General features: G+C 49.4%; 54 protein-coding genes and 16 pseudogenes (1 of these 70 running past the window's edge). 55 read left to right on the forward strand and 15 right to left on the reverse strand.

What is annotated here, in order from left to right:
- Positions 1-4 precede the first annotated feature (4 nt).
- From JCM17471_RS00005 to JCM17471_RS14645, 4 genes are all read right to left on the reverse strand, one after another.
- Positions 5-370 carry a DUF6176 family protein gene (locus tag JCM17471_RS00005; protein WP_054776383.1) on the reverse strand — a complete coding sequence of 122 codons (366 nt, stop codon included), beginning with the start codon at positions 368-370 and terminating at the stop codon, positions 5-7.
- Positions 371-372: 2 nt separating this feature from the next.
- A complete protein-coding gene (locus JCM17471_RS00010; protein ID WP_054776384.1) occupies positions 373-1,017 on the reverse strand; it encodes a carbonic anhydrase family protein in 645 nt (214 codons plus the stop codon).
- Between the two features lie 69 nt (positions 1,018-1,086).
- Positions 1,087-1,455, reverse strand: a complete 369-nt coding sequence (locus JCM17471_RS14640; protein WP_225354031.1) for an ion channel — start codon at positions 1,453-1,455, stop codon at positions 1,087-1,089.
- Entirely contained in the window at positions 1,452-1,844 is a 393-nt protein-coding gene (locus JCM17471_RS14645) for an ion transporter (RefSeq protein ID WP_225354032.1), read from the reverse strand. Before JCM17471_RS14645 ends, JCM17471_RS14640 begins: the two co-directional genes overlap by 4 nt.
- Positions 1,845-1,994: 150 nt before the next feature.
- On the opposite strand from JCM17471_RS14645, the gene JCM17471_RS00020 reads away from it, so the two are divergent.
- The 3 genes from JCM17471_RS00020 to JCM17471_RS00025 are packed head-to-tail and all read left to right on the forward strand — an operon-like array spanning position 1,995 to position 2,919.
- Positions 1,995-2,390, forward strand: a complete 396-nt coding sequence (locus JCM17471_RS00020) for a hypothetical protein (protein ID WP_054776385.1) — start codon at positions 1,995-1,997, stop codon at positions 2,388-2,390.
- Positions 2,380-2,538: a hypothetical protein gene (locus JCM17471_RS13690; protein WP_156321519.1), complete on the forward strand. Its 159-nt coding sequence runs from the start codon at positions 2,380-2,382 to the stop codon at positions 2,536-2,538. The genes JCM17471_RS00020 and JCM17471_RS13690 overlap by 11 nt, the downstream gene beginning before the upstream one ends.
- Positions 2,539-2,598: 60 nt before the next feature.
- Entirely contained in the window at positions 2,599-2,919 is a 321-nt protein-coding gene (locus tag JCM17471_RS00025) for a heavy metal-binding domain-containing protein (protein ID WP_054776557.1), read from the forward strand.
- A 199-nt stretch (positions 2,920-3,118) separates the two neighbouring features.
- On the opposite strand, the gene JCM17471_RS00030 is transcribed toward JCM17471_RS00025, so the two are convergent.
- A complete protein-coding gene (locus JCM17471_RS00030; RefSeq protein ID WP_054776386.1) occupies positions 3,119-3,349 on the reverse strand; it encodes a hypothetical protein in 231 nt (76 codons plus the stop codon).
- Positions 3,350-3,440: 91 nt separating this feature from the next.
- On the opposite strand from JCM17471_RS00030, the gene JCM17471_RS00035 reads away from it, so the two are divergent.
- From JCM17471_RS00035 to JCM17471_RS15640, 9 genes and pseudogenes are all read left to right on the forward strand, one after another.
- Positions 3,441-4,046 (forward strand): DNA-3-methyladenine glycosylase, encoded by a 606-nt coding sequence (locus JCM17471_RS00035; RefSeq protein ID WP_054776387.1) that lies wholly within the window; start codon positions 3,441-3,443, stop codon positions 4,044-4,046.
- The gene (locus JCM17471_RS00040) at positions 4,043-4,540 is read left to right on the forward strand and encodes a DUF3013 family protein (RefSeq protein WP_054776388.1); all 498 of its coding nucleotides are present in this window, start codon (positions 4,043-4,045) and stop codon (positions 4,538-4,540) included. Before JCM17471_RS00035 ends, JCM17471_RS00040 begins: the two co-directional genes overlap by 4 nt.
- Positions 4,541-4,551: 11 nt before the next feature.
- A complete protein-coding gene (gene prmA / locus JCM17471_RS00045; protein ID WP_054776389.1) occupies positions 4,552-5,502 on the forward strand; it encodes a 50S ribosomal protein L11 methyltransferase in 951 nt (316 codons plus the stop codon).
- Positions 5,499-6,238, forward strand: a pseudogene (locus JCM17471_RS00050) (RsmE family RNA methyltransferase). The gene prmA and the pseudogene JCM17471_RS00050 overlap by 4 nt, the downstream one beginning before the upstream one ends.
- The gene (locus tag JCM17471_RS00055; RefSeq protein WP_054776390.1) at positions 6,231-6,512 is read left to right on the forward strand and encodes a hypothetical protein; all 282 of its coding nucleotides are present in this window, start codon (positions 6,231-6,233) and stop codon (positions 6,510-6,512) included. The pseudogene JCM17471_RS00050 and the gene JCM17471_RS00055 overlap by 8 nt, the downstream one beginning before the upstream one ends.
- Before the next feature lie 133 nt (positions 6,513-6,645).
- Positions 6,646-8,871, forward strand: coding sequence for a RelA/SpoT family protein (locus tag JCM17471_RS00060; protein ID WP_054776391.1), 2,226 nt, complete (start codon positions 6,646-6,648; stop codon positions 8,869-8,871).
- Between the two features lie 127 nt (positions 8,872-8,998).
- Positions 8,999-9,448, forward strand: coding sequence for a D-aminoacyl-tRNA deacylase (gene dtd, locus JCM17471_RS00065; protein ID WP_054776392.1), 450 nt, complete (start codon positions 8,999-9,001; stop codon positions 9,446-9,448).
- A gap of 2 nt (positions 9,449-9,450) precedes the next feature.
- Positions 9,451-9,759 (forward strand): HAD family hydrolase, encoded by a 309-nt coding sequence (locus tag JCM17471_RS15635; RefSeq protein WP_156321520.1) that lies wholly within the window; start codon positions 9,451-9,453, stop codon positions 9,757-9,759.
- Complete coding sequence (locus tag JCM17471_RS15640; protein WP_263849364.1) at positions 9,759-10,004, forward strand: HAD hydrolase-like protein; 246 nt, start codon at positions 9,759-9,761, stop codon at positions 10,002-10,004. The genes JCM17471_RS15635 and JCM17471_RS15640 overlap by 1 nt, the downstream gene beginning before the upstream one ends.
- A 207-nt stretch (positions 10,005-10,211) precedes the next feature.
- Here the strand turns inward: JCM17471_RS15640 and JCM17471_RS00075 are convergent, their stop codons facing one another.
- Positions 10,212-11,546: an N-acetylmuramoyl-L-alanine amidase family protein gene (locus JCM17471_RS00075; RefSeq protein ID WP_054776393.1), complete on the reverse strand. Its 1,335-nt coding sequence runs from the start codon at positions 11,544-11,546 to the stop codon at positions 10,212-10,214.
- 361 nt (positions 11,547-11,907) lie between these two features.
- On the opposite strand from JCM17471_RS00075, the gene hisS reads away from it, so the two are divergent.
- The 6 genes and pseudogenes from hisS (at position 11,908) to JCM17471_RS00105 (ending at position 17,988) form a co-directional block, all read left to right on the forward strand.
- The gene (gene hisS / locus JCM17471_RS00080; RefSeq protein ID WP_054776394.1) at positions 11,908-13,191 is read left to right on the forward strand and encodes a histidine--tRNA ligase; all 1,284 of its coding nucleotides are present in this window, start codon (positions 11,908-11,910) and stop codon (positions 13,189-13,191) included.
- 1 nt (position 13,192) lies between these two features.
- Positions 13,193-14,961: pseudogene (gene aspS, locus JCM17471_RS00085) on the forward strand (aspartate--tRNA ligase).
- A 59-nt stretch (positions 14,962-15,020) separates the two neighbouring features.
- Positions 15,021-15,449: a peptide-methionine (R)-S-oxide reductase MsrB gene (gene msrB, locus JCM17471_RS00090; protein WP_054776395.1), complete on the forward strand. Its 429-nt coding sequence runs from the start codon at positions 15,021-15,023 to the stop codon at positions 15,447-15,449.
- 22 nt (positions 15,450-15,471) lie between these two features.
- Positions 15,472-15,993 (forward strand): peptide-methionine (S)-S-oxide reductase MsrA, encoded by a 522-nt coding sequence (gene msrA, locus JCM17471_RS00095; RefSeq protein ID WP_054776396.1) that lies wholly within the window; start codon positions 15,472-15,474, stop codon positions 15,991-15,993.
- A 180-nt stretch (positions 15,994-16,173) separates the two neighbouring features.
- A pseudogene (locus tag JCM17471_RS00100) lies at positions 16,174-17,092 on the forward strand (YitT family protein).
- A gap of 12 nt (positions 17,093-17,104) precedes the next feature.
- Positions 17,105-17,988 (forward strand): annotated as a pseudogene (locus JCM17471_RS00105) (deoxyribonuclease IV).
- 101 nt (positions 17,989-18,089) lie between these two features.
- Here JCM17471_RS00105 and JCM17471_RS00110 read toward each other — a convergent pair.
- Complete coding sequence (locus JCM17471_RS00110) at positions 18,090-18,923, reverse strand: pyruvate, water dikinase regulatory protein (protein ID WP_054776397.1); 834 nt, start codon at positions 18,921-18,923, stop codon at positions 18,090-18,092.
- A 193-nt stretch (positions 18,924-19,116) separates the two neighbouring features.
- On the opposite strand from JCM17471_RS00110, the gene rpsU reads away from it, so the two are divergent.
- From rpsU to JCM17471_RS00185, 15 genes and pseudogenes are all read left to right on the forward strand, one after another.
- Positions 19,117-19,293 carry a 30S ribosomal protein S21 gene (rpsU, locus tag JCM17471_RS00115; RefSeq protein ID WP_054776398.1) on the forward strand — a complete coding sequence of 59 codons (177 nt, stop codon included), beginning with the start codon at positions 19,117-19,119 and terminating at the stop codon, positions 19,291-19,293.
- Between the two features lie 19 nt (positions 19,294-19,312).
- Positions 19,313-19,756 carry a GatB/YqeY domain-containing protein gene (locus tag JCM17471_RS00120; RefSeq protein WP_054776399.1) on the forward strand — a complete coding sequence of 148 codons (444 nt, stop codon included), beginning with the start codon at positions 19,313-19,315 and terminating at the stop codon, positions 19,754-19,756.
- A 118-nt stretch (positions 19,757-19,874) separates the two neighbouring features.
- Positions 19,875-20,713, forward strand: a pseudogene (gene msrA, locus JCM17471_RS00125) (peptide-methionine (S)-S-oxide reductase MsrA).
- 168 nt (positions 20,714-20,881) lie between these two features.
- On the forward strand, positions 20,882-21,847 hold the full coding sequence (locus JCM17471_RS00130; RefSeq protein WP_054776400.1) for a PhoH family protein: 966 nt from the start codon (positions 20,882-20,884) through the stop codon (positions 21,845-21,847).
- Between the two features lie 11 nt (positions 21,848-21,858).
- Positions 21,859-22,317, forward strand: a complete 459-nt coding sequence (gene ybeY, locus JCM17471_RS00135) for an rRNA maturation RNase YbeY (RefSeq protein ID WP_054776401.1) — start codon at positions 21,859-21,861, stop codon at positions 22,315-22,317.
- A pseudogene (locus tag JCM17471_RS16275) lies at positions 22,301-22,702 on the forward strand (diacylglycerol kinase). Before ybeY ends, JCM17471_RS16275 begins: the two are co-directional and overlap by 17 nt.
- Complete coding sequence (locus JCM17471_RS00145; RefSeq protein ID WP_054776402.1) at positions 22,699-23,094, forward strand: cytidine deaminase; 396 nt, start codon at positions 22,699-22,701, stop codon at positions 23,092-23,094. The pseudogene JCM17471_RS16275 and the gene JCM17471_RS00145 overlap by 4 nt, the downstream one beginning before the upstream one ends.
- A complete protein-coding gene (gene era / locus JCM17471_RS00150; RefSeq protein WP_054776403.1) occupies positions 23,087-23,989 on the forward strand; it encodes a GTPase Era in 903 nt (300 codons plus the stop codon). Before JCM17471_RS00145 ends, era begins: the two co-directional genes overlap by 8 nt.
- On the forward strand, positions 23,990-24,769 hold the full coding sequence (recO, locus tag JCM17471_RS00155) for a DNA repair protein RecO (RefSeq protein WP_054776404.1): 780 nt from the start codon (positions 23,990-23,992) through the stop codon (positions 24,767-24,769).
- 261 nt (positions 24,770-25,030) lie between these two features.
- Positions 25,031-25,933 carry a glycine--tRNA ligase subunit alpha gene (gene glyQ, locus JCM17471_RS00160; protein WP_054776405.1) on the forward strand — a complete coding sequence of 301 codons (903 nt, stop codon included), beginning with the start codon at positions 25,031-25,033 and terminating at the stop codon, positions 25,931-25,933.
- Positions 25,933-27,998 (forward strand): annotated as a pseudogene (gene glyS / locus JCM17471_RS00165) (glycine--tRNA ligase subunit beta). Before glyQ ends, glyS begins: the two are co-directional and overlap by 1 nt.
- A gap of 153 nt (positions 27,999-28,151) precedes the next feature.
- Positions 28,152-29,907: pseudogene (dnaG, locus tag JCM17471_RS16280) on the forward strand (DNA primase).
- A gap of 13 nt (positions 29,908-29,920) precedes the next feature.
- Positions 29,921-31,030 (forward strand): RNA polymerase sigma factor RpoD, encoded by a 1,110-nt coding sequence (gene rpoD, locus JCM17471_RS00175; protein ID WP_054776406.1) that lies wholly within the window; start codon positions 29,921-29,923, stop codon positions 31,028-31,030.
- A gap of 155 nt (positions 31,031-31,185) precedes the next feature.
- A complete protein-coding gene (locus tag JCM17471_RS00180; protein WP_404820121.1) occupies positions 31,186-31,878 on the forward strand; it encodes a tRNA (adenine(22)-N(1))-methyltransferase in 693 nt (230 codons plus the stop codon).
- Positions 31,875-32,666: pseudogene (locus JCM17471_RS00185) on the forward strand (Nif3-like dinuclear metal center hexameric protein). The gene JCM17471_RS00180 and the pseudogene JCM17471_RS00185 overlap by 4 nt, the downstream one beginning before the upstream one ends.
- 60 nt (positions 32,667-32,726) lie before the next feature.
- On the opposite strand, the pseudogene JCM17471_RS00190 reads toward JCM17471_RS00185, so the two are convergent.
- A pseudogene (locus JCM17471_RS00190) lies at positions 32,727-34,141 on the reverse strand (C69 family dipeptidase).
- A gap of 119 nt (positions 34,142-34,260) precedes the next feature.
- Positions 34,261-34,509 carry a DsrE family protein gene (locus tag JCM17471_RS00195; RefSeq protein ID WP_054776408.1) on the reverse strand — a complete coding sequence of 83 codons (249 nt, stop codon included), beginning with the start codon at positions 34,507-34,509 and terminating at the stop codon, positions 34,261-34,263.
- Between the two features lie 271 nt (positions 34,510-34,780).
- On the opposite strand from JCM17471_RS00195, the gene JCM17471_RS13705 reads away from it, so the two are divergent.
- The 3 genes and pseudogenes from JCM17471_RS13705 to JCM17471_RS16290 all read left to right on the forward strand — a co-directional run bounded on the left by JCM17471_RS13705 (position 34,781) and on the right by JCM17471_RS16290 (position 36,013).
- Entirely contained in the window at positions 34,781-34,948 is a 168-nt protein-coding gene (locus JCM17471_RS13705; protein WP_156321522.1) for a hypothetical protein, read from the forward strand.
- Positions 34,949-35,154: 206 nt separating this feature from the next.
- A pseudogene (locus JCM17471_RS16285) lies at positions 35,155-35,723 on the forward strand (YitT family protein).
- Between the two features lie 5 nt (positions 35,724-35,728).
- The gene (locus JCM17471_RS16290; RefSeq protein WP_369395755.1) at positions 35,729-36,013 is read left to right on the forward strand and encodes a DUF2179 domain-containing protein; all 285 of its coding nucleotides are present in this window, start codon (positions 35,729-35,731) and stop codon (positions 36,011-36,013) included.
- A 50-nt stretch (positions 36,014-36,063) separates the two neighbouring features.
- On the opposite strand, the gene JCM17471_RS00205 is transcribed toward JCM17471_RS16290, so the two are convergent.
- From JCM17471_RS00205 to JCM17471_RS15655, 3 genes are all read right to left on the reverse strand, one after another.
- Positions 36,064-37,272, reverse strand: a complete 1,209-nt coding sequence (locus JCM17471_RS00205; RefSeq protein WP_225354034.1) for a C40 family peptidase — start codon at positions 37,270-37,272, stop codon at positions 36,064-36,066.
- A 72-nt stretch (positions 37,273-37,344) separates the two neighbouring features.
- Positions 37,345-37,602 carry a C39 family peptidase gene (locus tag JCM17471_RS15650; RefSeq protein WP_263849367.1) on the reverse strand — a complete coding sequence of 86 codons (258 nt, stop codon included), beginning with the start codon at positions 37,600-37,602 and terminating at the stop codon, positions 37,345-37,347.
- Between the two features lie 8 nt (positions 37,603-37,610).
- Positions 37,611-38,417, reverse strand: a complete 807-nt coding sequence (locus JCM17471_RS15655; protein WP_054776411.1) for a C39 family peptidase — start codon at positions 38,415-38,417, stop codon at positions 37,611-37,613.
- 300 nt (positions 38,418-38,717) lie between these two features.
- Between JCM17471_RS15655 and thmT the strand changes: the two genes are divergently transcribed.
- From thmT to JCM17471_RS00240, 5 genes and pseudogenes are all read left to right on the forward strand, one after another.
- Complete coding sequence (thmT, locus tag JCM17471_RS00220; protein WP_263849334.1) at positions 38,718-38,936, forward strand: 2-hydroxymuconate tautomerase; 219 nt, start codon at positions 38,718-38,720, stop codon at positions 38,934-38,936.
- A 16-nt stretch (positions 38,937-38,952) separates the two neighbouring features.
- On the forward strand, positions 38,953-39,279 hold the full coding sequence (locus tag JCM17471_RS00225) for a metal-sulfur cluster assembly factor (protein ID WP_054776413.1): 327 nt from the start codon (positions 38,953-38,955) through the stop codon (positions 39,277-39,279).
- Positions 39,280-39,333: 54 nt separating this feature from the next.
- Positions 39,334-40,061, forward strand: a pseudogene (locus tag JCM17471_RS00230) (SAM-dependent methyltransferase).
- A 10-nt stretch (positions 40,062-40,071) separates the two neighbouring features.
- Positions 40,072-40,983 (forward strand): ABC transporter permease, encoded by a 912-nt coding sequence (locus JCM17471_RS00235; protein ID WP_054776414.1) that lies wholly within the window; start codon positions 40,072-40,074, stop codon positions 40,981-40,983.
- Between the two features lie 42 nt (positions 40,984-41,025).
- Positions 41,026-42,361, forward strand: a pseudogene (locus JCM17471_RS00240) (RsmF rRNA methyltransferase first C-terminal domain-containing protein).
- 312 nt (positions 42,362-42,673) lie between these two features.
- Here the strand turns inward: JCM17471_RS00240 and fni are convergent.
- The 3 pseudogenes from fni to mvk form a co-directional block, all read right to left on the reverse strand.
- Positions 42,674-43,701, reverse strand: a pseudogene (fni, locus tag JCM17471_RS00245) (type 2 isopentenyl-diphosphate Delta-isomerase).
- Between the two features lie 2 nt (positions 43,702-43,703).
- Positions 43,704-44,665: pseudogene (gene mvaD / locus JCM17471_RS00250) on the reverse strand (diphosphomevalonate decarboxylase).
- A pseudogene (gene mvk, locus JCM17471_RS16295) lies at positions 44,665-45,598 on the reverse strand (mevalonate kinase). Before mvk ends, mvaD begins: the two co-directional pseudogenes overlap by 1 nt.
- A gap of 228 nt (positions 45,599-45,826) precedes the next feature.
- Here mvk and JCM17471_RS00260 point away from each other — a divergent pair.
- The 14 genes from JCM17471_RS00260 to asnS form a co-directional block, all read left to right on the forward strand.
- Positions 45,827-46,360: a helicase-exonuclease subunit AddB family protein gene (locus tag JCM17471_RS00260; protein WP_054776415.1), complete on the forward strand. Its 534-nt coding sequence runs from the start codon at positions 45,827-45,829 to the stop codon at positions 46,358-46,360.
- Positions 46,361-46,365: 5 nt separating this feature from the next.
- Entirely contained in the window at positions 46,366-46,734 is a 369-nt protein-coding gene (locus tag JCM17471_RS00265) for a hypothetical protein (protein WP_162208318.1), read from the forward strand.
- Positions 46,668-49,190, forward strand: a complete 2,523-nt coding sequence (locus tag JCM17471_RS00270) for a PD-(D/E)XK nuclease family protein (protein ID WP_156321523.1) — start codon at positions 46,668-46,670, stop codon at positions 49,188-49,190. Before JCM17471_RS00265 ends, JCM17471_RS00270 begins: the two co-directional genes overlap by 67 nt.
- Before the next feature lie 2 nt (positions 49,191-49,192).
- Positions 49,193-49,435 carry a UvrD-helicase domain-containing protein gene (locus tag JCM17471_RS15660; RefSeq protein ID WP_263849335.1) on the forward strand — a complete coding sequence of 81 codons (243 nt, stop codon included), beginning with the start codon at positions 49,193-49,195 and terminating at the stop codon, positions 49,433-49,435.
- Positions 49,436-49,476: 41 nt separating this feature from the next.
- Complete coding sequence (locus tag JCM17471_RS14680) at positions 49,477-50,799, forward strand: UvrD-helicase domain-containing protein (RefSeq protein WP_369395757.1); 1,323 nt, start codon at positions 49,477-49,479, stop codon at positions 50,797-50,799.
- 29 nt (positions 50,800-50,828) lie between these two features.
- Positions 50,829-52,796 carry a 3'-5' exonuclease gene (locus JCM17471_RS14685; protein WP_225354038.1) on the forward strand — a complete coding sequence of 656 codons (1,968 nt, stop codon included), beginning with the start codon at positions 50,829-50,831 and terminating at the stop codon, positions 52,794-52,796.
- A 103-nt stretch (positions 52,797-52,899) separates the two neighbouring features.
- On the forward strand, positions 52,900-53,940 hold the full coding sequence (locus JCM17471_RS14690; RefSeq protein WP_225354039.1) for an exonuclease domain-containing protein: 1,041 nt from the start codon (positions 52,900-52,902) through the stop codon (positions 53,938-53,940).
- A gap of 1 nt (position 53,941) precedes the next feature.
- Positions 53,942-54,340: a hypothetical protein gene (locus JCM17471_RS14695; RefSeq protein ID WP_225354040.1), complete on the forward strand. Its 399-nt coding sequence runs from the start codon at positions 53,942-53,944 to the stop codon at positions 54,338-54,340.
- Positions 54,337-55,146, forward strand: a complete 810-nt coding sequence (locus JCM17471_RS14700) for an ATP-dependent DNA helicase (protein ID WP_225354041.1) — start codon at positions 54,337-54,339, stop codon at positions 55,144-55,146. The genes JCM17471_RS14695 and JCM17471_RS14700 overlap by 4 nt, the downstream gene beginning before the upstream one ends.
- Positions 55,032-55,586, forward strand: a complete 555-nt coding sequence (locus tag JCM17471_RS14705; RefSeq protein WP_225354042.1) for a helicase C-terminal domain-containing protein — start codon at positions 55,032-55,034, stop codon at positions 55,584-55,586. The genes JCM17471_RS14700 and JCM17471_RS14705 overlap by 115 nt, the downstream gene beginning before the upstream one ends.
- 89 nt (positions 55,587-55,675) lie before the next feature.
- Positions 55,676-55,927 carry a cell wall elongation regulator TseB-like domain-containing protein gene (locus JCM17471_RS00285; RefSeq protein ID WP_054776418.1) on the forward strand — a complete coding sequence of 84 codons (252 nt, stop codon included), beginning with the start codon at positions 55,676-55,678 and terminating at the stop codon, positions 55,925-55,927.
- Positions 55,924-56,163 carry a hypothetical protein gene (locus tag JCM17471_RS00290; protein WP_054776419.1) on the forward strand — a complete coding sequence of 80 codons (240 nt, stop codon included), beginning with the start codon at positions 55,924-55,926 and terminating at the stop codon, positions 56,161-56,163. Before JCM17471_RS00285 ends, JCM17471_RS00290 begins: the two co-directional genes overlap by 4 nt.
- Before the next feature lie 13 nt (positions 56,164-56,176).
- On the forward strand, positions 56,177-57,361 hold the full coding sequence (locus JCM17471_RS00295; protein ID WP_054776420.1) for a pyridoxal phosphate-dependent aminotransferase: 1,185 nt from the start codon (positions 56,177-56,179) through the stop codon (positions 57,359-57,361).
- Between the two features lie 11 nt (positions 57,362-57,372).
- A protein-coding gene (gene asnS, locus JCM17471_RS00300) for an asparagine--tRNA ligase (protein ID WP_054776421.1) crosses the window boundary here: on the forward strand, positions 57,373-57,671 show its 5' end (the start). It continues 1,000 nt past the right edge of the window; only the first 299 of its 1,299 coding nucleotides appear in the window; its start codon is at positions 57,373-57,375; its stop codon lies off the right edge, out of view.

Below are 57,671 nucleotides of genomic sequence, written 5' to 3' on the forward strand. Positions count from 1 at the left end.
CAATTCAAGTATTTAAAAAAACGATAACGTTGTCACTATTAAGCGTTTCAGGTGGCTGAAAAGTATTCTCGAGGTTGGATTTCAGTGAGGGCACATGCTCATCGATACATTCCTGCCAAAATTTGACATGCTGGATATCAACCGGATTGGAACTTGTTGTGACATCGGGCGCCATGGCGGTTTGATTTGAATACCAACATAGGTAGAAGCGACCGGCGAAATTGATGGAGAAGATATGTTCCAGTTGCATGTGCTCTGGAATCAGAGTCGCATCAACTTCAGCTTGGTGTGACCGCAGATACTGCATCCACTCTTTGGCGCGATCTATTTTGTCTGGGTAGACCGCAAACCCTTCAAGATCGATCAACATGGCTATCTTCTTTCTTTGATTTGAAAAGCTTGATACAGCAAGCGGCGATGGTTTCGCACTTGAATCTCGCGATTATTGGGCACAAAACTCGCCTGATAAGCTGCCAGCTGTTGTGGGCTCACAGTGAGTTTTTTATCATCAATCAAATACCATTGAACGCCTTCGGTCAGTGGTGGGGTGGTCAACGAACCGATGTAGTGATACAGGTAGCCGTGACTGGGTAATAAAGTCGTCAGTTCGAGTTCAATGGCCGTCGTGTGCCGCCGTTCAAAATGATTGAGAACTGACTGGAATGTCGCATTCGCCTTGCCCAAATAAATGGGCAAACCAATCACAGCGAGACCACCGACAGCTGATTGATGAACCAGATGCAGTTCAGCGACTACATCACTATTCACAAAGTGTTCTGCTGGGGCGTGAAAATGGGCTTGCTGAAACTGAAATGGTTGCGCATCAATTATGGTTTGACCGATGCCGTTCAGGCGGATGCAGGTCGCATCGTCAATTTCTTGATTAATGCGCCAGGGCTGCGTGATGGCCAGTTCGATGGCGTCAGCAGGAATGGCATCCGTGAGTGCAATCGGTGATTGTTGCTGACCGAAGTCATTAGGCCAGATGTTTTGGTGTTGATAGTCGAGTTCAGGCATCGCTAATCCCTCCAATGTGTCAATTGTTTTCATTATTCACACACGTGGCGGCTGGTGCAAGATTTATGATTAGTGGTGCAGCAACCTTTGTTTCTGCTGGATGAACTCATCATGTGACAGTATGTGATCATTTTCCAACTGTTTCAGTTTGCGTAATTCATCCGCTATCCCAATTGGTGAGGTTGTAGTGGTATCATCAGCGAGGTAGGTCGTAATGGCACTGGTTAAGGCACTGATGATGCCAATGCCATTGACCATTAAGACAACGGCGGCGATGCGGCCCAACACCGTGTGCGGGGAGATGTCGCCATAGCCCACAGTCGTTGCGGTAACGACAGCCCACCACAGCGCATCGGCGTATCCCACATTCTCGGTCAATGAATACACGGCAGCTGAAACCAGGATTAAAACAGCCGATAACCACAGGTAGTAGATCAATCCTCCCTTGTGGAGAATCTTGTCCGCTTTTTCTGGAAAATACTGATGATACCCACGAGATGGGTTAAGCGCAGTAATTTGGTTAACCGGACCAAGCGAAAGGCTCGCCCAAAACGGAAGAAAGCGAACATGGCGCTGAACGGAATGATGGCCAGTAAATCTAGCAAGTTGTGGGTGAAGAAGGTCCACTTATTGCTTGCCCGAAAGAATCGCGTGAAATAATCGACGGCAAAAATAATCAGGATGCCGAAGTCAATTTCAGCATATGGGGCTTTGGCCAAACTAATTTTGTTCAGATAATCGAGAATAACAAGTGCAATCGAGATGATAGCAAGCAAAGCAAAGACGACATTATAGTAGCGGGTGAGTTTTGGCAGGTGACGTTTCATGGCAGTTCGCATCCTCGGTTCGGCATTAGTTGGATGGCGATCGTTAAAATTTCTCTGATTTTTGTTCGATATTTCGCCTAGGCACCGACAATGTGGTATCTTGAGTATCAAGCAAAACAATTATCGTTGAATATTAAAGGAGTCGCCATCTTGAAATTATCATTAATCAAATTACCCGCCTTGTACAGTATCTTTTTCATTTTTTATCGCGCATTGGAATTAATTGGGGCGCTGGTCATGAACCTCAAAGCGTTCAGTTTACCAGCGGTTGGTGCGACTTTGATGCAGTGGGAGAGTTACTTGTGGTACATTGCCGCATTCGGGATTATCTTGCATTTGATTTCAGTTGCCCGCAGCCTCAATGACAATAATCGCATTGCTTACGGGAATACATTGGGTATTTGTGCTTTTATTGCCGACATTCTGATTCCAAACTACAGCATCTTCGCCCTGATTGGGCATGTCTTTGCGACACGTTTGATTTTGACAGGGGCCAATAATACGATTGAACCTGTCTCAGAGGGGAGCGGCCGCCATGCACTTTAAACGCAACAAAGAACCAGAAGCACCACGGAGCAAAGACTATGATTTTGCGGAAATGGTCAAGGCGGCAAGAGAACAGCCAAAACAGTTCAGTCGCCTGCAGAAAGCTTTTGACAAACTCAAAAAGAAGCCCAAGGGTAAGTCACTTTAATTTACCTAGGAAGGTTTTCAGGCCTATAATGAAGCCACTTACATGAAGGGTGGTTATCTGATGGCAGATGTTTTAATTTCAACAACCGAAAATATTCCGGGACATGATTATGAAGTGATTGGTGAAGTGTTTGGACTCACCACACAATCCAAGAACATGTTCAGTGACATTGGTGCGAGTCTGAAAAACATTGTCGGTGGGGAGATCAAGGCCTACACAGACATGTTACGCGAATCGCGGGAAACCGCCATTCAACGGCTCAAGGATGAAGCAACAAGCAAGGGCGCTGATGCCGTCGTGATGATGCGGTTTGATTCCGGCTCTATCGGCCAGGACATGCAGTCAGTGGTCGCATACGGAACAGCGGTCAAGTTCAAGTAAAAAGGAGTGTGTGACAAAAGACGCTTTGAGAATGAGGATTAACAAGGATTGATGTTAAAGCCAGAACTTAGGCTTTGAATCAATTCAGGTTAACCGGAATTCTCAGTCTTTTGGAACATGATTAATCTATTTGTTCGGGCATTAAAACAGGGGGGAAGTGACAAAATGCAGTTTTGTCACTTCCCCCCTGTTTTGGCATTTATTCATCTAGTGGTAGCACTTGGGCCAAGACCTGATAGAGCAATGCTTCCGAGTATTCACGCTGCTCGGCCAGAATATAGTTGAGTTGATCCTCAAATGTGGCCTCAGGGACTGCTTTTTGCCAAGCAGCCAGACGTGCGCCAACTTGGTCTTCCGTGAATTCAGAAGAGACGACGGTTTCACTGGTTGTGGCAATCAGTTCGCGCAATTGTTCATTTGTGAGTGTCATGTGACTCACCTCCTATGTAAAATGCAATGATTAGCTGAATCAGACTTTCATCAAGCGCTGGAATAAGCTATCATATTGAGGGTGACAGAGAATGCAAAGTAATTGGTTTTTATCAGATACAACGGAAAATTTAGCGCGGGCGTTACTGGGTAAAGTCCTGACCGTCGATGGTATTGGTGGCTATATCGTTGAAACTGAGGCGTACCTGGGTCAAGTTGATGAGGCGGCACATGTCTTTGGTGACAAGCTGACCCCCAGAACGCGTGCTTTGTATGCCGATCCTGGGACAATCTATGTCTATCAGATGCGGCAATACAGCTTGCTCAATGTTAGCACACAAGCCAAAGGAACGCCGCAGGGAATTCTGATTCGCGCCATTGAACCAGCATTTGGGATTGCGACCATGCAGGAACGGCGGCAGCAACCCGTGACCAATTTAACTAATGGTCCTGGTAAATTAGCCCAAGCTCTGGCGATTACAGTTGCTGACACTGGTGGCATGATTAATCAAGACCGAATTCAGATTCATGAAACAGGGGCCAAGAAGGTGGCTAAAATCATGACGTCACCACGTATCGGTGTGCCTAACAAGGGCGAATGGACCGAGGCCCCACTGCGCTATTACGTCGCGGGCAATCCAGACGTATCCGCCATTAAAAAACAAACAATCACAACAACGAGAGGTTGGTTAACATGACCACACAACAAAATTTATTAGATTACATTGGCGACAAGATGGACGGTTTGAGTTTCGACGGGGACTTGGATCTCAACTGGGATAAAGAAGCCCACGTTTTTGAACTCGAAATCACCATGTATGTTGAAGCACCAGGCAGTTTTGAAGTTGAAGACCAAGATGGCCAATCCATCGAAGAAGGCGAAGTCGACTATTCAGACGCGATTTTGTTCTATGACAAGACACGCATGAACGGTGCCGACTATCAGGACAATTATCTGGCTATCTTTGGCTTTGACGGCAAGAAGGGGATGCCACAAGCGACCCTTGATGCGCTGTTTATCTACCTTCAAAAGTTACTTGATGACGGTCAAAGCGATCTGTTCGACTTTGTGGACGGCACAAGCAAAGAAGATACCTTCGAATTAAATTTCGATGGGCCTAAGTACGAAGCTATTTTGGCCGAACAACCTGCCAGCGCACAAGCCAACAATGTGCCATACCCTAAGTATTAAGGAGCCCGCTCATGCAATGGATTTCAGTGACGGTCGACACGACCACAGAAGCCGTTGAGGCGGTTAGCAACTTATTAATGGAAACAGGAGCGGAAGGTGTCAAGATTGATGATGCCGCAGATTTTGCCCACGAAACCATCAGCGATACCGGTGTATGGCTCGATCCTGACAGTTTTAAGCATCAGGAAAATGGCGCACAGGTGACCGCTTATTTCAGTGAACAAGTCAATGTGCCAGAGTTACTCCCTGAATTAACGCATCGCGTGCACCAGCTGAGTGAATTCGGTCTTGATCCAGGTGCCGGTACCGTGAAAATGGCGGCCGTGGATGAGAAGGACTGGGCCAACACCTGGAAAAAGTATTATCATCCCGTGCGGTTGAGCCGCTATCTGACCATCGTGCCTAGCTGGGAAGATTACCAGGTTGAACAGCAAAATGAACAGGTCATTCGTTTAGATCCCGGTCAGGCCTTTGGGACAGGGACACATCCAACCACACAACTGATGCTGGGTGCGCTTGAAACTTTGATGCGTGGCGGCGAAGAAGTCATCGATGTCGGCACCGGGTCCGGTGTTCTGGCAATCGCGGCGGAATTACTCGGTGCAGATCACATTCTCGCGACCGATGTCGACCAAGTCGCGGTGGACAATGCGCAGAGCAATTTGGCGCTGAATCCCGTGACCCATATCGACGTTATCGCTAACGACCTGTTGACGGGGATTGAGGCCCAAGCCGATCTTGTCTTAGCGAATATCTTGGCTGAAGTTTTATTACCACTGATTCCACAGGTACCAGCAGTCCTGAAGCCTAAAGGGCAACTCGTCTTATCAGGCATCTATTACGACAAGGCAGACGTGATCAAGCAAGCGTTAATCGACAATGGTTTAGCAGTCACGCAAATGCGCACGCTAGGCGACTGGGTGGCTTATGTCGCACAACGACCTGGAGCGGATGAATCATGAATCGGTATTTCACAACGGACGCTGTCACGCTAGGTGAGACGTTGCAGCTGGATAAAACCATTGCTCACCACGCCATTAAGGTATTGCGCCAACAAGCCGGTGATCAATTTGAGTTGGTCGATGCCAATCACCGCGCTTTTTGGTGACAATCACGACCACTGAGCCACTTACGGTTGCAGTTGACCAGGACATTACCAAGCCGGTTGAGCTGCCCATTGATGTCCACATTATCTGTGGTGTGCCTAAGAGTGATAAAGCCGAATTAATCGTCCAAAAAGCGACAGAATTGGGCGTGGCTCACATCAGCTTCTTCAATAGTCAATGGGCCACGGCCAAATGGCAGCAGCCACGAGTTGCTAAGAAACTCGCTCGATTGCAGTCAATTGCACAAGGAGCGGCGGAACAGAGTCACCGCAACCGCATTCCGCAGGTCGACTTGCTCTCGTGGCAAGAGGTACAGCAGCAATCGGCTGACTTATTGACTGTGGCATATGAAGAATCGGCCAAACAGGGTGAGGCAAAAGCTTTGATTCAAGGCTTACAGCAACATCCAAAGTCACTCGTCACGGTCTTTGGCCCTGAGGGGGGTCTAGCACCTGCTGAAGTGACACAATTAACGGCGGGCGGTTACATCACAGTTGGTCTCGGGCCTCGAATTTTGAGAACCGAAACGGCACCACTTTACTTACTGAGTGCGGTATCGGCATTCACTGAATTAGGAGGCTTTTATGCGTAAAATAGTCACACAACCATCAGCAATTATCGTTTATATCAGCGCCATCTGTGTTTTCCTGGTACCTTTCTTGTTTCGAATCGTTGGCGCAAGCAGTGTCTTTCGCCTTGTGATCAGTTTCTTCGTCATTAATTTGATTCTCGCCTGGGCAATTGGGCGCATGATGCGCAAATATCAATTGCGTTGGTGGGTCAGTTTGATCATGCCCATTCTTTTGCGGTCAATGTTTGGCTTCAATATGCGCCTTATAATTACTGGTTGGTGCCCATCTATTTAGTTGTCACTTGGCTGGTGTTACTCAAAGACTAGCTTTTTGGTTAAGAATTAGTATAATCTAACTTAAACACGGACACGCTGAAGCACGCAGAATGACTGTCGTGCTTTTCTTGTATCAGAAGGGTTGAGAAAATATGGCAGAAGAAATCGAATTAACACAAGCCGATGTCGTTGCTCTTTGTCAGGAATATATGAACCCTGAACATTTGGCCTTCGTACAAAAAGCTTATGATTTTGCGGCTTATGTTCATAAGGAACAGGTCCGCAAATCAGGCGAACCTTACATCATTCATCCGATCCAAGTTGCGGGTATCTTGGCGGAACTTAAAATGGATCCTGAAACAGTGGCATCGGGCTATCTGCACGATGTGGTTGAAGATACCAATATTACGCTGGGTGATATTCAGGAACTCTTTGGTCGCGATGTGGCGATTATCGTTGACGGCTTAACCAAGCTGAGCAAAGTGACCTATGTGGCGCACAAGGACGAACTGGCCGAGAATCACCGCAAGATGTTGCTCGCGATGGCCAAGGATTTGCGGGTGATTATGGTCAAATTGGCCGATCGCTTGCACAACATGCGGACCTTAATGCATTTGCGGCCCGATAAACAGCGGCGCATTGCCAATGAAACCCTCGAAATTTATGCGCCCCTGGCTGATCGCTTAGGGATTAGCACAATCAAGTGGGAGCTGGAAGATCTCTCCCTGCGTTATTTGAATCCACAACAGTACTATCGCATTGCCCAGTTGATGAACAGCAAGCGGACCGAGCGGGAAGCTTACATTCAAGCTGCGATTGACGATATTGACCGCGCGTTGGATGGGCTGAACATTCAATACGAAATCTATGGTCGGCCAAAGCATATCTATTCTATCTATAAAAAGATGCGCGATAAGCACAAGCAGTTTGACGAGTTATACGACTTGCTAGCGATTCGGGTCATTACCGAATCGATTAAGGACTGTTACGCTGTTCTGGGGGCGATTCATACCCAATGGAAACCAATGCCAGGTCGCTTCAAGGACTATATCGCGATGCCAAAGGCGAACTTGTACCAAAGTATTCATACCACGGTAATTGGTCCCAAGGGCAAACCACTCGAAGTGCAGATCCGGACCGAAGAGATGCACCACGTGGCTGAATATGGGGTTGCGGCGCACTGGGCCTACAAAGAAGGGCAAACCAGTGAGGTCCAACTCGATCAAGCCGGTCAAAAGCTCGACTTGTTCCGCGAAATCCTTGAAATTCAGGATGAGAGTGCGGATGCGGCTGACTTCATGGAAAGTGTCAAGGGTGACATCTTCTCCGATCGCGTCTATGTGTTCACGCCAAAGGGTGATGTGTATGAGCTCTCAAAGGGCAGTACCCCACTGGATTTTGCCTACTTGGTGCACACAGAAGTCGGGAATCACTCCGTTGGGGCAAAGATCAATGGCAAAATTGTGCCACTGAATTACCAATTGAAGAACGGTGATATCGTTGAAATGCTGACATCCAGCAGCTCAACACCGAGCCGCGATTGGGTCAACTTGGTCTTCACTTCGCGGGCACGAAACAAGATTAAGCGGTACTTCAAGCTTGAAGACAAGGAGATCAACGCTGAAAAGGGCCGCGATATGTTGGAACACCAGCTGCAAGAGCTGGGCTTCAACCCCAAAGAATTCATGTCGAAGGAACCGATGGCTGATCTGCTCAACCGCATGAATTTCACCACCGAAAATGAATTACTGAGTGCAATTGGTTACGGCGAATACACCTCGTTGGTTGTGGCCAATCGCTTGACCGAAAAATACCGGAAACAAAAGGCGTTGGACGATCAAAAAGCACGTGAAAAAGAAATCCTCGATCAAAATAAGAAAGTCACGACGGTTTCAAAAGAGAAGACGAATACTTCTTCCGGGAGTGGCGATGGCGTGCTGATCGAAGGGGTCGACAATTTGCTGGTGCACCTGGCCAAGTGCTGTATGCCTGTGCCCGGTGACGTCATTGTCGGTTATGTCACGAAAGGTCGCGGGGTGACTGTGCATCGTAGCGATTGTCCAAATGTGGCCAACTCAACTGAAATGGCTGGTCGTTTGATCGACGTTGCCTGGGAGAATCCAGACAACCAAAAGCAACTGTACAATGCCGATTTGGAAATTTATGGCTACAACCGCAGTGGCTTGTTGAACGATGTCTTGCAGGCATTGAATGCCCAAACCAAGAATCTCAACAACGTGAACGGTCGGGTCGATCACGACAAGATGGCTGATATTCACGTCACGGTCGGTGTTCGCAACTTGGCCCACCTGGACAAGTTGATGGATTCGGTCAAAAACATTCCTGATATCTATGAAGTGAAGCGCGATAACGGCTAAGTAATTGCGCACAAAAAGAAGGCTGGGTGACCTATTGTGGGTGTCCCAGCCTTCTTTGTCATTGTTGTTCTTTTTGTTTATACTGGTTTACTAGACGGAAAACTATGTTGAAATGAGGAAGTTAATTATGCGAGTTGTTGTCCAGCGTGTCTCAGAGGCGGCTGTCAAAATTGATCAAGAAACTGTGGGTGAAATCAAGCAGGGATTCATGTTGCTGGTGGGCGTCGGACCTGATGACACCATGACCGATGTGAATTACTTGGTGCGCAAGATTACAAACCTGCGTGTGTTCAGTGATGAAGCCGGCAAAATGAATCTCAGTCTGCGTGACATCGATGGCGCCATCTTGTCGATTTCACAGTTCACTTTATTTGCGGACACCAAGAAGGGGAATCGGCCTAGTTTCACGGCTGCGGCGAAACCCGACCTCGGTCAACAACTGTATGATGCGTTCAATCAAGCGTTGGCGGCCGAGGGCATCACCGTTGAAACCGGTGAATTTGGTGCTGACATGAAGGTGAGCCTGATTAATGACGGCCCAGTCACAATTCTTTTTGATACAGCAAAGGAAGGTTAGACATGCAAAACTTTATTTGGGATTTTGATGGGACGCTGTATGACACCTATCCGGGCATGATGGCTGCCCTAGTGCAGGTGGCGCAAGAAAACGGTGCGGCTATCGATTCGGCAAAGACCCTGGTGGCCATCAAGGCTGGCTCGATCAAGGACTGGCTACAAACCTTCGCAGCTGAACGCGGGCTCGATTACGCCACACTGGACAAACGATTCCATGATCTTGAGGCGACAAAGCTGGGTATGGCCAAACCTTATCCGCAAACGGCTGCGCTTCTCCAACAGATTCACGAGCCGGTGGCAATAATCTCTTGATGACACATCGGGATAAGAGTGCCTGGACCTTGCTTGATCGCGACGGATTTGCGGATTGGTTCTTGGGTGGGGTGACGACTGAGTTACACCTCAAGCGCAAACCAGACCCTGAGGCCATCAACTATCTACTCATGCGATATCAATTGAATCCTGAAGTGACGGTTATGGTCGGTGACCGCCGACTCGATATTGTGGCAGGACAAAATGCTCACGTGCACACGGCCTACTTTACGTCGATGGATTAAACGATGCTCCGATGGCGGATTGGCAAGTTGATCACTTGCAGGATTTAGCCAAGCTGATCAAAGCATAAATGGCGCTTTGAGCGTGTGCATTTGAACTCGCAATTTCTGCGCACATCGCTCTTGTTAATCAATACGTGCTGCCGTTTGAAACCACAAACGAGCCTGTGCCAATCCCAACAGGGGGAATGACACAGGCTCGTTTTCATATTACTTATCTTTGAAGTAGTTACTCAAGCCCTTCGCGACACGATCCGCCACTTCTTCTTGGTATTGTGGGGAGCTGATTGACTTGAAGTCCTTACTGTTGTTGATGTAACCCATCTCTAACAGCACGGACGGTTGTGTGTTTTCACGTAAGACTTCAAAGTTACCAAATGCAACCCCGCGATCATCCAGTGGCAAGCCCTTAAGAGAAGCGCTGAGGTCCGAGGCTAACTGATAGTCTTTGCTGTTATCATAATAATACGTGGTAAAACCAGTTGCGCTGTTGGCTTCTGGACTCGAATCAAAGTGAATACTGATAAAGGCATCCGCATGAGCTTTAGCCGCCTTAATGGGGCGAGAGGCTAAATCAACGAATGTATCCGTGCTTCGGGTGAAAATCACATTGGCGCCAGCGTCCTTTAACTTGGCCGCGATGCGTTGTGCCGTTGCTAACGTATACGTTTTTTCATACTTGCCACTCTGAGAGAGTGCGCCGACATCGGTGCCGCCGTGACCAGGATCGAGCACGATGGTCGCTTCAGATAACTTGGTTGCGGCCTTGGCTTTGGCGGAATTAGGGGTATCGGCGGTCCAACTTGCCACGTAACCGACCTTATCATCGGCGGTTTGAACCCGATACCAATCATTGCTCTGGCTCAATACGGTTAACTTGGTGCCTTTTTTGACCTGCGTGATGACCTTTGCATTCATCCCAGCCGCTTCCCGCACATTTGTATCGATACGCGTGGTCACCAGAATGGCATTCTTTGGTTTAGGATCGGCCTTGATTGCAATCTGTGTGGCGGGGGTCAGCGTCACCGTTTGGTCGGAGACTTTTAATGTATTGCTCTTCACCCAGACAGCTTGGTGATTGTAGTTGAGTTGGCTCCAATCGCCATCTTGATAGATGACATTCGCCGTGGCACCGCTCTCGAGGGTCCCGATGACCTGGGACTTGGCATCCGCGTACGCGTAAATTGATGCTTGTTTTGTCACCGTCGCGATTTTGGCAGAGGTCGTGCTGGCGTCATTGTGATCGATTAACCAACTGGGGACCCAGCCAATTTGGTTACTGGCCAAACGCACCTTGTACCACGCGTTGCGATGACCGATGACATCGAGTGCGGTGCCTTGCTTAACTTCGCCCATGGCGGCATAAGTCAGCCCAGGTCCCATGCGTACCGTCACGGTATCAGCCTTGACGGTGATTTCGTTATTGGCCGCAAAAACACTGGTCGAGACGGCAGCTAGGCCGAAGGTTAGACTGAGAGCGCCAATCAACGCCCATTTTTTAATTGAAATTGTTTTGGCATAAAATGGTCTTCCTGTTCGTGACATCGGGGGATGCCAATTTTAGTCGGGCGCACTAATGCGCTCACATGCTGGTTCCATTATAGCAAATTGCCGCTAAAAGTGAGCAATAAACACCCCAATTTCGTTTGTGCGGTTATTGACAACCCCAAAACAAACCCTTATTCTTAGGTAAAACATCCAGTGCCAGTGAGAAAGCAGGATAGATCGTCATGCAGCGATTCGGGGAGAGTGTGAGCCCGATAGAGATCGAAAAGACACTTTTGAGGCAGATCGGCTTACCACCGTTATCGGTTTGAGTAAAACAGTAAGGTGGTACCGTGCATTGCACCCTTCGTTCATATTTGAGCGAGGGGTGTTTTTTACTGGAGAAATTGGAGGAAACCATATGTATCAACGACCAAAGGGCACTGCAGATATTTTACCGGCTCAAAGTGGCCAGTGGCAAAAGATTGAAGCCACCGCGCGCCAGGTATTCAGTCGCTACCAGTATCAAGAAATTCGTACCCCGATTTTTGAAAATTACGAGGTTTTTGCCCGCAGTGCGGGGGATACCAGCGATATCGTGACTAAGGAAATGTATACGTTTGAAGACAAGGGTAAGCGCATGATGGCACTGCGGCCAGAAGGCACTGCCGGTGTTGTTCGGGCCTACGTGGAAAACAAACTCTATGGGCCTGAATTCACCAAGCCATATAAGGTCTACTACATGGGACCAATGTTCCGTTATGAACGGCCACAATCAGGCCGTCAGCGCCAATTCCACCAAATTGGGGTAGAAGCATTCGGGTCTGAGTCACCAGCTTTAGACGCCGAAACAATCGCTATGGCGGAGGATTTGCTGACCCAATTGGGTGCGCGCAACGTCAAGGTGGTTATCAATACGCTGGGCGATCCAGAATCTCGCGAAGCCTATCATGCCGCCCTGATTGCTTATTTGACACCATTTAAGGATGAACTATCTGAAGACTCAAAAATCCGACTGGAAAAGAATCCATTGCGGATCTTGGACAGTAAGGACAAGCATGACCAAGAAATCGTCGCCAATGCGCCACAAATTCTGGATTTCTTATCAGAAGCTGCCAGTGCGCACTTTGAGGCCGTGAAGACTTATCTGACTGACTTACATATTCCTTTTGAAGTGGATGCCACCATGGTCCGTGGGTTGGATTATTACAACCACACCATTTTTGAAGTGATGAGTGATGACCCTGCCTTTGGCGGTGGGTTCACCACAATTCTGGCCGGTGGGCGCTATAACGGGCTGGTTGAAGAACTCGGTGGGCCAGCCACACCTGGCGTTGGTTTCGGGATGGGTGTTGAACGCCTGTTGCTGTTGATGCAAGACACTGTTGTTGCCCCCGTATTACCAGCCTACATCGTGACGATTGATGACAGTGCCATTCCAACAGCGCTGCAATTAGCCACAGCGATTCGGCGCAGTGGGTACGGTGTCGACCTCGATTACATGGGCAAGAAGGCAAAGGGGCAATTCAAGGCGGCTAATAAGGCCAATGCTCAGTTAGTCTTAACGCTCGGCGAAAGCGAACTCGAGACAAAGACAGCACAGGTCAAGAACATGGCCTCTGGTGAACAAGTGGGTGTCAGTTTTGATCGCTTGATGAGTGATTTTGAGACCGTGTATCACGAATTAATGGGAGGAGAACAATAATATGAGTAAACGCACAATGTATGCGGGCGATGTCACCCGTGATCAATTGGATCAAACTGTGACATTAAAGGGCTGGGTCCAAAAACGCCGCAGCTTAGGGAACTTAATCTTCATCGATCTCCGCGATCGTGAAGGTATTGTTCAATTAGTCTTTTCAACGGAATTTGGTGCCGATGCGTTGGCCGTTGCTGACACTTTGCGGGCCGAATACGTGATTGAAGCGACAGGGGTGGTCAAGGCACGTGATGCTGCCGCTGTGAACAAGAAGATGAAAACCGGTGAGATCGAAGTTGAAGTCTCCGACCTGACAATTTTGAACAAGTCAAAGACACCACCATTCTATATTGAAGACGGTGTGGCTGTTTCTGAAGAGACTAAGTTGAAGTATCGCTACCTCGACTTACGCCGTCCAGAGATGCAACAAGCATTGATTAAGCGTGCCAAAATCATGCAAAGTGCGCACCGCTATCTCGATCAAGAGGGCTTTATTGATATTGAAACCCCAACCTTGACCGCCAGCACACCTGAAGGCGCCCGTGACTACTTGGTACCTTCACGGATCTATCCAGGTAGCTTCTATGCTTTGCCACAATCACCACAACTGTTCAAACAGTTGTTGATGGGCGCCGGCTTTGATCGGTACTACCAAATCGCGCGTTGTTTCCGTGACGAAGATCTGCGTGGCGATCGTCAACCTGAATTCACCCAAATCGATTTGAAACCAGCTTCTTAACCGCTGAAGAAATCCAAGATATCATGGAAGGCCTTGTTGCTAAAATCATGCACGATGTTCAAGGCGTTGATGTGCAACTCCCATTCCCACGCATGGAATGGCAAGAAGCCATGGATCGTTTTGGCTCCGATAAGCCAGACTTACGCTTTGATATGGAAATCCAAGATGTTTCTGACCTGGTCAAAGACTCTGCCTTTAAGGTCTTTGCTGGCGCGGTTGCTAATGGCGGCCAAGTGCGCGCATTGGTTGTTCCTGGTGGCGCAGAAGCTTATTCACGTAAGAAGATTGATGAACAACAGGAATACATCAAGCGCTTCGGTGCTAAGGGACTCGCTTGGCTCAAAGTCACTGACGATGGCGTGAGTGGCCCAATTGCCAAATTCTTTGAAGATGATACCTTGGTCAAGGCGCTCGATGCCAAGGCCGGCGACTTACTGGTCTTTGTTGCCGATCAACCCCATGTGGTTGCCGATAGTCTGGGTTACCTGCGGACGCACTTTGCTCACGACTTAGGCTTAATTGACGAAAACAGCTACAAGTTTGTCTGGATCGTGAACTGGCCATTATTTGAATATGATGAAGGGATTGAACGCTGGGTTTCAGCGCACCACCCATTCACCATGCCTAATGAGGAAGATGTGGCATTGCTCGACACCGATCCACACAAGGCTCACGCCCAAAGTTATGACTTGGTCTTGAACGGCTACGAATTGGGTAGTGGTTCAATCCGGATCCATACACGTGAAATCCAAGAAAAGATGCTCAAGGCACTGGACTTCACCCCAGAACGTGCGCAAAAGGCGTTCGGATTCTTATTAGAAGCCTTAGACTACGGTTTTCCACCTCATGGCGGGATGGCAATCGGCTTAGATCGCTTGTCCATGTTGCTTGCCGGTAAGGATAACATTCGTGATGTCATTGCCTTTCCTAAGAACAGTAAGGCGAGTGAACCAATGACTAACGCGCCAACACCAGTCGCAACAGCCCAACTCGAAGAACTCGGGTTAGATGTCCGCGCTGATGAGGACCAGAATTAAGAAACAATTAAATTGTTTACAATCTAATTAGGGTGTAAACTAACGGAGAGGTGAGGAATATGCAAAAAGACAAAGAAGCACTCCGTCAACAGTTAACGCCTGAACAGTATGCGGTCACACAAGAAGCGGCCACCGAACGACCTTTCTCTGGTGAATATGATGATTTCGATCAACCAGGAATCTTCGTTGATGTGGTCAGTGGTGAACCACTCTTCTCATCACTCGACAAGTATGATGCGGGTTGTGGATGGCCATCATTCACAAAACCGATCGACAAACTCAAAGAACATCGCGACCAGAGTTTTGGTATGGAACGCGTAGAAGTGCGCAGTAAGGAAGCTGGTTCACACTTGGGACACGTCTTCACGGACGGTCCAGTAGCCGAGGGTGGCCTACGTTACTGCATCAATTCCGCAGCACTACGTTTCGTCCCAGCTGATCAATTAGAATCAGAAGGCTATGGTCAATACGCGGCATGGTTTAAATAATTGCGTTAAAGGGGGATTTTTCATGGCAGAAGCAACAGCAATTTTTGCAGGTGGCTGTTTTTGGTGCATGGTGAAGCCGTTCGATACTTTTCCTGGCATCAATAAGGTGATTTCTGGGTATACGGGTGGGCACGTGCCTAATCCAACCTATGAACAGGTCGCTAGTCACACGACGGGCCACACTGAGGCCGTTGAAATCAATTACGATCCTAGCCAAGTGAGTTACGCTGACTTGGTTGAGATTTACTGGCAACAGACAGATCCCACCGATGCAATGGGACAATTTCAAGATCGCGGCGACAACTATCGGCCGGTGATTTATTACCAGACCGAAGCTGAAAAAGCGATTGCGGAAGCTTCTCGCGCTAAGTTGGCTGCGAGTGGCCGATTCAAAGAACCCATTGTGACGACAATTGAACCCGCGCAACCATTCTATCCAGCAGAAGATTACCACCAGGACTTTTACAAGAAGAATCCTGAACGCTTCGAAATGGAAGAGATGGGTGGCCGCAGTCAATTTATTCGCGACAAGTGGCAACAATAAAATAGTTGAAGGCGTCAATGACAACACCCGCAAGGGGAAGTCATCGACGCCTTCTTTTTGTGTCCCAGGATTATTGTTATTTCTTTCATAGATGGGAACACGTTAATGAAAATGCATCATTTACTCCGGAATGGTTGTGTTATACTGAGACCACTATGAAACAAAGGGGTTTTGGGAGTTATGCAAGAAATCGATCAGATTATTCGGCGCCATCAAAACTGGAGCCGATTCACTGCCGCATTCTTTTACAGTATCTGTGTGGCAGTTGCGCTGAATATGTTTTGGGAACCGGGTGGGGTTTTGCCAGTGGGATTACCGGGGCGGCACAGTTAGTCGCTTCAGTCGTTCGTCGTTGGTTTACGTCTCGATTCCGACACCATTTGGCGTTGTTGCCGCGGATCAAATTTTTTCAACCGGGACCATGTTATTCATCTTGAACGTGCCATTATTTGTGGTCGGTTGGCGTAAAATTGGGCATCGCTTCACGCTGTTTACCATTCTCGCAGTTGTCTTATCCACCATTATGATTCGGGTCTTGGGCATTCTGACACCTTTGACCAGAGATCCTATCGTCTGTGGGATTTTTGGAGCCGTCGTCAACGGTCTCGGGACAGGGTTCGCACTGCGGAACGGAATCTCAACCGGTGGCCTCGACATCCTGGGGATTGTTTTACGAAAGAAAACCGGTCGTTCCGTTGGGACCATCAATATCGCCTTCAACATCTTAATCATTTTCCTGGCTGGATTCGTTAACGATTGGCCACATGCGTTGTATTCTGCTTTGGCTATTTTTATCAATGGTAAGGTGATGGATTCACTCTATACCAGTCAACAGCGCTTGCAGGTCATGATTGTGACGACCAAGCGCCGCGAAGTGGTCAACGAGATTCAAAACACGCTGCGACGTGGGATTACAATTGTGCACGACGTTGAAGGGGCCTTTAAGCACGAGGAAATGACCATTCTGTTCACGATTATTTCACGGGCTGAGATGTATGATCTGGAACAGGCCATGCAACACAGTGATCCATACGCCTTTGTTTCGATCACAGAGTCGGTTAAGATCTTAGGCCGCTTCTACGAGCCGCAGTCAGATTAGTGAGGCATACATATGTTAATTGGAGCGAATGTGAGTTTATCGGGCGACAAGATGCTGCTCGGTGCGGCGGAACAGGCCCATACTTATGGCGCGAGCACCTTACAAGCCTACATTGGCGCACCGCAAAATACGCGTCGCAAGCCGATTGAAGCGATGCGTATCGATGAAGGCTTAGCGCAATGGCCGAATGGCAACTCAGCCACCTGGTGATCCACGCGCCGTACATCATCAATCTCGGTAATACCAAGAAACCCGAGAATTTTGAATTTGCCGTGCAATTCATGCGAGCAGAAGTCAACCGGGCCGATGCCGTGCATGCTTATACCATGCCGTTTCATCCGGGGGCGCATGTCGGTGCTGGTGCGCAAGCCGGGATTGAACAGGTCATCAAGGGACTGAATCAGGTGATTCAACCGGATCAAAACGTGACGATTGCCCTAGAAACCATGGCCGGAAAGGGCACTGAGTTGGGCCGGACGTTTGAAGAACTCGCACAAATTCTCGATGGCGTGCAGCACAATGATAAAGTCATGGTGACGTTGGATACCTGTCATATCAATGATGCCGGTTATCCCGTTGTTGATGATTTTGACGGCGTGCTCAATACGTTTGATCACATGATTGGACTCGACAAATTGGCCGTTGTTCATCTCAATGATTCAAAGAATCCGCAAGGTAGCCACAAGGACCGACATGCCAATATTGGTTTTGGAACGATTGGCTTTGAGGTGCTTAACCGCATTGCGCATCATCCTGCCTTGCCTGCGATTCCCAAAATTCTTGAAACACCTTTTGTTGGCACAACTAAACCGCAACACCCACCGTATGGCATCGAAATTAATTGGCTCAAAACCCAACAATTTGTGCCGGCGGAATTGGAAGCACTAATGGACTGATGGTCGTTGTGAACCAGACGGATTGCATCATATCAGCAAAAATAAGAAGCTGTGATATGGCCCACTTGAGGCTAATCACAGCTTCTTATTCATTTCAGTGGTTAATTGACGTGTTCGTCACTGCCAAAACCATCGAGACCCATATTGTCCAAGATGATTGTGGCGGTCTCTTCGATGGAGCGATGCGCCGTATTGATAACCATGCAGCCGATTTTCTTATACAAATCTTCGGCAAAACTCAATTCCTCATTGACCTGTTCTCGTGCCGAATAGGTTGTGTCCGGATTCAGGCCGTAAGCAATCATGCGCTGCCGACGGAATTCCATCAGGACGGAGGCATCAGTAGTCAAACCAATGATCTTTTTGGGATCGATTTGCCAGATTTCTTCTGGAATGTGGGCGTTAGGCACCAATGGGAGATTAGCTACCTTGAGATTGCGATTGGCCAAAAAGAGTGAGAGTGGCGTTTTGCTGGTGCGAGAAACACCGAGCAAGACGATATCGGCTTCCAGGAAACCTTTGGGATCTTTGCCATCGTCGTAAAGAACCGCAAATTCCATCGCGGAAATACGATCGAAGTATTTCTCATCCAAATCATGAATCGCACCAGCCACACCAGTCGGTTGCACATGATAATTTGCCGCGATAGTGTCAACGATTGGGGCGAAAACATCAAAAATCTGCAGTTTGAGCTCTTTCCCATAGCTGTTAGCGAGTTTACTCAAGCCGGGTGTGGCCAAGGTGTGAATCACAATCCCATTTTCTTCCTTGGCTTGATCCAGGATGCCAATCAGCTTTTTTTCGGTGTTCACAAACGGAAAGCGAATGTAGCGGGGGGCCAGATCGGGGAACTGAGCGGCGACTGCCTGTGCCAATTTGAGTCCAGTCTCACCAATCGAATCTGAGATTAAAAATAATTTGAGTTCGTCTGCCATATAAATGCCTCATTTCGGGTTTGATATCGCTCTCATCGTATCACAATTAAGTGGCTTTTGGGTGGCTGAATGAGCCGATTCTTGCGATTTTTTAAGTTGGACGTTGACGCCGTTTTCAGAGTTCGCTATAATATTTAAGAACTGTTGGCAAGATGTGCCAGGAGTTACACAGTGTCGGAGGGAGGGATATCATATGGCAAAGACAGTCGTTAAGAAAAACGAATCTCTCGATGATGCTCTTCGGCGCTTCAAGCGCTCCGTATCTAAGTCAGGTACACTTGCAGAATATCGGAAACGCGAATTTTACGAAAAGCCAAGTGTTAAGCGTAAGCTTAAGTCAGAAGCTGCTCGTAAGCGTAAAAAGTTTTAATTAAAAGGACTTGGTAGAAATGGCATTACTCGATGAGCTTAACGCTCAGATGAAGACCGCGATGAAGGCCAAGGACAAGCTGACTTTGAGTGTTGTTCGGATGATAAAGACCGCTTTGGTCAACGAACAAATCAAAACTGGCAAAGACTTGACCGAAGATGACGAGAAGAGCGTCTTAGCTACGCAATTGAAACAGCGCAAGGAAAGCCTCAGCGAGTTTCAAGAAGCTGGCCGAGAGGATCTGGTTGAACAGACACAAGCCGAGATTAAGATTGTTGAACAGTATTTACCTGCTCAACTTGATGAAGCTGCGGTGAGTGACTTAGTCGATCAAGTAGTGGCTGAAACTGGCGCTACTGGCAAAGCGGACTTTGGCAAGGTGATGAAAGCCTTAATGCCGCGAGTTAAGGGTCAAGCCGATGGGGCATTAGTCAATCGGTTAGTTAAGGCCAAGTTGAATTAAAATGAAACACAACCAGCAGGAATTATCTTGTTGGTTGTGTTTTTTGTGAGCATTTTGCTTGTTTAAATTGCCAATGCGAGTATACTGATCGAACAAATCAGTCGTGGAGGTGACAATCATGGTCGCACAAGATGAACTGCTGACAATAATGTATAATTTGATTCTCAATCCGGCCACTCGTGACTGGGAACGGGAACAACTGGCAACGGCAAAGAATACAATCGGTGCCGGAGCCAGTTTCAGTGCAGCGTTGGCCACGCTAGAAGGCAAACTGCGACCGCTGGCGTTGCGGAATAACCTGACACCAGATGTTGCAGATTTCTATGCGCTCGTGGTCGGCGATGTGGCTGAGGCTGACACGTTTGATTTGTCCCGTCATTTCAATCCCGATGCGCCATATGAAGATCGGGCGATTTTTGCCGGAGGTTGTTTCTGGTGCATGGTCGAACCGTTTGAACAACGGCCCGGTATTCAGGCTGTTTTCTCCGGTTACACGGGCGGGACAATCGATCATCCCACGTATGATCAAGTTCTAGGGCAATACACCGGTCACGTTGAAGCGGTCGAAATTATTTTTGATACGCGTGTCGTGAGTTACGACGATCTCGTTACTTTGTACTGGCAGATTACCGACCCCACAGATGACATGGGGCAGATTAACGATCGTGGTGATCAGTACCGGCCCGTGATTTTGTTCGTGATGACAAACAGCGTGCCATTGCCACAGCGTCCAAGCAACAATTGGACGCTTCCGGCTTGTATGGCAAGCCCATTGTGACAGCAATCGAGCCCGCTAGCACCTTTTGGCCGGCAGAGAATTACCACCAACAATTCTATAAGAAGAACCCCAAGCGCTATCGCTTGCTCGAACGCAGTCGCAAGCAGTATTTGGCCACACAGCATCTGTTTGGCCGTGTGCGCGTCGGCTTGAAGCAACTTCGGGGACAGAATAAGTAACCACATGAAGGCTGTGACCTCACCATCTCGGGTTGTCACAGCCTCTTGTTTTGCACTTTGACTGACGCAGACCCATTCGGTTACACCTCATGCGGCATTGGCTCGCGCGTAACGACTTGGTTTGTGATAAACTATAAACAATTAATGAAACTAGAGGAGGTCGCCTTATTGGCAGACAACACAACTGAAAAGCACCTTCAGCTCAACACCCCTGATCAAGCGCAGACATTAGCTGGCGTTAACGATAGCAATCTCAAGCTGATCGAAAGCGGTCTGGGCGTTGACATCGCACCCATGGGTCAAGAATTACGCGTGAGTGGTGACGCCGAACACGCCCAACTCGCCTTTGACTTACTCAAGCAGATGCAACAGCTCTTGGATCAAGGCATTCAGCTAGGGGCACAAGACATCACTAGCGGTATCAATATGGCTACTCGCGGCACACTGGATTACTTCAGCGAGCTGTACAGTGAAGTCTTATTGAAGGACGCAAAAGGCGCGCCCGTTCGTGTCAAGAACTTTGGTCAGCGCCAATATATCAATGCGATTAAGCATCACGACATCACATTTGGGATTGGACCCGCTGGTACCGGTAAAACCTACCTGGCCGTTGTGATGGCGGTGGCGGCACTCAAGGCCGGCACCGTTGACAAAATCATTCTGACTCGGCCTGCCGTTGAAGCGGGTGAAAGCCTAGGTTTCTTACCAGGGGACCTCAAAGAAAAGGTTGATCCTTACCTGCGGCCTGTCTACGATGCGTTATATAGCGTCTTAGGCACGGAGCACACGAATCGCTTAATGGATCGTGGTGTGATTGAAATTGCGCCATTGGCCTACATGCGTGGTCGCACGTTGGATGGCGCCTTTGCCATCTTGGATGAAGCCCAGAACACGACCCAAGCGCAAATGAAGATGTTCCTGACGCGTTTGGGCTTTGGCTCTAAGATGATCGTCAACGGGGACATCACCCAGATTGACTTGCCAAACAATGCCAAGAGCGGCTTGATTCAGGCACAGCGGCTCTTGAAGCCAATCGATCAAATTGCCTTTACTGAGTTCTCGGCCCAAGACGTGGTCCGGCATCCAGTGGTAGCAAAGATTATTGAAGCGTACGGACACGAGAATAACAATTAGCGGGGGACAATATGGACTTAGAATTATTTGATGATGACCACTTACTGACGGCGGACGCGACCAAATTGGTGACAGACCTGGTTGCTTTTTCGGGCAAGGAACTCAACTTGCCTGAAAACACAGAGATGTCAATCACGATCGTTGACGATGACGAAATTCAGCGCATCAATCGTGAATACCGCGACACTGACCGGGTAACTGATGTGATTAGTTTTGCCATCGAGGAAGGTGAAGAGGATCTGATCGGGTTCGACGATATCCCTAAGAATATCGGGGACTTGTTCATCGACCCCGCCAAAGTTGCGCAACAAGCTGAGGATTATGGTCACAGCTTCGAGCGCGAATTAGGCTACACCGTGGTGCATGGATTCCTGCATCTGAACGGCTACGATCACATTCAACCAGAAGACGAAGCCAAAATGATTCCGCTGCAGGAATCAATTTTAACCGCTTATGGCCTCACCCGATAAGCAAGTCACCAAAACCGCCATTTCTTCCAGTCTCTCTCGCATGCCATCGCCGGGTTGCACACCTTCTTTGTGGAAGAGGGTAATTTCCGCCGCGAGTTTGTTTTATCCGCGTTGGTGCTGATTGCCGCTGTTGTCTTTCGCGTGAGCTGGTTTGAATGGTTCGTCTTGATTCTCGCGATTCTGCTCGTTTTCTTGAGCGAATTATGGAACACCATCATCGAAAATATTGTCGATTTCGTGATTGGCAACCAGTATCACGAACGCGCTAAAAAATAAAGATATGAGTGCCGGGGCGGTTGTGCTTGCCGGCATCATTGCCATTGTTTGTGGTGCCTATGTGTTTGTGCCACACTTATTACATTTAGTTGGGATGTGGAATCATTGACCGATCAAACGTTAATTCAAGCGGCCACCAAAGCACGTGAAGCGGCCTATGTGCCGTATTCGCACTTTGCGGTTGGCGCGGCTGTACAAGTGGGCGACCAAATTTATACCGGCGCTAATATCGAAAATGCATCTTATGGCCTATCTCTGTGTGCGGAACGCAACGCCATTTTTCAGGCGGTTCTTGCCGGCCACACACATCTCGATAAAATTGCCGTGATTGCGGACACTAAGGGACCCGTTTCACCGTGTGGCGCGTGTCGCCAGGTGATGACTGAGTTTATGGACCCAACCGCGACCGTTTTATTGACCAACTTAGACGGCGACTTGAGCCAAAATCAATTACAAGCGCTGATTCCAGGCGCATTTACCAAGGAGGATCTTCATGACTGAACACCATTCTGGCTTCGTCGCGATTATTGGCCGGCCTAACGTCGGCAAATCAACATTTATGAATCGAATTTTGGGTGAAAAGATTGCAATTATGTCACCCAAAGCGCAAACAACCCGTAACAAGATCAACGGGATCTACACCACAGACGATGTCCAAATCGTTTTTGTGGATACACCGGGGATTCACAAGCCTAAAAACGAATTAGACGAATACATGGATAAGGCTGCACTCTCCACATTAAACCAAGTGGATGCTGTCTTATTCATGGTGGCTGCTGATGAAAAGATGGGTCCTGGTGACCAATACATCATGCATCAGCTGGCTGAAGTGAAGCAGCCGGTCTATCTCTTGATCAATAAGATTGATCTGGTGCATCCCGATGATCTCTTACCCGTGATTGAACAATATCAATCCCTCTACAACTTTGCTGAAGTCTTCCCAATTTCTGCAACAATGGGGAACAACGTCGATGACCTGCTGAAGAAGCTCGAGAGCCAATTACCTGTGGGCCCTCAATACTATCCAGAAGATCAACTGACCGATCACCCTGAATACTTCGTTGTTGGGGAATTGATTCGCGAAAAGATTCTGCAATTGACGCGTGATGAAGTGCCGCACTCCGTTGCCGTTATGGTCGAGAGCATGAAGAATCGTGAAGCGGGCAAACTGCAGATTGAGGCGTACATCATCGTCGAACGCGATAGCCAAAAGGGGATTGTGATCGGTAAGGGTGGTGCCATGCTCAAACAAATCGGGATCTTAGCTCGTCGCGACATCGAAAACTTGTTGGGCGACAAGGTTAATCTGCAGCTCTGGGTCCGCGTTCAAAAGAACTGGCGGGATAACAACCAGTACCTGCGCAGCCTAGGCTACAATCAAAAGGATTTGCGTTAAATGGCTAAACAGATCGTTGAATTTACCGGCTTAGTGCTCACGCGCCAGAATTATCGGGAGTCCGATCTGTTAGTCAAAATTCTCACTGATCGCTTCGGTAAGAAGATGTTTCTGGTGAGTCGTGCGCGCAAGCCTGGGTTTCGCATGAATGCTGGGATTTTGCCCTTCACGCTCGCCACCTATGTCGGTGATGTACGCGACCCTGGCCTGTCGTTTATCAATACTGTCAAAGAAGCCAAGCAATTTCAGACCATTAGCCAAGACATCGAGCTGAACGCTTACGCCACTTATATCCTGAGCTTGATCGATCTCGCCTATCCCGATGGGGAGGCGATTCCGACTTGGTTTGCGCTCGCGCAACAAGCCTTGGCGTTGATCGACGAAGGATATGACGCACAAGTGTTGACCAATATTATTGAGGTTCAACTCTTGCAGGCGTTTGGGGTGCAACCCGAATGGCGCGGCTGCGTGATCTGTCACCGCACTGACCTGCCATTTGATTTCTCAGAAGCCTACGGTGGGCTACTGTGCCAGAACCATTTTGACCGCGATCCTTATCGCTATCACTTGGATCAACGGGTGGTGTATTGGCTGCGGTTGTTCAGTGTGGTCAAGCTCGATCAAATCAATGACATTACCTTGCAGCCAGCGACCAAGCGGCAGTTACAAGTCGCTTTGGACCGCATCTATCAGGACATGGTGGGTGTGGTTCCCAAAGCGAAGCGGTTCTTGAATCAGATGAATCGCTGGCATTTGCCAGATGACAAGCCAAAAGCGTGACGTTTGACCTTGACAGTAAGCGTCAGGGTGCTATACTTTTAATAAATATTGGTGATGAGAAAAAGGGTTATCGCGTGTGGTTGCCAGCGAATCGAGGACAGTGAAAGCTCGATCAATACCGCTATAATTGGCGTTTTCGAGCCGAACTCAACTAAGTGCAAGTCCTTAGACTTGAAGTAGGGTGGAACCGCGCGCAAGCGTCCCTATGCCATAATTTGGCATAGAGGCGCTTTTTTTCATGACCACAAAAAGGAGAAAATCATGGCAACAAAAATGAGTGTCCAAGCAATGATCCAGACGTTACAAAACTTCTGGGCTGATAAGGGTTGTATGTTGATGCAAGCCTACGATACAGAAAAAGGGGCCGGCACAATGAGCCCTTATACCTTCCTGCGTGCCATCGGACCAGAACCTTGGAATGCGGCTTACGTGGAACCTTCTCGCCGTCCCGCTGATGGTCGTTATGGTGAAAACCCTAACCGGTTGTATCAACACCATCAATTCCAAGTTGTGATGAAGCCATCACCAAAGGAAATTCAAAACTACTACTTGGATTCTCTGCGGGCATTGGGCATTGAACCTCTCGAACACGACATCCGTTTCGTTGAAGATAACTGGGAAAACCCATCAATGGGTTGTGCCGGTGTTGGTTGGGAAGTTTGGTTAGACGGGATGGAAGTCACCCAATTCACTTATTTCCAAGTGGTCGGTGGACTTGAAGTTTCTCCTGTTACCAGTGAGATCACTTATGGGGTTGAACGGTTGGCTTCTTACATTCAAGATGTGAACAACGTCTTTGATCTCGAATGGGGTGACGGTGTGCTCTACGGCGATATCTTCAAGGAACCTGAATTTGAACACAGTACCTATTCCTTTGAAGAATCCGATCAAGCACTCTTATTGACGCTGTTTGATGCCTACGAGAAGGAAGCATGGCGCCTGATGGACCTCGGTTTAGTGCATCCCGCCTATGACTATATCTTAAAGTCTAGCCATACCTTCAACTTGTTGGACGCGCGTGGTGTGGTCTCTGTTACGGAACGTGCCGGCTACTTGAGCCGGATTCGCAAGATGGCCCACAAGGTAGCCCGGGCCTTTGTCGAAGAACGTGAAAAACTGGGATTCCCATTACTCACACATCAACAAACGGAGGTCGACGAATAATGACACATAATTATCTCTTAGAAATCGGGTTGGAGGATATGCCTGCCCACGTGGTAACGCCCAGCCTGAAACAACTTGCCGACAAAACGGCAGCCTACTTAACGGACAACCACATCAATTTCGGTAAAATTACGCAGTATGCCACCCCACGGCGTTTGGCGCTCTTGATCTCTGACTTGGCTGACAAGCAAGACGATATTGAAGAAGACGTGAAGGGCCCTGCTAAAAAATCGCCCAAGACGCCGAAGGTAACTGGAGTAAAGCCGCTATCGGATTTACTCACGGCCAAGGAATGACAGTTGATGACATCACTTTCCGTGAAATCAAGGGTGTGGAATACGTTTATCTGCACAAAGCCATTGCGGGCCAACCTGTGAGCGAAATCTTGCCTGGCCTGATCGATGTTGTGAAGCACTTGACCTTCCCAACGCGGATGCACTGGGGTAGCACAGCATTTGAATATATCCGGCCAATCCACTGGATCGTGAGCCTGTTAGATGATCAAATCGTGCCGATGCAATTACTCGATGTCGAGGCTGGTCGTGTCACCGAAGGCCATCGTTTCTTGGGCCGCCAAGTGACATTGAAGCAAGCCACAGACTATGTTGACGCCCTGTACGCTGAAAAGGTGATTGTTGATCCCGCTCAACGCAAGCAATTGATTGCTGATCAAATCGATGCGATTGCCAAAGACAATGATTGGCATATTGATTTGGACGCTGACTTGCTGGAAGAAGTTAACAATCTGGTCGAATGGCCAACTGCTTTTGCCGGCAGTTTTGATGCCAAGTATCTTGCCATTCCTGATGCGGTCTTGATTACTTCCATGAAGGAAAATCAACGTTACTTCTATGCCACCAAGAATGGTGAAATGGTCAACGCCTTCATCGGGGTTCGCAACGGTAACCGTGAATTCCTCGATAACGTGATTGCTGGGAATGAAAAAGTGCTCACGGCGCGACTTGAAGATGCCGCCTTCTTCTATGCGGAAGATCAAAAGAAGACAATCGCTGATTATGTGGAACGGCTGCGGACAGTCAGTTTCCACGACAAGATCGGTTCCATGCACGATAAGATGATGCGCGTGCAAACCATTGCCGATCTCTTAGCTAAGCGGGTCGGCCTCGATGGTGCCGATCGCGATCACTTACACCGGGCAGCTGAGATCTACAAGTTCGACTTAGTCACCGGTATGGTCGGCGAATTCGCTGAATTACAAGGTGTGATGGGGCGTCAATACGCCTTACTTGCCGGTGAAGATCCTGCGGTGGCACAAGCGATTGAGGAACACTATCAACCAATCAGTGCTGACGGTGACTTGCCCGCCAGTCAAATTGGGACCCTGTTAGCGATTGCTGATAAACTCGATTCACTGCTCAGCTTCTTTGCGGTTAACCTGATTCCTAGTGGGAGTAATGACCCCTACGCATTGCGGCGTCAGGCTTACGGGATTGTGCGGATGGTCGCCGCTAACCACATGGCCTTCAGTGTGCCAGAATTGCAAGAAGATATCGTTGAAGCTTGGAACGAAGCGAACCAAACAAATGGTCTGGATTATGTCACCAATCAAGGTGCTGTCACAGACTTCATGCGCGATCGGGTGAAGCAATACCTGCAGAGCCAAAAGAGTCGTCACGACATCATTGATGCTGTCAGTGGCATGCCAACCGCTGATGTGAGTGCCATGATTGACGGCGCCAAGATTCTTGAAGCACACAGTCATGATGATAACTTCAAGGCTGTGATCGAAGCCTTGGGTCGTGTGATTCGGATCAGCGATAAGGATCCCGAAAATGGTGTTGTGGATTCCCGCTTATTTGAAAATGAGAGTGAAGAAGCCTTGTCTCGCGCTGTTGAAACGGTAAGCGACAACTTCGATGCCCAAGTGAGCGACGCCAACTACTTGGCATTAGCAGGGCTTGAAGGGGTCATTACAACCTACTTCACGGACAACATGATTATGGCCGAAGACTTAACCGTTCGTCACAACCGTTTGGTCCAGTTGACCCACTTAGCCAGCTTAATTCACCAATTCGGTAATATTGCGGAGATCATCGTTAAATAACTTGCTTTATTGTCCAAATAGGCATATACTATATTTTGTGTTTTTACGCAGTTAATTGCCAATTCGAAGTCGCATTTCCATTGGAAGTGCGACTTTTTACAGCTAGTTAGGTGTGTGTTGCAACCGGATGAAGGGGGGATTGACATGGCCGCAATGATTCCAGAAGCCACTGTCGAACAGGTTCTTCAGCAGGTCAACATTGCTGATTATATCGGGCAGACAGTGCAGTTGCATAAGGCAGGACAAAACCTGTTCGGGCTTTGTCCATTTCACGAAGAAAATACCCCATCGTTTTCGGTTTCCGAATCCAAACAAATTTTTCACTGCTTCTCCTGCGGTCGCGGGGGAAACGTCTATAAGTTTGTGATGGAGCTTGACCACCTCTCATTTCCTGAGGCGGTGGCCAAGGTTGCCGAGTTCGCGAACGTGCCGTTAGACGTGCACATTGATTCAGCGCCTCGCGAAGCCCCAGAAGTCACCGCCCAAAAGCAAATCTTGCGCGACGTGACAGACTTGTATCATCACGTGTTGGTGAATACGCAAAACGGGGAAGAGGCACTCAATTATCTGTTGAAGCGCGGGCTGACACAAGAAACGATCGATGCGTTTGAAATCGGGTTTGCTCCGGCAGAGAAGAACCTGATGCAACCCTTTTTGAAGAATCGGGAGATCGATTATCAAGCGCAACGCGAAACTGGATTGTTTGTAGAAAACCAAAATGGCGAGCTGTTCGATCGATTCAAGGATCGCATCATGTTTCCGCTCAAGGATCAAATGGTGCGGTGATTGGCTTTTCTGGACGCATCCTGCATCAGAGTGATCAGGCCAAGTACCTCAATAGCCCTGAAACAGGATTGTTCAACAAGCGCGATGTGCTCTTCAATATGAATACAGCCAAAGACCTGTTCAATAAGGATACGGGGGCCATTCTGTTTGAAGGGTTCATGGACGTGATTGCCGCTTATCAGGCGGGCGTCAAGACTGGGATTGCCTCCATGGGGACCAGCCTGACGAATGAACAGGTGCAACAAATTTCCCGGCACACCAAAAACTCACAATCTGTTATGATGGTGATGCGGCTGGGATTAACGCGACGCACCGTGCCGTTGAACTGGTTGGCAATAACCCACGTTTAAAAACGAGCGTGGTGTTGTTACCAGATGGGCAAGATCCCGATGAATTCATTAAGGCTAATGGGGCAGAAGCGTTTCAGTCTCAGCTCAAAAAGGAACTGACGCCGACCGCTTTCTTGCTGCATTATCTCAGCATGGATGTGGATCTCAGTCAGGATCAGGCCAAGATTGATTATTTGAATCAGGCCTTAGCGCTAGTCGCCAAGGAAGCGCCCATCGCCCAGTCCGTCTACTTGCAACAGTTGACGGAGACGACTGGTATTCCGGTTCAGACACTGGCCAATCAGTTACCGAAACCAGTCCAGCAGCATCAAACCACAACTATGGCACCGCCGCCGGTCGTGACGTCGACCGTTAAGTTCAATCGCTACCAAAAGGCGCAGCGCCAACTGCTCAATTACAGTTTTCATGATGATTTGGTTGCCACCAAGCTGGTATCGAGTGCGTTTGTCTTTCCAGATGATCAGTACCAGGCGATTTTTACCGCTTGGACCCATTACCTGCATGAGGGGCATGCGCCAAACGTTGCGGCGTTCACTGATTCACTTGAAGGTGGGTTAGCGAATGTGGCTGCTGATGTTGCGATGATGACGTTGCCGGAGAGCAGCGATGAAGCCATTGATAACTTGATGGCACTGCTCGCAACAACGCCGCTGCACGATCAGTTGGATCAGATCAAGCAGGAGCTGAATCAAGCCCAACGCATCGGCGATAACAAGCGTGCGTCCGAACTGATGGCTCAGTATTACCAACTTATGCGTCAACTCAAAGGTTAAGGGAGGAAATAGAATGGCAGATACAACCAAAACCGATAAAAAGTATACAACCGCCGTTAAGGCATTAATTAAGGATTACAAGAAAGAAAAGCAGATCACAAACGATGACTTAGCCGATAAAATTGTGAAGCCATTTGCACTGAAGAGTGCTGCGATTGATGAACTGATGCAACAACTTGAAGACAGTGGAATCTCAATCGTTGATGAAAACGGTGATCCAGCTGAACGCTCCCTGAAGAAGGAAAAAGCGGTCAGCAAGAAGGATCTGACCGATATGTCTGCGCCTTCTGGGGTCAAGATCAATGACCCAGTGCGGATGTACCTCAAGGAAATCGGTCGTGTGCCATTGTTGACGGCTGATGAAGAAGTTGCGTTGGCTTTAAAGATTGAACAAGGTGATCAAGAAGCGAAGCAACGTTTGGCCGAAGCTAACTTACGTTTGGTTGTTTCTATTGCTAAGCGGTACGTTGGCCGTGGGATGCAGTTCTTGGACTTGATTCAAGAAGGTAATATGGGGCTGATGAAGGCCGTTGAAAAGTTTGATTACCGCAAGGGGTTCAAGTTCTCAACGTACGCCACCTGGTGGATTCGTCAGGCCATTACCCGTGCGATTGCTGACCAAGCTCGGACAATTCGGATTCCGGTTCATATGGTTGAAACCATTAACAAGTTAATCCGGATTCAACGCCAATTACTCCAGGACTTGGGTCGTGAACCTAACCCTGAAGAAATTGGGGCTGAAATGGACATGCCAACTGAAAAGGTTCGCGAAATCTTGAAGATTGCGCAAGAACCTGTCTCACTTGAAACGCCTATTGGTGAAGAGGATGACTCTCACTTAGGTGACTTCATCGAAGACCAGGAAGCAACAAGTCCTGAAGACCACGCTTCTTACGAATTGTTAAAAGAACAACTCGAAAGTGTTCTGGATACTCTGACCGATCGGGAAGAAAACGTGCTTCGGTTACGTTTCGGTCTCGATGATGGCCGGACCCGGACACTGGAAGAAGTGGGTAAGGTCTTCGGTGTGACCCGTGAACGGATTCGTCAAATCGAAGCCAAGGCATTGCGGAAGTTACGCCACCCAAGTCGTTCTAAGCAATTGAAGGATTTCTTGGAATAGAGTTCAATTGAACCGAATAAAAGCTGTGATGCCCCCAATCGAGTGTATCGCAGCTTTTTTGTGGGCGCATTTCCGCTGAAATTGTGTGAATTTGCGTCCCGCATGGCGGTATCTTACGCTATACTAGAAGTATTCAGAGTAAATGAGGGAAAATGATGGAAAAGACGTTATCAAAGCGACTCAAAGCAATTGCAGATCAAGTAGGTCAAGGGGAACGGTTAGCCGATATCGGTACCGATCACGCATACATTCCGATTGCGCTAGTTGAAAACGGCACAATTGATTATGCCTTAGCCAGTGATATCGGTGAAGGGCCTATCGCCATTGCGACCGCGAATATCGAGGCCGCGGGACTGGCGGACAAAATTGTCGTGCGGCAAGCGGATGGGTTACAAGGCATCAAAGAAAGCGATGCGATTTCAACAGTGATTATCGCGGGCATGGGCGGCCAATTGATGATCGATATCTTAGAAGCCGGCATGTCACATCTCGATGGAACAGAGACCTTGATTCTGCAACCTAATCGCGACACGTTCGAAGTGCGCCAATGGCTCAATCAACACGAATTCGGAATTATTGCCGAACAGATTCTTGAAGACGATGGCCACGTCTATGAAATGATGGTGGCGGGTCGGACAAAGCCAGAAGTGCCATACACGGACGCCGACTTACATTTCGGCCCAATGTTGCGCAAAGAACGGTCACCACTCTTCTTGGAACAGCTCGAACGCCAAGCCGAAAAAACCGAAGCGGTCTTGAGCGGTTTATCAGAGGCCAATCTAGTACCATTGACCAAAATCCGTGAACAGGAAGCATTACTCGCACTGATTAAGGAGGAATTGCAATGACGCGTGCGCAAACGATTATCGATCGATTCGAGATGTTTGCTCCCAGAAGTTTGGCTGTCCCAGGCGATCCTATCGGTTGGCAACTAGGCGACCCTAACCAAGATGTTAAAAAAATTCTGGTGACACTCGATGTTCGGCCAGAAGTGGTGGCAGAGGCCAAGCAATTGGGTGCCGAAATGATTTTGCGCATCATCCGGCGATGTTTCGTCCGGCCAAAAACATGGTACTGACGGACCCTCAGACCCAGATGTATGCCGATATTTTACGGGCTAATATTGCGGTTTATGCGGCGCACACCAATTTGGACAGTGTGGCGGGCGGCATGAATGACTGGCTCGCGCAAGCCTTGCATCTCACCCAGATTGTGCCATTCATCGATGAGGGGGAAGAAGCGGGCATGGGGCGTATCGGTCAGCTCGTACACCCGATGCCGCTAGCGGATTTGATTCAAACCGTCAAAATACGTATCACCTCAAGGGTTTGCGCGTCGTGGCAAATGATCTCCAGCGCGAAATTAACGTGTGGCGATTCTCGGTGGCGATGGCGGCAAGTTCTATCTCGATGCCAAAGCGGCAGGTGCGGACGTTTACATCACGGGGGATGTGTATTATCATACCGGCCATGACATGCTCGCTGCCGATATGCCCGTGATTGATCCCGGTCACCATATTGAACAGATCATGAAACAGCATGTAACCGATCTGCTGAATCAGTGGGCGGTCGAGAACGACTGGTCCGTTGAGGCCGCACCGTCTCAATTGAGTACAGATCCATATCAATTCTTTTAAACAATAAAAGCTGTGAATCTACCAAAATCGGTAGATTCACAGCTTTTTTGGTGCCACATATTACAAATTGGCATCCGTATTGAAATTGAGTGGACTGTAGTCAGTGCTTTCTGCCAAAATCTGCATCGTGTAGTCATGATAAACGCTCAGTGAGAGGGCCGCGGCCTTGGCGGACGCTCGTTGGCCAACACGGCAAGCCCCGCTGGATCCAGGCCCCGACTGGCATCGTCGGTTTCAGCAATGAGTTGGAGCAACGCTTGATGCGTGGCCTTCTGCAGGTCCGTCAGCGACTTGGCAAAATGGCGGTAGTGCGCATCCACCAACACGCCAGTCAACTTATACTGCCAGTAGGCACTGGTCAAGTCAGCGGGCAGTTCACCGGTTTGGTAACTCTCAGGTACCTCGGTCATCCCAGAGAAGAACGGCACATATTGGCTCTCCGCCGAAACGCCGAGTGCCAACCAGTGAATGTCAGCAATCGGTTGTGGCCGGTTATCGCGGAGTTGGAGCACGTGACTCTCCTGGGTTTTGGCCAAACTGATTGGCCGGAAACGGTGGGCTTCGGGTCCGTTTGTCGTTGGGTCATATGGTGTTTCCTGATAATGACTGCTCAACACGCCGGTTACGTCATCGATGAATAACGGCTGATCCGGTTTCACGATGAAGGGCAGATCACTGTCCAATGGTGTGCGGGTTTGACTCGGGGTCAGGCGGCGTTGGCCATCCCACACGCGTGGTGTGTTGTAGATGCGGTCAAATTCGGTGCTGGTGCCAAAGATTTGGCGGAAATTGAATGGGGTGCCCGGTTGCCACAATTGATGGTCGGCGGCAAAATCAAACAGGCCTGCATCGTAGAGGAAGTCGGCACTCTCCGGATTCACCTCTTGAATGGCGAGTTGGTTAGCAACGACGGCATAACTATCGTCAGGAATCCGTGCGGCCACCCAGTGATGCCCGGTAGCAATTTCCATGTACCAAGCTTCATCGTGATCAGCGAACAAAATACCATTTGCTTCGCCGGTACCAAATTCTTCGACAATCTGGCCTAAGCGGCGGACACCGGCTTTGGCGCTTGTGATGTAAGGCAGCACAACAGTGACCATGGCCTCTTCAATAATGCCATCTTCAACAAACGGATCGGCAGCCAATACGCGGGCGTTGGCGTACGCACTTTCGGTGGCACTCATCGCCACACCAGCGCTATTGATGCCATCTTCTTCAAACAGACCGAATTCATCCGTCCATTCCGGTGTGGCGGTGTATTTGAGGGCCCGCTTTGGTAATGTCAGCGTGAGTCCCGTTGCCTTTGAGGTGAAGGTGGGTGAGGTTTGGGCATTGGTTTCTGGATGCACCACCAGATGCTTTGGCCACGCCGCCTTGCTATCCTCGTTGCGGCCAATCATGATAGAGCCATCCGCACTCGCTTTTTTCCCAACCAAAATACTGGTACATGCCGTTCTTACTTGCATAATCATCCTCCAAACTTGATAACATCCCAATTGTTAGCCAACTAGTCAAACAAATGGGAATGCACGAAACTGATTTTAACTGTGTTGTCGTATTCTACCATGTTGATATAATTAATCAACTCCATCTAGGGTTTGATATACGCAAAGTGGTCAGCTTGTAATTGCGCTAAATCGACAACCCCAGCCGGGACGACCACCGCATAATTTGGTAAATCAGCGGCGGTTAACTGATGGGCATTCATTGAATTCTGGCAGGCGTGAAAGCTGACTTGCGGTAAAGCCTGCATCTTGGTCCGCAGCTTGGCATCGGTATAGCCGGTAATCGCCTCGCCATTAGCGACGAGGACCAACTGCGCATCGGGTACTTCCGCCAAAAATTAGTCAGATTGGCTAGCGCATGCGCCCATTTGTCGGATTCATCAACATGAAAAACTGCCTTCATAATCGGCCTCCTTTGAGTTGTATTTGAAACAAGTAATCTTAATCATCACACTAGGCCATTGGGTGAGATTCGTCAATGACGAGGAACTGGTCGCGGCGATCGATGATTTTGTCAGGCATTGCGCCTTGCTGATTCAAAATAATGGCGGTATGATGATCGCGTTAATTCGATAACGCTACCAAATGGCTTGGAGGGATTTTGAAATGGGCAAGTTTTATTTATATTTGATTATTACCATCGTACTTTTGGGGGTCGCTATTTTTAACTTCATCACGCAACGTTACTGGCAAGGAGCTGGCGACCTGTTTGTTGGATTGATTGGCATATTCATCACTGTGGGGACCTACAGTGATCTCAAGAAGAAATCTTAGTAAATCATCATCACTCAGTCACTTCGACTGAGTGATTTTTGTGGTGAGTATCAATCCGCCAAGTTTGCACTTGCATTGCGGCCAGTGCTCATGAATAATAAAGATATGATACCTGTCATCGCTGTCACAGTGATTGATGGGATTTATTTTTGGAGGCGGCTATGAAAATCACAACCTATCAGCCCAATGATATGCTGAAACGTATCATGGTGGCGCTGATTGCGGGGCTGCTAGCGGCGGTCGCGCTTAATTTCTTTCTGATTCCTGCCAAGGTGTTTCAGGCCGGGCTCAGTGGGGTGAGTCAGCTCACCTCGCTACTGCTCCAACCGGTGCTACATACTGGTGATATTACTGGTTGGCTCATTTTGCTGTTTAATATTCCGCTCGGCATCTTGGGATGGTTCAAACTGGGGCGCGAATTTACGTTCTATAGTATTTTGACCGCGATTTTTCTCTCGATCTTCACGGTCATTATTCCGGTCCACACGTTTTCAACGAATCCGTTGATGAATGGGATTTTGGTGGTGTGCTCACGGGCCTGGGTGTCGGATTAGCATTGCGATACGGATTTTCTACCGGCGGATTCGATATTATCTCATTGGTTCTCGCCAAAACGACCGGTAAAGCGGTCGGCAGTTTGATGTTCTTAACCAATCTGGCGATTATCTTGGTGGCGGGCTTTGCGATTCAGTGGGAAAGTGCGCTGTACACGATTATCTCAATCTACTGCATGACGCGCGTGGTCGACAGCGTCCACACCTCACACCAAAGATAACGGCAATGATTGTCACTTCACACGCTGATGAGGTGATTGCGGCGATCAACGAACAATTGATTCGCGGGATTACTGTTACCAATTCATGGGGCGGCTATACCAAGCAACAGAACAACACGCTGTGGATTGTGATCACGCGATATGAGCTCTATGACCTGACCCAAGCGACCTTGAGTGTTGATTCCACGGCCTTCATCAATATTATGAATACGATTGATGTCGTCGGGGAATTCTTAACCAATGATCAGCAGGCCGAGCGTAAGCGCCTGATGCAAACCGACAAACAATAAAAAGCATGGCACAAAACCGAGTTGGTTTTGTGCCATGCTTCTTTTATTGGTTAAACGAATGGCCGTGCCACACCAGTGACCCAGCTGCGTTGTGAATTCTTGATCGGTTGGACCATGACACGAGGTGGCCATGATTCAATCACTTGGTTGTTGCCGAGGTAGATGGCAACGTGCCAGACACGACCATCATAAGGACTGGTATAGAAAATCAAGTCCCCACGTTGGCGATCCGCGTAACTCACGTGCTTGAATTTGTTTGAAGCAGCGAGAAGACGTGAATTCCATTCATTGCCTGGTTGTGCGTGTTGAATGGAAGAAACGGGAAGTGGATTGATGCCTGCCGCATATAATGCCTGTGTGACAAGACCAGAACAGTCATTCCCGTACTGAGTGGATGTCGATGCGCCCACGATGTAAGGCTTGCCCAGATAGCTATAAGCCGCTTTAATCATCGCTTCAATATGGGCGGAACGGTCGGCGTACCATGGTGTCTGCAGTGGATAAATCCAGCTATCGATGCTCGTCCACGAGCTAGCTGCAAAGCCCATCTTCACCCAGGTTGCTTGATTCACGATTCCGGTTGCTGGCAGACCGTGGTTGCGTTGGAAATTCGCAACCGCATTTTGCGCTGAAGCAGACATGTTGGCATAGCTACTATTGAGGCCCAATGCACGCAGGGTCAACCAGGTTTTAATCCCTTCAGAGCCGCGCACCAGATTGTAACCAACTTGGCCAGTAGGTTTGATCTGCTTGTAGTTGACTTGATAGAACTGACTTGGATTTTGGTAAGGAACAACTTCCTTGGCCCAACTATCCTTGACCCATTGGTTAGCGCTGACCTTGAACCACATGTGCTTACCGGCAACAGCGCGATCACTGAACTGCCAATAAGAAGCATTCTTCAAACTCTTGCCTGTCGCCTTACCATTTGGTGTGCTGTAGATTGGTGCAGTACCGCTGATTCGAACCACATTGCGCTTGATGCTTTGATCAACGCTGCGATCTTTAGCAACGGGGGACAAGGCGATATAGCGCCCGTCCATCCATTGGTTCGTGCCCAGCTTGTACCAGTAGTGGTCGCCTTCACGAACGGCAGCCGAAATCTTCCATGCGGAACCGTTTGGTAACTTACGACCTGTTGTGCCGTGTGGTGCAGTTGGACTCTTCCATAATTCAATGCCGTAATTAGGGACATAACTCACCCAACCGGTGCTGGTAAACGCTTGTTCTGTTGCCGCATGCGTCGTTTGACCAGCCAATGCGAGACCCAAACCAGCACTGATACCCAGTAATGCTGTTAACCATTTTTCATTTGTCTCACTCCTTAAACTCTAATATGAAATCGCGCGACGCGCCTGCGTGTTCCAATTATTCAAAAATTGACCCTTTGTCATCGAGGTCTTATAACCCGTCCAGCAATCATTGTAATAGATGTTGTTTGCATCATAGCCCGATACTGTTAACGCATGATATGGGAAGCCATGTAAGGTATTCCATGTCACAACGGGGTGGCCTTGATCCAGTTGATAGTACAGCGCGTCCAATCCCAAACCGGTCAGATTCTTGGCGTTACCCGTATATTTGGTCACCAAGTTCATCAGTGCTGGTGGAAAATGGTAATGCCGTAACCTGCGGGATTACCGATATATCCCAAGTTGGGATTAGAAGGGTGACGTGGCATTTCAGCAGCCAGCGTCATCTTTGAGACGGGATTCCCCGCGTAGTTGACCATCATGGTGACCGCAGTGATTTCACAACCGTTTGGTAATTCAGGACGTTGCTTGATCATCGAAACGTTCAAGCGAACATTGCCGCGATACTTGAGGCCGCTGACCACAATGTGTTGCCCATCAATCCATTGATCGCCACCTAAGTGATACCAGGTCTTGCCGTTGACGGTCTGAGAGCCGGAAACTTTCCAACTCGTCCCTGTTTTCAACGTCTTGCCAGTTACCCCAGAGGTACTTGAGGGCCCCTTGAAAACAGCAATGCCGTAGCCAGCGACATATGTAATTGTCGCCACCCCATTAGTGGGTGTGGTCGGTAAGCTCGCCTTATCTTTCAGATATTGGCCGCTAACCCACTGTGAAGCGCCGACATTGTAATAACGCTGACCAGCCACATCACTGTAGCCATACACTTGCCAAGTGGTACCATGTGCTAGCTTTTTGCCCGTCCATGTTGCGTTTGGGCCAGGGCTTTGCATGAGATTCACGCCATAACCCGGCACGTATACAATCTGGCCGACAAATCGCTGCGGTGTCATCGCGGGTGCGGCTTGTTGCGTCACCGGAGCACTCGCTGCTTGCGCAGGGGTTGCGGGGTGACTGGTTGTGACACCGATGCCCGCCGCAATGAGCGCAGCGGTAATCACTAGATGTTGCCATTTGGTTCTCTTAACCAATCAATACACCTCCATTTATACAAATTAGTATACACTAATATCAATTGATGCCACAGAAGAATCATCTTCGGTTGACCAAATATAATCAAAATGACATGATAACGCCTGGTCGCCGCGTGCTAAAGCCGTTAGACAAACGAAAACGACTCAAAAAACCTGTGACTCGCATCAATATTCAATAAATCATACCGCTTTAACGCGACAATAATTGTCATCTAGAATAATTTTATTATTCTGATGGTTTTTCATGGGAAGACCATAAAGCTGGGCTTTAAAAAGCACTGCTAGTATGCGATAATAATGGCAAGTTTGATATTTGAGAGGATGAATCACATGCCATTAGTACATATCGATTTGATTGAAGGTCGCAGTCAAGATCAATTACGCGCCATGGTCAAGGATGTTACCGAAGCAATTGTCAAAAACACAGGGGCACCCGCTGAACACGTTCATGTCGTGCTCAACGAAATGGCCAAAGAACATTACGCTGTCGGCGGTATTTTGAAGGCCGACGAATAAGAAAGCTGGGAATGACATGGCAACAGATACAGCATACTTTGATTCGATGAAGACTAAGATTGTTGAAGCCCTCCAAACCGTCATTGATCCGGAGTTGGGCATCGATATTATCAATCTTGGGTTGGTCTATGGTGTGGATCTGGATGAAGATGGCACCTGTACCGTTGAAATGACATTGACGACGATGGGGTGCCCGTTATCCGACATTCTGGACAATGATATCCGCCAAGCCTTAATGGCTGTGGATGGCATCAATCAAGTGGAACTGCATCTGGTGTGGTACCCAGCGTGGGGCCCAGAGCGCATGAGTCGCTATGCCAAAATGACCTTAGGCATTCACTAGTTTTGCCGATCACCCTTGAGGCTTAAGGGTGATTTTTCTGTTTGGAGATGAATGATGGACTATTGGAAAACGCTGGTCCCGCTCGCGCAAAAATACGCGGGATGGGAATCGGTGACTGAACAACTCGCGGCCATGACTGCTGTCAAAACGGCCCTAGCGCACAATCAATTGCCAAAAAAGGCTTGCCCCGACTGGGATTGTCGAGTGATACGTTAATGATGGCGAGTGACTTGCGTGAAGCCAAGCAACTGGATCACTTATTGCGCCAGTTTCGTTTCTTCATTGCCTATCACTATGGCATGTGGGCTTTCGTGCATCAGCAGCTGTTTGCGACCTGGCAGGATCAATTTGGTCCGCTGCGTTACCTTGAAGTCGCGGCGGGGAATGGCTATATCAGCGCGGGGCTACAACAAGCGGGTAACCGCGTGATTGCAACCGACGCCCATACCTGGTTAAATGAAAACCAAACAGGGCATCATCCAATGCTGCCCGTCCAATCCCTTGGAGCGAGCGCAGCCTTACTGCGATACGGTCATCAAGTAGATGCCGTGGTCATGGCGTGGAGTCCTGACAAAGACCCTAATGATATGCATTTTCTGCGCTTATTGCGGCGCGAGTATCCGCATTTACTGTTCTTTGTGATTGGCGAGCGCTTCGGTGCGACCAATAGCCGCTTATTCTGGCAATCAGCCCAGTTTGTCGCGGATCGCCGATTACTACCACTGAATCGCGATTTCAAACGGTTTGACGCCGTTAACGAACGCATTTATTTGCTGGCCTAGGGGGAATACTGTGAAACGTTTCTTATTGATTGATTTACTCATCATCCTACTGGCTGTCTTGGCTGGCCTCGTTTGGTCGAGTCATGATCAAAACGAATACGCTGAACAACTCGATCATTTAGGGTTGCCAGAGAATGCACTGGTATTTAAGAGTAGCCAAAATCTTGCCGTCAGCGATGTGCTGGCAAAATTTAAAGCAGCCAAGTTTAATCACTATCAACTTCAGTTCCAGACCACGGGCCACGTGAGTTACATCAGTGAAAAGGGCATCGATGCAACCCTACCGATTGACTCTGGGCAATGGTTTTCACAAGCCGATTTTGAGTCACAATTGCCGATTGTGGTCGTCGGTAAGAACCAGTACGACAAGCTCTACATGGGCGGCAATCAGCGCTATTATGTCGCCGATAACCAATATTTACCGGTAATCGGGAGCGTGGGCGTACGGCACACCAGCGCGTTGAATGACCATATTTTTATCAGTGCGACACCTTCCAAGGCATTCAATGCACTGCGGCTCAATCAGGTGACAGTCATGGCCAGTGGCGCAACACTCAATCGCCATGTGAAACAACTTGAGAATTTGTTTCATGCGAAGAGTAGGCGCCTGAAATACGGCACTGCAAACAAACAATCATGGTGGTGGCGAAACGGTTCAACGCTAGCTTTTCTTGCTCTGATTGCAGTTGGGATGAGTATTCTTGCGTGGCTCATGCCTATCATCAAGTTGAATCAGGTCAAAGTCACCTTAACGTCACCACTGAAACGGCAATTCCGCACTGGCTTGTTGTTCCAACTGGGCCGACATGCGGCGGTTGCGCTGGTGATCGGCGGCTTAATCGCCATCACGCAATTTTATCTCACCGGTTATTGGCATCTGATTATCAGCTTAATTATTCTATTCATTGTTTTGTTGGGGTGAGCATCATCAGCCTCAACCGCCAACTAAGAAAGGGAGTCACCAGTGAATCTGCCTGAAGGTTTTATCACTAAGTATCAACAATTGCTCGGCGATCAGGCCGATGCATTCCTTGCTAGTTTCGATCAGCCGGTTGTCAACGGGTTTCGGGTGAACCCCTTGTGGCCCGATGCCAAAATTGATTTGCCCACGGATCAACCCATTGATTACAGTGAGTGGGGGTATCTGGGCAAGGTCGACGGCAATGCCATCGATCACGTCGCCGGTTATGTGTACAGTCAAGAACCTAGCGCACAATTTGTCGGCACTGTTGCCGCACCGCACGCCAACGAATGGGTACTCGATCTGTGTGCGGCGCCTGGTGGTAAGACAACCCACTTAGCCAGTTATTTGGGCGATAGTGGTTTACTGGTTTCCAATGAAATCAATGCGGGACGGGCCAAGATTTTGGCCAGCAACGTGGAACGATTCGGCTTGACCAACACCATTGTCACCAATAACGATCCCGCAACATTGGCTGCTGCTTGGCCAGAAACATTTGATCGCATCTTAGTGGATGCACCATGTTCGGGTGAAGGGATGTTCCGCAAAGACCCAGAAGCAATTCGCTATTGGACCCCTGATTACCCTGCAACCTGTGCCGCGCGCCAACGCGAGATTCTAACAGAAGCCGTCAAAAATGTTGAAACCAGGTGGCACCTTGGTGTACTCCACCTGCACATTCAGTCCTGAAGAAGATGAACAAATCATCGCTTGGGTGAAAGAGACTTATGGCTTTGCGATCGAACCGATTGCTAAGACAGATGGCATGGTCGATGGTCATCCCGAATGGGCCAATGATGACCCTGAGCTGACAAATACGGCGCGCCTGTTCCCACACCTGTTAGTGGGTGAGGGGCATTTCGTTGCAAAATTGGTCAAACCGGGCGAGTTAACAGAAGATCATCCTGTTGTGCCAGTCAAGGCCACCATGACTAAACCGCAGAGCACTGACTTCCAGACATTTGTGACCACCAGTTTGAATCAATCGTTTGCGGGCCAATTCATGGTGCGTAAGGAGCAATTATTTGTTTTGCCTAGCCAGGTACCTGACTTAATGCACGTTCGGTTGGTTCGGCCGGGCATCCATCTCGGAATGTTCAAGAAGAATCGCTTTGAACCAAGCCATACCTTGGCAACGCTGACCGTGCCACACTTGTTCAAACAGGAATTTGATGTCGATGATGCTGAATATCAACGCTATCGTCACGGTGAGACATTGGTTCGCGAGCTGCCAGGTAAACAATTTGTTCGCCTCACTAAAGAACACAAAGGCTTTGCGATTGGTCATTTGGTCAACGATACCATCAAGAATTTGTATCCAAAGGGATTACGGGTCTAAAAACAAAAAAAGTTGTGACAAAAGAGGCTTTGAGAATGAGGATTAACAGGGATTGATGCTAAAGCCTGAATTTAGGCTTTGAATCAATCCATTAACGTGTTTGAACTCGCAACAACTTGCGCCCAGCTTGGTTCGTTATTGGCATAAACGCCAATTACCCGACCCTATGCTGGTGCTCAGTTGCTAAGCGCGAGTTCGCACACTTCTCCGTTAACCGGAATTCTCAATCTTTTGGAACACGATTAATCTATTTTGTTCGGAAATTGAAACAGAGGGTTTGACAAAACGTCGTTTTGTCAAACCCTCTGTTTGTTATTGAAGTTCTAAATGGCGCTGTTTGGCATAATTGACCAGTGCCTGATCGTAGACAACCGGCACTTGCCGCAAGCTTGCGAGATCGCGGGCGCCAACAAGCGTCATCAGCTGCGCGAGTCGTGTTTGGAAGGCGCGCATTAATTCGAGTGTCTGCGGTTCTCCAGCTTGAATCAGACTGTGCAGGACCATGCCGCTGATCCCGACAGCGCGGGCACCCAATCGCAGTGCCGTCAAGATGTCCAATGGATTGCGAACACCACCCGTGGCTAACACTGTCATGTCGCTGGTGCTGGCCTCGAGCAAGGATTCTGTCGTCGTCTGACCCCAGTTCTTCAGATAGCTCATATCGCGTGCCTCTCGGCGATAATTCTCAATCGTGGCAAAATTTGTGCCTCCGCGCCCGGCAATATCAACGTATTGCACACCGATTTGCTTCAGTTGTGCGAGTGTCTCTTGACTCATCCCAAAACCGACTTCTTTGACAAGAATCGGAACCGGACTTTTAGCAACGATTTCCGCCAGATCATCCAACCAATGAAAATCCCGGTCTCCTTCAGGCATCACTAATTCCTGGGCGACATTGAGGTGTATTTCTAAAGCATTGGCATCAATCATCGCAATGGCATCCTTGGCATCAGCCATGTTTTGCCAGCCCCGAGATTACCTAGGATAAACCCGTCCGGATTGTTGTGGCGCATGACCTGAAAGGTTTCGGCAAGACTGTGATCGGCAAGGGCAACGGATTGTGACCCCGTTGCGATGGCCAAACCCGTCGCCGCTGCAATTCGACCCAATTGGGCATTGCGCTCGCCGGTTTGTTTGGACCCACCTGTCATCGCATTGATATAGAAGGGCCACTGCCAATCAAAGAGCTCTGGCGTCAAGGTAACTTCAGAGACGGCCATCTCGGGAAGCGCGGTGTGGATGAAGCGAACTTGGTCGAATCCTGCATGACTTTCTTGATCAAACGCCTTTTCAGCTAAAAAGACATGTTCATCTTTACGATGTGATTGTTGTGATTGCATGTTTATTCCTCACTTAAGATCTGCGCAGCCGGGCCGGGATGCGCGACCGTCAATCGCCCGGCAAATTCCGGTTCCAGTGCCTTGAGAATGGTATCGACATGCGGCTGCGTGGTCAAAATTTTGACGTTAGGGCCCGCATCCATTGTCGCATAGGCTGGAATACCCTGGTCACGCAATGTTTGGACCATGTGCCACGCGGTTAACGTTTCGGGTTCAAAGTAACTGAAAGGGGGATTGCCCGCCATAATCGCCGCGTGCATCTGGAAACTACTCTGTTCGGTGAGGCGGCCAATGGTGGCCAAATCATCGGTCGCCAGCGCGTGCAGCATCGGTTCAATGGCGGCCTGATTCTGTTCGACAAAGGCAGGATAGAACGGGCTGGTTGCCACGGTTTGCGCCATTCCTTGTCGCGATGTCTGCGACTTCTTCTTGCCACTGACCATGACCACAACCATCGCCAAGGGCAGGGTGGGTTGCTCACGAATGGGTTCAGCAAAACTGCTCTGGTCATCCGTACCACGATGCCAAATTACAAAGCCACCATCGACTGAACGTGAGGCTGAACCGGAGCCGCGCCGCGCTAGGCGTGATAATTGGGTGTGCGACAGCTTTAGTCCTGCCGCCGCACTCGCTGCCATCGTTAAGGCCGCAAACGCTGAGGCCGAGCTGGCCAAACCGGCAGTCTCTGGGACGTGATTGGTCGACGTAACCCGTGCAAAGCGCGATTCATGGGCCTGCTGACGCACCAGTCGAGCACGGTGGCCACTTTGGTGACATCGCGTTTGGTGCCGTCCAAATACAATTCATCCGCTGTTAAAGCCGCATCAAAAACGACCTGGGTATCCGTATAGAATTCATCCAGTGTCATCGAGATGCTGCTGGTATAGGGGAGAATCAGTTGGGAATCGCGTTTTCCCCAATATTTGATGAGCGCGATGTTTGTATGTGCGCGTGCGGTTGTCATTAATTCATGTCCTCCTTGAACCAGTGCTGCCAGGTTTGGCGAGCCCCGATTTGTTGTAGTGCTTCATCGACGCGTTGACCACTTGCTTGATCGTTGACAAGGGCAATCATGCACCCACCCAGGCCGGACCCGGTCAGTTTACTGCCCAAAGCCCCCGCTTGATTGGCTGTCTGCACAAATTGATCGAGCTTCTCCGAACTGACACCGAGTCTTGCCAGTTGCAGGTGTGTTTGCGTCATCAATTGACCCAATTGATTGAGATCATCTTGGGCCAGACAGACCGCCGCTTGGCGAACTTGATTGCCGATCGCTGGAATCAGTGCAGCGAGATCGGCGTCTGCTTGAATGCGCTGTGCCACCTCGGCGACGGCCACACCTGTTTGGCCACTCACGCCGTGTCTGCGATAATCAAGCCACCATTGTTGGCATGTGCATGGGCCGTGGTAATTGCCCCTTCACAAACCAGAGTGGAGAGTTAGCACCCGTTGTAGCCGCATCTAGACCACTGGGATTACCGTGAATCACATTCTCGGACACGCTGGCCCAGTTGAGCAGGGTGGTCTGACTCAGTTCGGCACCAAACGCCGCATAGACCGCACGTATGACGGCAATGGCGGTTGCGGCGCTCGATCCCATACCGCGCTCAGGTGGTAATTCACTTTCGATAGTGAGTTTGAAGCCTTGCGCTTTGGCATCAAAATAAGTCAGGAGTTGGCGCAACAAGAGGGCAATCCCGGCGAAGGGACTGTCGCTTGCTGACGCTAAACTCCCGCTATAAAAACTCGATTGAATTTCTTGCTGCGCATTAGGCACGATAGTTGCTTGGAGCTTGATACTACTGATAGGGAGGACGATAGCAGGCTGATGATAGACCACCGCGTGCTCACCCATCAAAATGATTTTGGCATGACTGTGCCCAATTCCGTTTTGCATAATGTCACCTTATCGCCTTTATTAACGTTGAATTTCTTCCTTCTATCATAGCGCACCGGCCCCGATTCGACTAGCAAATATGCTAAACTGAATACAGCTAATCAGGCGAAAGGAGAGTTACCATGCGCTTACAATTTGTTTTAGGGGACGCCACCCATGATCACAGTCAAACACTGGCCGAATCGGTCAAAAAATACTCGCTGATGATCCCAGCGCACAGGTTTTTATATGGTGCCAAATCACTTGAAGTTCAACGCCGAAGTGCACTTGTTGCAACAGTTGAGTGATGATGCCACCAGTGCCGAGAGTCGCTTGCAAGTGTTGTCTTTTTCACGTTTGGCCTGGTACTTCCTCAAAAATGACCCGGTGTACCAACAACCGCGATTGACCCAAACCAATAACACCATGTTGATTGCCCAGCTGCTCCAAGATAATCAAGACCAACTCACCCTGTATCGCGGCGAGAGTCAAAATGCGGGATTTATTGTGCAGTTAGGCCAGCAACTCAGCGAATTGACCAATGGCCGAATCACCGCTGAAGATCTCGCTGGCGTCAAACTCGAGGCGACGGATCCCCATCAAGCCAAATTCAATGACTTGACCACGCTGCTGGCCGCCTATCAACAGCGCATCGGCGAGTTTGTGACGACACCCAGCCTGATGACGGCGCTGAGTGCCAAGTTGAGCACGCTCGATCTCAGCCACACCTATTTCTTTTTAATCATTTCAATGAATTGGATGCCACTGAACTGCAGCTCGTGAATACCATGATGACACGTTCCCAGGCTGTCACATTTGGTATGGTACTCAATAAGGCCTACACACAGGCGCCACCGGCAGCGCCATCATTGTTTCTTGAAACAGGGAAGCTCTATTTTCAGCTCTACCAACAAGCGCAGCAATCGCAAGTGCCCGTCATGCTCGATCAGACCGCAGCCAAGCGCAATCTGACCCCAGCGATGCAGGGCATCAATGATTTCTGGCGCCGCAACATCGATTTTGACCAAGTCCACTTACCAACGCAGGTACCGGTATTCAGACAGCAAAGGCCAGTGACGCCTATCACGAGTTGCGCACTGTCGCGATTCAAATCGCGCAGCAAGTCAGGCAGGGTGCCCGTTACCGCGACTTCTTGATTGTGGCTCGATATCTTGATCCCTATCAAACCAGTATCCCAGCAATTTTTAGCGAACTCGATTTACCGTATTTCCTCGATCTCGAACAACCGATGCAGAACCATCCACTGGTGATTCTGATCGATAGTCTGTTTGAAGTGAACCGGCAGTATTACAGCTATCGTAGCGTGATGCAACTGCTCAAAACAGAATTGTTGTTGCCGACTGATGTGAGCGTTGATGCGTTTCGCTCGGCGCTCGATACCACGGATAATTATCTACTCAAGACGGGCAAGGCGGGGCGTTCATGGTTTGATCCCAAGCCGTGGCGCTACTATCCACCACGCATGGAAGATGAACTGGATCCTGAAGATGAACCCAAAACCCAGCAGATTAACCAGATCAAGCAATTCGTGCAGCAGGTCATTCAACCCATCATGAAGCAACTCACCGCCGCAAAAACTGGTCGAGACGCTGCCAGCGCTTTGTATCAGGGCTTAGTCAGTGCGGGGGTTTTAACCCAGCTCGCAAATTGGCGCCAACAAGCGACAGACCGCGGCCAGCTGCAAACCGCCCAGGCGCAGACCCAAGTTTGGCAGACATTGAGTCAGTTGCTCGATGACTTCGTGGCCGTCTTTGGCGAACAGGCCTTCAGCTTGGAACAGTTCCATCAATTACTGGATGCGGGTTTTGCCAGTGCCAGCTACACCCAAATTCCATCAACACTCGACCAGGTCATTATCTCAGAAACAGGTTTGACGCGGTTAAACACAGCCAAACACATCTATGTCATCGGCGCAACGAGTCTTGTGATGCCTGATCAACCCAGCGAGAATCAATTGCTCAATGCGGACGATCGCAGTATTTTGCTCGAACGCCTGCCTGAGGACCGTTTCTTGCCGACGGTGGGTCCAGATACGACATTGCGTGATCCCTTCCTCAACTATCTGGCATTCACGGCCGCAAGTGAGACGCTCAGTTTGAGCTATCCAATCAATGCAGACAGTGAATTGACACCATCTATTTATTTCACGCAATTGAATCAAGCCTTTCAGCTGACACCGAGCTTGTGGCAAGCACCGACATTGACAACACCACTGAGTGACATTCTTGGTAGCACGCGCAGTCTCATCAGTGACTGGTTAACCGTTGCTCGCGCGGCAAAAGACCACAACCAGCAACTGCCCGCCAGTTGGGCCGCTGTGCTGCCCGCATTAAAAAGCAGCCAGTATGGCGATCTGGCGACACAACTGGCTGCCAGCATCAACTACACCAATGATGTCGGCAAACTTAATGCGAAGCTCGCCACAGCGCTCTATGGCGAACGTCTCATGGTCTCGGTCTCACAGTTGGAGACGTATTTCAGGAATCATTTTGAATACTTCCTCAAATACGGGTTACGCCTGCAGCCAAGACCTGAATTTATTCTGACCCCAGCGGACACCGGCAGTCTCTTCCATGGCGCCCTGGATCAGTTCATCAGTCGCAGCGACGCTTTGCCCGATCTCGATGCGACACAGATTCAACAGCAGGTCAGTGAGCTCATCGACGGCATGATTGTGCAACCTGGGTACGAAATTCTGACCAGCAGCGCGCGATTTAACTTCATCACTAAACAACTCAAGGCGCTGCTCACACAAGTGGTTATCGCAATCAGCCAGCAACAGACCCAAAGTGATTTCCATCCCGTCGCTACTGAATTGATGTTCGGGCAAATCGGGAAAGAACACGGGCTAACGCCGTTGATTTATGAGCTGCCAAACGGTCGCCAAGTGCAGATGCGCGGCAAAATTGACCGATTGGATACATTCAAGGATCAAGACCAGACATACTTCTTGGTGTTGGATTACAAATCCAGCCAACATACCTTTAACGACGCCGATGCCTACTATGGACAGGCGTTACAGATGTTGACGTATCTGGCAGCCGTGATTAACGATGCCAAAGTCAAGCACCAACAGATGCGACCAGCAGGGGCGGTGTACTTCCAATTGCACAATCCGCGGGTGAAATACGACCGCTATCGGGGACCCGATGTGGCCAAGAATCTGCTCAAGGCATTCCAGATGCAGGGCATTCTGATTGAAACCGACGATCTCGACAGTCCCATCTTCTATCATCTGGATCGTGGCGTGAATCCCGAAATCGGCGGCACATCAGATATTGTGCGGTTGAAATTCACCAAATCAGGATCATTGAGCAAGTCAGGCGTCGACGTCATGAGTCAAGAAGATTTAGAACGCTATTTGAACAACAATCAAAACCGAATTATTGAAGCGGCGCTTGGTATCAGCGAAGGCGATATCGCGTTAAATCCCACGCAATATAACGATGAGGCAGACACGATTACGCGCAGTGATTTCGGTGCAATCATGCAATTTGATCCCGCGCTACCAACCAATAATTATCGGCAACTCAAACTACTCAAGCGCCAAGATGTGCTCGAGTTACTCAAGCCCAAGAAGAAGGAGGATTAATCGTGCCAAAGTTTACTCAGAGTCAACAGATGGCCGTTGAAGCGAGTGGCCATGATATTTTGGTCTCCGCTTCGGCTGGTTCCGGGAAGACCACTGTCCTGGTGGAACGCATCATCCAAAAGATTCTTCACGGGCAAGACATTCGCCGGCTTTTAATCGTGACCTTCACCAAGGCGGCCACAGAAGAGATGCGCCAACGCATCCAAAAACAATCAAAACCCAACTCGATGAGGATGCGAGCTTAACCCCTGCACAACGCAAGCATCTCAATCAGCAACAGGCGTTTGTGTCGACCGCACCGATTCACACCCTAGACGCGTTCAACTTACAATTAGTCCAGCGGTATTACTATTTACTCGATTTGGATCCGCAATTTCGGCTGCTAGCGGATGAGGCAGAACGGGCACTCATCGAAGAAGATGTCTGGGATCAGGTGCGTGAAGCCTATTATGCCGGGGATCGACAAGCAGATTTCGAAACCTTGACGACTGTCTTTAGCCGCGATCGCGATGATTTGGGCCTCCAGCAGCTGGTCTTTCGCTTGCTCGATTTTGCCAATATCAATCCCGACCCGCTCAATTGGCTCAAAAATATTGTCGTGCCGTACCAGCAAGCTGACTACAGCCAAAGTGAGCAATTCAAACAGGCCTTTGTGCCGCTATTTAAGCAACGGTTGCAGGATGTCGCCTCACTTTTTGAGCGCGCCATCGCACTGACCAATGAATCTGCACTGGAGCGCTGGCATGAACAGCTCCAAGCCGATTTGGCACTCATCAAGCCTTGGTTGAGTGACGAACCTAAGACCTACGCACAACTCGCCGAGATTGAAATGGTCGGTTTTGCACGTTGGCCGGGCGCCAAAAAGGCGGATGAATTGGACGACACCCAGGTTGCCGCCAAGAAACAAGCGCAGGCATTGCGTGATCAAGCCAAGAAGCTATTAGACAGCAACGTGGTGTCACTCGTGGCGCTGAGCGAAGAAGACCTCGCCAATGCGCTCACACAGGCCGGGCCGATTGTGGCGCTGCTCAGTGAAGTGACGATTGAGTTCAATCGCGCGTTTCAGGCGGAAAAAAATCGACGGCACTTGCAAGATTATGGCGATCTGGCGCACAACGCGTTGGCAATCTTGAATCAAACCGATCCAGCCACCGACCAGCCACTCAAAGAGAGCATTCGCGCCGGCTTCGATGAGGTCATGATCGACGAATATCAGGATATCAACCCGCTCCAAGAAGCGATGCTCGATGCCGTGAGTCAACCAGACCCCGGCAATCGCTTCATGGTCGGCGATGTGAAGCAGAGTATCTATGCCTTTCGCTTAGCCAACCCCAAACTCTTTTTGGAGAAGTACCAACGTTTTGCGGATGATAGCAACGCTGGTCAACGGATTATTCTGGCGGAAAACTTTCGCTCCTCGCGCAATGTCTTGGATTTCACCAACCTGATTTTTAGTCAGGTGATGGACCAGGCGGTGGGGGATATGGCTTATGATGAAGCGGCCGAGCTGAAACTGGGGGCAAAAGATATTCCGGAAGACTTTGCGCCCACCACCCAAGTCTTGTTGTACGACGATGAAGCGGCCAAGCCGGCGATAAGCCAGCCCTAGGCAAAGATCGCGGTCAGGTGCAATTGGTGGTGCAACAGATTCAACAGATGATGGCAGAGCCTGCGATGCTCTATGACCGTAAGCAACAGCAGCTGCGCCCCGTCACCTATGGCGATATCACCATCTTGACCCGCTCGCGTAGCCTAAACACCGTGATTCAAGATGAATTCGCTAAGGCTGCGATTCCACTGGTGCTGCCCGACGCTAAGAATTACTTCAAGACCACCGAGTTACAAGTGATGCTGTCGCTGTTACGCGTGGTCGATAATCCCAAGCAGGAAATCCCTCTGGTCGCGGTTTTGCGGTCACCAATTGTTGGCCTCACCGCCGATCAGCTCACTTTGATTCGCTTGGCTGACCGCTCACAACCGTACTATGATGCGGTGAGCGCGTTCCTATCCCAAGATGAGTCCACGCTGACACCGCTGGGACAAGAAACCTACCACAAGCTTCAGCGCTTCATGACGCAACTCAATCAGTTCCGAGAACTCGCTCGCAATAATCAACTGGTCGACTTGATCTGGGCCATCTATGCGGAAACGGGCTACCTCGATTTTGTCGGTGGCATGCCCGGTGGCCCACAGCGTCAAGCCAACTTGCGGGCGTTGTATGAGCGGGCCCACACCTATGAGCAAAATGGGTTTAAGGGTTTATTTCCCTTCGTCCACTTTGTTGAACTGATGCAACGTGGTGATCAGGATCTGGCACAACCCGTGGTCCTTGATCCTAACGTCAATGCCGTTCATGTGATGACAATTCACCAGAGTAAGGGGCTTGAATTCCCCGTCGTCTTCTTGCTCAATACCAGCAAGCGATTCAATGAGCAGGACACCCATCAACGCATCGCACTGACGGCGCAACAGATTGGGATCAAATGGTATGACCAGGCAACCCACATGGAATTTCCACTCCCACAATTGGAACTCGCTAAGGCTGAACTCAAGCAACAACTGCAGGCTGAGGAAATGCGGCTTTTGTATGTTGCACTCACCCGTGCGGAACAACGCCTGATTCTAGTTGGTGCGGCAGCGGAAAAGCAACGTGAGGTTTGGTCAGATCAAGCTGATGGGCAGCAGACGGTCTTGTCACCGCTCGTTCGGTCCAGTGGCCACAGTTATCTAGATTGGATTGGACCCAGTCTAATGCGTCATCCAGACGCCCAACAGCCGATTCAATTGCTGTCACGCTGGGCGAGCCGCCACAACGACTTTAACTTGCAATTCAGTGGCGAAATTGCAGTCCAAGAGGCGAGTGAACCTGATATCATGCCTCATGATGAGGCCGAATCAATCGACCTGCATACCTTCTTTGACTATCAGTATCCGCACCTTGCGGCCAGTCAAACTACCGGCTTTCAAGCCGTTTCTGAAATCAAGCGGGCCTTTGATGATCCCGATACCATCGAATTGACCGATCAACGGCTGGACTACCTGCAGCAACATCGCTATCAATCCGATTTTGTGACCCCAGCATTTCTCAGTGAAGCCACCACAGTCAGTGCCACTGCGATTGGCTCGGCCACGCATCTGGTGCTCCAAGAAATCGATTTGACACAGCCAATCACCGCCGACAGTGTCAACCAGCTGGTCACTCAATTGGCCACAGACGGTGTGATTGCCCCGGAAGTCGCTGCCAAAATCGATCAGAACCAAGTGCTCAATTTCTTTACGACACCATTTGGTCAGTTGCTGATTGCGCACGCTGATGATGTCCAGCGCGAAGTACCATTCTCGATGTTGCTCCCAGCGAGCCGACTGTTTGCCCAAATGCAAAATGAAGACGAGCAAGTCCTGATTCACGGGATTATTGATGGCTATCTCACATTACCAGAAGGCCTGATTTTGTTTGACTACAAGACCGATCACAATCCCGAGGTTGAGACAATGCTTGAACGCTATCGCGGCCAGCTCAATCTCTATGCCGAAGCACTCGATCATTTGACCACTCAGCCAGTCATTCAAAAAAGCTCGTCTTATTGCACAATGGCTCAATTATAGATATTTGATAAAACCGAACAGAATTCTCGCGCCTTGGCTAGTCAAGGCCGGGAATCAATAGTATGATTAAATGAAACTATCATAGAATTTTGGTGGAACAAACATGAACACCGACACCATTTATGCGGTGATTGATTTAGAAACAACAGGAACAAGCGTTAACTCGGGTGACCGTGTGATCCAAATTGGGATTGCACTGATTCAGTCTGGCCAAATTATCCAGACCGTCTCACAACTGATCAACCCGGATCGCGATGTGCCACGCCGCATTCAACAACTTACGGCAATCACACCCAAAATGCTGGTCACAGCACCTTATTTTGAGGAAATTGGACCCGTGCTTTCAGCCATGTTGAAAGACACGGTGATTGTCGCGCACAATATTAATTTTGACTATCCGTTCTTGAGTGCTGAATTCGAGCGCATCGGACTGCCTGCACTGGACAATCCCGGGATTGATACCGTGGAATTAGCTCAGGTGCTCTTACCGACAACGGGGAGTTATCGCTTGGTCGACCTCACCAGCATGTTAGGTATTGAACACGACAATCCGCACCGCGCCGACAGTGATGCTGTCAGCACGGCCAAGTTGTTACTCAACTTGACCAAGCGTTTTCAACATCTGCCCAGCCACACGCAGGCACAGTTGACGGCACATCCCGAGATTTTCTTGCGCGAAACCGGCCAGTACCTCAAGGTTTACGAACAAAAGAATCGGGTCTTACCTGACAGTCTGCAACAGGTGGGACGGTTTATTTTGCGCCGGCCATTGAATCTGGTCGACACGATTAACCACGCGGCCTATCCCCAGACAGACGACCAGAAACGGCAACTGCTCAAACCTACTTATCGGTTCCGCAAGGCGCAAGGAAAGATGATGGATGCGATTTATGCGCACGCTGAATCTGACACACCGCTCTTTATTGAAGCCGGGACCGGCATGGGGGAAGAGCCTTGGGTATCTCTTGCCGTATGCTTATCTGGCAAGTCCCCAGCACAAGTTGGTGATTACAACCGCCACCTTGGTCTTACAAGATCAGCTGGTCAACCAGACGATACCCGCTCTGGCAGAAACACTGCATCAAGAACTGCCCACTGTCACCTTAAAAGGGGCCAGTCATTATCTGGATTTACACCAGTTTGACTTGACGTTGGCGCAGACCACACAGAATCGATTGACGCGGTTGCTGCAGTTAAAACTTTTAGTCTGGCTCACCCAAACTCGGACCGGCGATCTCGATGAATTGCGACTGACAAATGATCAGTCCGCGCTCTTTGCGCAAATTCGCCACACCGGCCACTTCGGTAGCCCCGAAACCAATCCGTACTTTGCGGTTGATTTCTATGGTCAGATTCAAAACCAACTGAAGCAAGCACACATTGTGGTCACGAATCACGCCTACTTTGTGCGGCACCAGCCTGAAAAGATGGGCTATTTGGTTGTGGATGAAGCGCACCAGCTGCCCGATGTCGCGGTTTCCGCATTAGCACAGACCGTCGATTTGGGCGGCATTAAGCGCGCCATGGAACAGATTAAAAAGTGATCTCACATCCCGAGCAACCCCAATTGATGACGACCTATGCCAATGATCAAGTTATCAGCTACCAGCTGCGCAGTATTATCACGTCGGTGGAAGAGGGTAGTGCGATTATCGATAATGTCATGGGCAAACTGTATCGGCATTTCTTCAAGCAGATGCGCCGGCAAAACGCGTTAGTCCAACCCCTCAGCCAGAACGCCTTGCGCGAGCTCTATGCGCAGGTGGGGGAAGAACTCGAGCGCCTAGCACAGCTGATCCCACAACTGTTGACGTTAGCTAACCAGTTACCGACTGATTTTCATCGGCGGCTGAACTACTTTGTCAAAAGTGATTATCAGCTTTTCCAAAGTCTGGAGGCTCATCTCAACCAATTGACGAACCTGCTCGAGCCACTGCAGGCCTTTATTGCCAGTCATGAGACCTTGATTCAAGGCAGCAGCCAAGTCAGTCGTCTGACCATGCGCCACATCGATGATATCTTCAGCATCAAGCTTCACTGGCAAAACTTTGTCATCGCGCCGACGCTGAAGACGCTGCTGTCACCTTATCAAAGCGTCGTCTTAACCAGTGCCACACTTCAAGTGGACCGCAGTTTGATTTCTTTGCCTCACAATTGGGCTATCCCGCACCTGATGAGGACCATCAGCTCAAGTTGCGCAGCCCGTTCCATTACAAACAACAGGCACAATTCTTCGTGGCATCTGATTCACCACAAGTCGGTAGTGACGATTATGCGACCCAACTCGCCAATGCCATCAATCAGCTGGCGGACGATGAAGCCCAAACCTTGGTCCTGTTCAATTCATTGAGCACACTAGAGGCCGTCTATCATCGCCTGAACCAACTCCCAATCGGCGCGCATCGTGAGATTTTGGCGCAAGGCGTCACCGGTTCTGCTGAGAAGATTGCGAAGCGCTTCGCATTGGGCCAAAACAGCGTGCTGCTGGGAGCGGCAAGCTTCTTTGAAGGCATCGATTATCCTGATCGCCTGCTGGAACGTATCATCTTGACGCGCCTGCCGTTTGATTCACCTGATCAACCCGATGTGAAGGCGCGCTACGCCCAACTCACGGCGGCCCATCAGAATCCATTCCAAGTCGATGCCCTGCCACGCGCGACCATGCGCCTGCGCCAAAGTTTTGGCCGCTTGATTCGACGGCCAACAGACAAGGGTGTGTTCATCGTCTTGGATGATCGCTTGATCAATAATGGTTACGGTAAAAAATGCAAAAAGCCCTGCCAAACCTGAAACCGATGGTGCTCGATATTGCCACCATCGCCGATTACCAGGCAGACTGGCTCGGTCAAGACAAAGAATAAGGATAAAGAGGTGGTTACATGCGGCGACAACAACGCCCCCGTTGGCGCAAATGGCTTTGGATCTTACCCGTTGTGTTACTGATTGCCGGTTTCTCTGGTTGGTATTACAGAGCACAAGCGCCGCGCAATCAACTGCGCCGCGAAGCGATTCAAATCGCGACAAAGCAAGCAGGACTCACGCAAGTGGATCAATTCTATTGGTTCACGCACGGTGCTAGCTACCTCACAGTGGCTGGCACGACCAAGAACAAACGGCCGGTTTATGTTTGATTCGCCAAAGTAATGGCAAGGTTGTGGTGTTGAATCAAAAAGACGGCATCACACCAGCCAAGGCCAGAGCACAAGCGGCCACGTATCAACCTAAGAAGATTCTGAGTGTCACTTTGGGTGAACGCCGCAAGCAAGTGATTTGGGATGTCAGTTACTTGGATCAAAACGGTAAATTGGGTTATGTGAGCTACAATTTCAAGACGGGCAATCAAGTCCAATCCATTCGAAATATTTAAGGGAGATGGCAGTATGCATTTAGCAAAACGGGTTAGTAAACTTCAACCCTCCGCGACACTCGCACTCAGCCGACAAGCGCAGCAACTTGCACAAAGTGGGCAAGACGTGATCGATTTGTCGATTGGACAACCTGATTTCACAACACCACGCGTGATCAAGGATGCGGCCATCAGCGCCATTAATGACGGCTCAGCTAGTTTCTATACGCCAGCTAATGGATTGCCAGCCTTGCGGGAAGCCATCAGCCAACACATCTATCAACAAAATGGTGTCACTTACTCACCTGATCAAATCGCGGTTACTAACGGGGCAAAATACGCCTTGGCCAGTGTCTTCAATTTGATTTTGAATGCGGGTGACAACGTCTTGATTCCGGTCCCTTATTGGGTCTCGTATGTTGAACAGGTGCGCTTAGCTGAGGGTGAACCCATCCTGGTGCCTTCACAGTCTGGCTTCAAGGTCACCGTTGATGAACTGGAAGCGGCCCGGACCGATAAAACCCGCGCGATTATTTTGAACAGTCCCCAGAATCCAACCGGCGTCGTCTACTCTAAGCAGGAGTTGACCCTGATTGGGAATTGGGCGGTGCAACACCAAATTTTGATTATTGCGGATGATATTTACCGCGATCTTGTCTATAATGGAACTAATTTCACTTCGATGATTAGTATCGATCCTGCGATTACGGCTAATACCATCTTGATTTCTGGTGTCTCCAAAACCTACGCGATGACGGGGTGGCGCATCGGGTATGTGGCGGGACCGGCCAAGTTCATGCAGACATTCAGCGCTTATCTCAGCCACACGACTGGGAACCCAGCAACGGTCAGCCAGTACGCGGCGATTGCAGCCTATACGGTCGATCAAGGCATTGTGGAAACCATGCGGCAGGCATTTGAAACGCGCTTAAACCGCCTGTATCCATTGATTGCCGCAATTCCTGGGTTCGATCTCGATGAGAAACCAACTGGCGCCTTCTATCTTTTTCCAAAGATTAAGCGCACAGTGGAACTGTTGAACTATGCGACAACAGATGATTTTGCGGCCGCATTACTGGCTGAAACAGGCGTTGCGATTGTTCCAGGACGCGCATTTGGGATGCCCGAATATGCGCGGATCAGTTATGCCAAGGATCTTGAAAGTCTCGAAGAAGCTGCTAATCGCATGCAAGCATTTGTCACCAAAACTATGATTTAGGGAGCGTATTTATGACGGAACAAATTCGAATTATTGATGCAAAAGACCACGTCGACCAAGAAGTTAAAATTGGGGCATGGTTAACCGATAAGCGGAGCAGTGGGAAGATTTCATTCCTACAATTGCGCGATGGCAGTGCTTATTTCCAAGGTGTTGTTGTCAAAAATGCTGTGGGCGAGGAAATGTTCCAAGTTGCGAAAGAACTCCGCCAAGAAACCAGCATGTGGATTACCGGTGTGATTCATGAAGATTCACGGAGCCATTTTGGTTACGAAATTGAAGTCAGCAACATTGAAGTGATCGGTGAATC

This window comes from Lacticaseibacillus saniviri JCM 17471 = DSM 24301, assembly GCF_001311785.1.
GTDB classification, from domain to species: Bacteria; Bacillota; Bacilli; order Lactobacillales; family Lactobacillaceae; genus Lacticaseibacillus; species Lacticaseibacillus saniviri.

What these genes read in the sequence shown, in the direction of transcription:
- JCM17471_RS00005 (WP_054776383.1), bottom strand. Translation starts at nt 370, where the DNA reads ATGTTGATCGATCTTGAAGGGTTTGCGGTCTACCCAGACAAAATAGAT.
- JCM17471_RS00010 (WP_054776384.1), bottom strand. Translation starts at nt 1,017, where the DNA reads ATGCCTGAACTCGACTATCAACACCAAAACATCTGGCCTAATGACTTC.
- JCM17471_RS14645 (WP_225354032.1), bottom strand. Translation starts at nt 1,844, where the DNA reads ATGAAACGTCACCTGCCAAAACTCACCCGCTACTATAATGTCGTCTTT.
- JCM17471_RS13690 (WP_156321519.1), top strand. Translation starts at nt 2,380, where the DNA reads ATGCACTTTAAACGCAACAAAGAACCAGAAGCACCACGGAGCAAAGAC.
- JCM17471_RS00025 (WP_054776557.1), top strand. Translation starts at nt 2,599, where the DNA reads ATGGCAGATGTTTTAATTTCAACAACCGAAAATATTCCGGGACATGAT.
- JCM17471_RS00030 (WP_054776386.1), bottom strand. Translation starts at nt 3,349, where the DNA reads ATGACACTCACAAATGAACAATTGCGCGAACTGATTGCCACAACCAGT.
- JCM17471_RS00035 (WP_054776387.1), top strand. Translation starts at nt 3,441, where the DNA reads ATGCAAAGTAATTGGTTTTTATCAGATACAACGGAAAATTTAGCGCGG.
- JCM17471_RS00040 (WP_054776388.1), top strand. Translation starts at nt 4,043, where the DNA reads ATGACCACACAACAAAATTTATTAGATTACATTGGCGACAAGATGGAC.
- prmA (WP_054776389.1), top strand. Translation starts at nt 4,552, where the DNA reads ATGCAATGGATTTCAGTGACGGTCGACACGACCACAGAAGCCGTTGAG.
- JCM17471_RS00055 (WP_054776390.1), top strand. Translation starts at nt 6,231, where the DNA reads ATGCGTAAAATAGTCACACAACCATCAGCAATTATCGTTTATATCAGC.
- JCM17471_RS00060 (WP_054776391.1), top strand. Translation starts at nt 6,646, where the DNA reads ATGGCAGAAGAAATCGAATTAACACAAGCCGATGTCGTTGCTCTTTGT.
- dtd (WP_054776392.1), top strand. Translation starts at nt 8,999, where the DNA reads ATGCGAGTTGTTGTCCAGCGTGTCTCAGAGGCGGCTGTCAAAATTGAT.
- JCM17471_RS15635 (WP_156321520.1), top strand. Translation starts at nt 9,451, where the DNA reads ATGCAAAACTTTATTTGGGATTTTGATGGGACGCTGTATGACACCTAT.
- JCM17471_RS15640 (WP_263849364.1), top strand. Translation starts at nt 9,759, where the DNA reads ATGACACATCGGGATAAGAGTGCCTGGACCTTGCTTGATCGCGACGGA.
- JCM17471_RS00075 (WP_054776393.1), bottom strand. Translation starts at nt 11,546, where the DNA reads ATGTCACGAACAGGAAGACCATTTTATGCCAAAACAATTTCAATTAAA.
- hisS (WP_054776394.1), top strand. Translation starts at nt 11,908, where the DNA reads ATGTATCAACGACCAAAGGGCACTGCAGATATTTTACCGGCTCAAAGT.
- msrB (WP_054776395.1), top strand. Translation starts at nt 15,021, where the DNA reads ATGCAAAAAGACAAAGAAGCACTCCGTCAACAGTTAACGCCTGAACAG.
- msrA (WP_054776396.1), top strand. Translation starts at nt 15,472, where the DNA reads ATGGCAGAAGCAACAGCAATTTTTGCAGGTGGCTGTTTTTGGTGCATG.
- JCM17471_RS00110 (WP_054776397.1), bottom strand. Translation starts at nt 18,923, where the DNA reads ATGGCAGACGAACTCAAATTATTTTTAATCTCAGATTCGATTGGTGAG.
- rpsU (WP_054776398.1), top strand. Translation starts at nt 19,117, where the DNA reads ATGGCAAAGACAGTCGTTAAGAAAAACGAATCTCTCGATGATGCTCTT.
- JCM17471_RS00120 (WP_054776399.1), top strand. Translation starts at nt 19,313, where the DNA reads ATGGCATTACTCGATGAGCTTAACGCTCAGATGAAGACCGCGATGAAG.
- ybeY (WP_054776401.1), top strand. Translation starts at nt 21,859, where the DNA reads ATGGACTTAGAATTATTTGATGATGACCACTTACTGACGGCGGACGCG.
- era (WP_054776403.1), top strand. Translation starts at nt 23,087, where the DNA reads ATGACTGAACACCATTCTGGCTTCGTCGCGATTATTGGCCGGCCTAAC.
- recO (WP_054776404.1), top strand. Translation starts at nt 23,990, where the DNA reads ATGGCTAAACAGATCGTTGAATTTACCGGCTTAGTGCTCACGCGCCAG.
- glyQ (WP_054776405.1), top strand. Translation starts at nt 25,031, where the DNA reads ATGGCAACAAAAATGAGTGTCCAAGCAATGATCCAGACGTTACAAAAC.
- rpoD (WP_054776406.1), top strand. Translation starts at nt 29,921, where the DNA reads ATGGCAGATACAACCAAAACCGATAAAAAGTATACAACCGCCGTTAAG.
- JCM17471_RS00180 (WP_404820121.1), top strand. Translation starts at nt 31,186, where the DNA reads ATGGAAAAGACGTTATCAAAGCGACTCAAAGCAATTGCAGATCAAGTA.
- JCM17471_RS13705 (WP_156321522.1), top strand. Translation starts at nt 34,781, where the DNA reads ATGGGCAAGTTTTATTTATATTTGATTATTACCATCGTACTTTTGGGG.
- JCM17471_RS16290 (WP_369395755.1), top strand. Translation starts at nt 35,729, where the DNA reads ATGATTGTCACTTCACACGCTGATGAGGTGATTGCGGCGATCAACGAA.
- thmT (WP_263849334.1), top strand. Translation starts at nt 38,718, where the DNA reads ATGGCAAGTTTGATATTTGAGAGGATGAATCACATGCCATTAGTACAT.
- JCM17471_RS00225 (WP_054776413.1), top strand. Translation starts at nt 38,953, where the DNA reads ATGGCAACAGATACAGCATACTTTGATTCGATGAAGACTAAGATTGTT.
- JCM17471_RS00260 (WP_054776415.1), top strand. Translation starts at nt 45,827, where the DNA reads ATGGTGCCAAATCACTTGAAGTTCAACGCCGAAGTGCACTTGTTGCAA.
- JCM17471_RS00265 (WP_162208318.1), top strand. Translation starts at nt 46,366, where the DNA reads ATGATGACACGTTCCCAGGCTGTCACATTTGGTATGGTACTCAATAAG.
- JCM17471_RS14690 (WP_225354039.1), top strand. Translation starts at nt 52,900, where the DNA reads ATGAACACCGACACCATTTATGCGGTGATTGATTTAGAAACAACAGGA.
- JCM17471_RS00285 (WP_054776418.1), top strand. Translation starts at nt 55,676, where the DNA reads ATGCGGCGACAACAACGCCCCCGTTGGCGCAAATGGCTTTGGATCTTA.
- JCM17471_RS00295 (WP_054776420.1), top strand. Translation starts at nt 56,177, where the DNA reads ATGCATTTAGCAAAACGGGTTAGTAAACTTCAACCCTCCGCGACACTC.